This is a genomic window from Nonomuraea sp. NPDC050394 (assembly GCF_044459065.1).
In the GTDB taxonomy this organism is placed as follows: domain Bacteria; phylum Actinomycetota; class Actinomycetes; order Streptosporangiales; family Streptosporangiaceae; genus Nonomuraea.
Map to the genome: position 1 here is coordinate 323735 of NZ_JBITIO010000008.1, position 55656 is coordinate 379390.

57 protein-coding genes (2 of these 57 only partly in view) are annotated in these 55656 nt (G+C 71.4%); 34 read left to right on the forward strand and 23 right to left on the reverse strand.

Annotated features, from left to right (window positions below; translation table 11 throughout):
• The 4 genes from ACIBKY_RS30425 to ACIBKY_RS30440 all read right to left on the reverse strand — a co-directional run.
• On the reverse strand, positions 1–342 hold the 5' portion of the coding sequence (locus ACIBKY_RS30425; RefSeq protein ID WP_397101826.1) for a cell wall protein. The gene continues 255 nt to the left of window position 1, outside the view; the window shows 342 of its 597 coding nt (coding positions 1–342); it begins with the start codon at positions 340–342; its stop codon lies beyond the left edge, outside the window.
• A gap of 11 nt (positions 343–353) precedes the next feature.
• The gene (locus ACIBKY_RS30430; protein WP_379612930.1) at positions 354–800 is read right to left on the reverse strand and encodes a hypothetical protein; all 447 of its coding nucleotides are present in this window, start codon (positions 798–800) and stop codon (positions 354–356) included.
• Positions 801–945: 145 nt separating this feature from the next.
• Positions 946–1518, reverse strand: coding sequence for a Uma2 family endonuclease (locus ACIBKY_RS30435; RefSeq protein ID WP_397101828.1), 573 nt, complete (start codon positions 1516–1518; stop codon positions 946–948).
• A gap of 57 nt (positions 1519–1575) precedes the next feature.
• Positions 1576–2187 carry a hypothetical protein gene (locus tag ACIBKY_RS30440; protein WP_397101830.1) on the reverse strand — a complete coding sequence of 204 codons (612 nt, stop codon included), beginning with the start codon at positions 2185–2187 and terminating at the stop codon, positions 1576–1578.
• 220 nt (positions 2188–2407) lie between these two features.
• On the opposite strand from ACIBKY_RS30440, the gene ACIBKY_RS30445 reads away from it, so the two are divergent.
• The 3 genes from ACIBKY_RS30445 (at position 2408) to ACIBKY_RS30455 (ending at position 4340) form a co-directional block, all read left to right on the forward strand.
• Positions 2408–3220, forward strand: a complete 813-nt coding sequence (locus tag ACIBKY_RS30445; protein ID WP_397101831.1) for a glucose 1-dehydrogenase — start codon at positions 2408–2410, stop codon at positions 3218–3220.
• Positions 3221–3402: 182 nt separating this feature from the next.
• Positions 3403–3537 carry a hypothetical protein gene (locus ACIBKY_RS30450; protein ID WP_397101833.1) on the forward strand — a complete coding sequence of 45 codons (135 nt, stop codon included), beginning with the start codon at positions 3403–3405 and terminating at the stop codon, positions 3535–3537.
• An 8-nt stretch (positions 3538–3545) separates the two neighbouring features.
• The gene (locus ACIBKY_RS30455; protein ID WP_397101835.1) at positions 3546–4340 is read left to right on the forward strand and encodes an alpha/beta fold hydrolase; all 795 of its coding nucleotides are present in this window, start codon (positions 3546–3548) and stop codon (positions 4338–4340) included.
• On the opposite strand, the gene ACIBKY_RS30460 is transcribed toward ACIBKY_RS30455, so the two are convergent.
• Together ACIBKY_RS30460 and ACIBKY_RS30465 are read right to left on the reverse strand one after the other, a co-directional pair.
• Complete coding sequence (locus ACIBKY_RS30460) at positions 4329–4916, reverse strand: DUF4126 domain-containing protein (protein WP_397101836.1); 588 nt, start codon at positions 4914–4916, stop codon at positions 4329–4331. The two genes, ACIBKY_RS30455 and ACIBKY_RS30460, sit on opposite strands and share 12 nt — an antisense overlap.
• A gap of 346 nt (positions 4917–5262) precedes the next feature.
• The gene (locus ACIBKY_RS30465; RefSeq protein ID WP_397101838.1) at positions 5263–6162 is read right to left on the reverse strand and encodes a phosphotransferase; all 900 of its coding nucleotides are present in this window, start codon (positions 6160–6162) and stop codon (positions 5263–5265) included.
• Between the two features lie 142 nt (positions 6163–6304).
• Here ACIBKY_RS30465 and ACIBKY_RS30470 point away from each other — a divergent pair, with 142 nt between their 5' ends.
• Entirely contained in the window at positions 6305–8632 is a 2328-nt protein-coding gene (locus ACIBKY_RS30470) for an FAD-dependent oxidoreductase (RefSeq protein ID WP_397101839.1), read from the forward strand.
• On the opposite strand, the gene ACIBKY_RS30475 is transcribed toward ACIBKY_RS30470, so the two are convergent.
• The 4 genes from ACIBKY_RS30475 to ACIBKY_RS30490 all read right to left on the reverse strand — a co-directional run bounded on the left by ACIBKY_RS30475 (position 8629) and on the right by ACIBKY_RS30490 (position 11973).
• Positions 8629–9363 carry a GntR family transcriptional regulator gene (locus ACIBKY_RS30475; protein WP_397101841.1) on the reverse strand — a complete coding sequence of 245 codons (735 nt, stop codon included), beginning with the start codon at positions 9361–9363 and terminating at the stop codon, positions 8629–8631. The two genes, ACIBKY_RS30470 and ACIBKY_RS30475, sit on opposite strands and share 4 nt — an antisense overlap.
• A 4-nt stretch (positions 9364–9367) precedes the next feature.
• Positions 9368–10477: an NAD(P)H-dependent flavin oxidoreductase gene (locus tag ACIBKY_RS30480; RefSeq protein ID WP_397101843.1), complete on the reverse strand. Its 1110-nt coding sequence runs from the start codon at positions 10475–10477 to the stop codon at positions 9368–9370.
• 33 nt (positions 10478–10510) lie between these two features.
• A complete protein-coding gene (locus ACIBKY_RS30485) occupies positions 10511–11218 on the reverse strand; it encodes an MgtC/SapB family protein (protein WP_397101845.1) in 708 nt (235 codons plus the stop codon).
• Between the two features lie 89 nt (positions 11219–11307).
• Entirely contained in the window at positions 11308–11973 is a 666-nt protein-coding gene (locus ACIBKY_RS30490) for an acyltransferase (RefSeq protein WP_397101847.1), read from the reverse strand.
• A gap of 109 nt (positions 11974–12082) precedes the next feature.
• Between ACIBKY_RS30490 and ACIBKY_RS30495 the strand changes: the two genes are divergently transcribed.
• From ACIBKY_RS30495 to aspS, 13 genes are all read left to right on the forward strand, one after another.
• Complete coding sequence (locus ACIBKY_RS30495; protein ID WP_397101849.1) at positions 12083–13744, forward strand: CTP synthase; 1662 nt, start codon at positions 12083–12085, stop codon at positions 13742–13744.
• Positions 13741–14337 (forward strand): NUDIX domain-containing protein, encoded by a 597-nt coding sequence (locus tag ACIBKY_RS30500; protein ID WP_397101851.1) that lies wholly within the window; start codon positions 13741–13743, stop codon positions 14335–14337. Before ACIBKY_RS30495 ends, ACIBKY_RS30500 begins: the two co-directional genes overlap by 4 nt.
• 6 nt (positions 14338–14343) lie before the next feature.
• On the forward strand, positions 14344–15249 hold the full coding sequence (locus tag ACIBKY_RS30505) for a site-specific tyrosine recombinase XerD (protein WP_397101853.1): 906 nt from the start codon (positions 14344–14346) through the stop codon (positions 15247–15249).
• Between the two features lie 116 nt (positions 15250–15365).
• Positions 15366–16307 (forward strand): ParA family protein, encoded by a 942-nt coding sequence (locus ACIBKY_RS30510; RefSeq protein WP_379612913.1) that lies wholly within the window; start codon positions 15366–15368, stop codon positions 16305–16307.
• Positions 16304–17122 (forward strand): segregation and condensation protein A, encoded by an 819-nt coding sequence (locus ACIBKY_RS30515; protein WP_397101855.1) that lies wholly within the window; start codon positions 16304–16306, stop codon positions 17120–17122. The genes ACIBKY_RS30510 and ACIBKY_RS30515 overlap by 4 nt, the downstream gene beginning before the upstream one ends.
• A gap of 733 nt (positions 17123–17855) precedes the next feature.
• Positions 17856–18413, forward strand: coding sequence for an SMC-Scp complex subunit ScpB (gene scpB, locus ACIBKY_RS30520; protein ID WP_397102164.1), 558 nt, complete (start codon positions 17856–17858; stop codon positions 18411–18413).
• Positions 18410–20260, forward strand: coding sequence for a pseudouridine synthase (locus ACIBKY_RS30525; protein ID WP_397101857.1), 1851 nt, complete (start codon positions 18410–18412; stop codon positions 20258–20260). Before scpB ends, ACIBKY_RS30525 begins: the two co-directional genes overlap by 4 nt.
• Before the next feature lie 71 nt (positions 20261–20331).
• Complete coding sequence (gene aroH / locus ACIBKY_RS30530) at positions 20332–20691, forward strand: chorismate mutase (RefSeq protein ID WP_379612910.1); 360 nt, start codon at positions 20332–20334, stop codon at positions 20689–20691.
• Positions 20688–21764: a prephenate dehydrogenase gene (locus tag ACIBKY_RS30535; protein WP_397101859.1), complete on the forward strand. Its 1077-nt coding sequence runs from the start codon at positions 20688–20690 to the stop codon at positions 21762–21764. The genes aroH and ACIBKY_RS30535 overlap by 4 nt, the downstream gene beginning before the upstream one ends.
• A 58-nt stretch (positions 21765–21822) precedes the next feature.
• On the forward strand, positions 21823–22953 hold the full coding sequence (locus tag ACIBKY_RS30540; RefSeq protein ID WP_397101861.1) for an NAD(P)/FAD-dependent oxidoreductase: 1131 nt from the start codon (positions 21823–21825) through the stop codon (positions 22951–22953).
• Between the two features lie 79 nt (positions 22954–23032).
• Positions 23033–23749: a (d)CMP kinase gene (gene cmk, locus ACIBKY_RS30545; RefSeq protein WP_397101863.1), complete on the forward strand. Its 717-nt coding sequence runs from the start codon at positions 23033–23035 to the stop codon at positions 23747–23749.
• Positions 23750–23787: 38 nt separating this feature from the next.
• Positions 23788–25191: a ribosome biogenesis GTPase Der gene (der, locus tag ACIBKY_RS30550; RefSeq protein ID WP_397101865.1), complete on the forward strand. Its 1404-nt coding sequence runs from the start codon at positions 23788–23790 to the stop codon at positions 25189–25191.
• A 264-nt stretch (positions 25192–25455) separates the two neighbouring features.
• The gene (gene aspS, locus ACIBKY_RS30555; protein ID WP_397101867.1) at positions 25456–26691 is read left to right on the forward strand and encodes an aspartate--tRNA(Asn) ligase; all 1236 of its coding nucleotides are present in this window, start codon (positions 25456–25458) and stop codon (positions 26689–26691) included.
• Here aspS and ACIBKY_RS30560 read toward each other — a convergent pair.
• From ACIBKY_RS30560 to ACIBKY_RS30570, 3 genes are read right to left on the reverse strand one after another with little or no spacing between them, the layout of a single operon-like run.
• Positions 26642–28171 (reverse strand): MFS transporter, encoded by a 1530-nt coding sequence (locus ACIBKY_RS30560; protein ID WP_397101869.1) that lies wholly within the window; start codon positions 28169–28171, stop codon positions 26642–26644. The two genes, aspS and ACIBKY_RS30560, sit on opposite strands and share 50 nt — an antisense overlap.
• Positions 28168–28812, reverse strand: coding sequence for an LppX_LprAFG lipoprotein (locus tag ACIBKY_RS30565; protein ID WP_397101871.1), 645 nt, complete (start codon positions 28810–28812; stop codon positions 28168–28170). Before ACIBKY_RS30565 ends, ACIBKY_RS30560 begins: the two co-directional genes overlap by 4 nt.
• A 59-nt stretch (positions 28813–28871) precedes the next feature.
• Complete coding sequence (locus ACIBKY_RS30570; protein ID WP_397101872.1) at positions 28872–29330, reverse strand: MarR family winged helix-turn-helix transcriptional regulator; 459 nt, start codon at positions 29328–29330, stop codon at positions 28872–28874.
• A gap of 185 nt (positions 29331–29515) precedes the next feature.
• Between ACIBKY_RS30570 and ACIBKY_RS30575 the strand changes: the two genes are divergently transcribed.
• From ACIBKY_RS30575 to ACIBKY_RS30625, 11 genes are all read left to right on the forward strand, one after another.
• A complete protein-coding gene (locus ACIBKY_RS30575) occupies positions 29516–30430 on the forward strand; it encodes a cation diffusion facilitator family transporter (protein ID WP_397101874.1) in 915 nt (304 codons plus the stop codon).
• 213 nt (positions 30431–30643) lie between these two features.
• A complete protein-coding gene (locus ACIBKY_RS30580; protein ID WP_379612901.1) occupies positions 30644–31429 on the forward strand; it encodes an MlaE family ABC transporter permease in 786 nt (261 codons plus the stop codon).
• Positions 31429–32283: an ABC transporter permease gene (locus tag ACIBKY_RS30585; protein WP_397101876.1), complete on the forward strand. Its 855-nt coding sequence runs from the start codon at positions 31429–31431 to the stop codon at positions 32281–32283. The genes ACIBKY_RS30580 and ACIBKY_RS30585 overlap by 1 nt, the downstream gene beginning before the upstream one ends.
• A 5-nt stretch (positions 32284–32288) precedes the next feature.
• Positions 32289–33308, forward strand: a complete 1020-nt coding sequence (locus ACIBKY_RS30590; RefSeq protein WP_397101878.1) for an MCE family protein — start codon at positions 32289–32291, stop codon at positions 33306–33308.
• A gap of 1 nt (position 33309) precedes the next feature.
• A complete protein-coding gene (locus ACIBKY_RS30595) occupies positions 33310–34380 on the forward strand; it encodes an MCE family protein (protein ID WP_397101880.1) in 1071 nt (356 codons plus the stop codon).
• The gene (locus ACIBKY_RS30600; protein ID WP_397101882.1) at positions 34380–35405 is read left to right on the forward strand and encodes an MlaD family protein; all 1026 of its coding nucleotides are present in this window, start codon (positions 34380–34382) and stop codon (positions 35403–35405) included. The genes ACIBKY_RS30595 and ACIBKY_RS30600 overlap by 1 nt, the downstream gene beginning before the upstream one ends.
• The gene (locus tag ACIBKY_RS30605; protein WP_397101884.1) at positions 35402–36433 is read left to right on the forward strand and encodes an MCE family protein; all 1032 of its coding nucleotides are present in this window, start codon (positions 35402–35404) and stop codon (positions 36431–36433) included. Before ACIBKY_RS30600 ends, ACIBKY_RS30605 begins: the two co-directional genes overlap by 4 nt.
• The gene (locus ACIBKY_RS30610; protein WP_397101885.1) at positions 36430–37461 is read left to right on the forward strand and encodes an MCE family protein; all 1032 of its coding nucleotides are present in this window, start codon (positions 36430–36432) and stop codon (positions 37459–37461) included. Before ACIBKY_RS30605 ends, ACIBKY_RS30610 begins: the two co-directional genes overlap by 4 nt.
• Positions 37458–38804: an MlaD family protein gene (locus ACIBKY_RS30615; protein WP_397101887.1), complete on the forward strand. Its 1347-nt coding sequence runs from the start codon at positions 37458–37460 to the stop codon at positions 38802–38804. The genes ACIBKY_RS30610 and ACIBKY_RS30615 overlap by 4 nt, the downstream gene beginning before the upstream one ends.
• On the forward strand, positions 38801–39460 hold the full coding sequence (locus ACIBKY_RS30620) for a hypothetical protein (RefSeq protein ID WP_397101889.1): 660 nt from the start codon (positions 38801–38803) through the stop codon (positions 39458–39460). Before ACIBKY_RS30615 ends, ACIBKY_RS30620 begins: the two co-directional genes overlap by 4 nt.
• Positions 39461–39477: 17 nt before the next feature.
• Positions 39478–40065 carry a 4'-phosphopantetheinyl transferase family protein gene (locus ACIBKY_RS30625; protein WP_397101891.1) on the forward strand — a complete coding sequence of 196 codons (588 nt, stop codon included), beginning with the start codon at positions 39478–39480 and terminating at the stop codon, positions 40063–40065.
• Here the strand turns inward: ACIBKY_RS30625 and nuoH are convergent.
• A complete protein-coding gene (gene nuoH, locus ACIBKY_RS30630) occupies positions 40041–41267 on the reverse strand; it encodes an NADH-quinone oxidoreductase subunit NuoH (RefSeq protein ID WP_397101893.1) in 1227 nt (408 codons plus the stop codon). The genes ACIBKY_RS30625 and nuoH overlap by 25 nt on opposite strands.
• Positions 41268–41300: 33 nt before the next feature.
• A complete protein-coding gene (locus ACIBKY_RS30635; RefSeq protein ID WP_397102166.1) occupies positions 41301–42101 on the reverse strand; it encodes a helix-turn-helix domain-containing protein in 801 nt (266 codons plus the stop codon).
• A 140-nt stretch (positions 42102–42241) separates the two neighbouring features.
• Between ACIBKY_RS30635 and ACIBKY_RS30640 the strand changes: the two genes are divergently transcribed.
• Entirely contained in the window at positions 42242–42805 is a 564-nt protein-coding gene (locus tag ACIBKY_RS30640; protein ID WP_397101895.1) for a hypothetical protein, read from the forward strand.
• Here the strand turns inward: ACIBKY_RS30640 and ACIBKY_RS30645 are convergent.
• Positions 42802–43578, reverse strand: a complete 777-nt coding sequence (locus tag ACIBKY_RS30645) for a GntR family transcriptional regulator (RefSeq protein ID WP_397101897.1) — start codon at positions 43576–43578, stop codon at positions 42802–42804. The genes ACIBKY_RS30640 and ACIBKY_RS30645 overlap by 4 nt on opposite strands.
• Positions 43579–43601: 23 nt before the next feature.
• Between ACIBKY_RS30645 and ACIBKY_RS30650 the strand changes: the two genes are divergently transcribed.
• The 3 genes from ACIBKY_RS30650 to ACIBKY_RS30660 are packed head-to-tail and all read left to right on the forward strand — an operon-like array spanning position 43602 to position 47246.
• On the forward strand, positions 43602–44285 hold the full coding sequence (locus tag ACIBKY_RS30650; protein WP_397101899.1) for a tyrosine-protein phosphatase: 684 nt from the start codon (positions 43602–43604) through the stop codon (positions 44283–44285).
• On the forward strand, positions 44278–45525 hold the full coding sequence (locus ACIBKY_RS30655) for an MFS transporter (RefSeq protein WP_397101901.1): 1248 nt from the start codon (positions 44278–44280) through the stop codon (positions 45523–45525). Before ACIBKY_RS30650 ends, ACIBKY_RS30655 begins: the two co-directional genes overlap by 8 nt.
• Positions 45522–47246 carry a glycoside hydrolase family 3 protein gene (locus ACIBKY_RS30660; RefSeq protein WP_397101903.1) on the forward strand — a complete coding sequence of 575 codons (1725 nt, stop codon included), beginning with the start codon at positions 45522–45524 and terminating at the stop codon, positions 47244–47246. The genes ACIBKY_RS30655 and ACIBKY_RS30660 overlap by 4 nt, the downstream gene beginning before the upstream one ends.
• Positions 47247–47357: 111 nt before the next feature.
• On the opposite strand, the gene ACIBKY_RS30665 is transcribed toward ACIBKY_RS30660, so the two are convergent.
• The gene (locus ACIBKY_RS30665) at positions 47358–48521 is read right to left on the reverse strand and encodes an MFS transporter (protein ID WP_397101905.1); all 1164 of its coding nucleotides are present in this window, start codon (positions 48519–48521) and stop codon (positions 47358–47360) included.
• 82 nt (positions 48522–48603) lie between these two features.
• Between ACIBKY_RS30665 and ACIBKY_RS30670 the strand changes: the two genes are divergently transcribed.
• Positions 48604–49464, forward strand: a complete 861-nt coding sequence (locus tag ACIBKY_RS30670) for a LysR substrate-binding domain-containing protein (protein WP_397101907.1) — start codon at positions 48604–48606, stop codon at positions 49462–49464.
• Here ACIBKY_RS30670 and ACIBKY_RS30675 read toward each other — a convergent pair.
• Positions 49461–50858: an aminopeptidase P family protein gene (locus ACIBKY_RS30675; RefSeq protein WP_397101909.1), complete on the reverse strand. Its 1398-nt coding sequence runs from the start codon at positions 50856–50858 to the stop codon at positions 49461–49463. The genes ACIBKY_RS30670 and ACIBKY_RS30675 overlap by 4 nt on opposite strands.
• Positions 50859–51013: 155 nt before the next feature.
• Here ACIBKY_RS30675 and ACIBKY_RS30680 point away from each other — a divergent pair, with 155 nt between their 5' ends.
• Complete coding sequence (locus ACIBKY_RS30680; RefSeq protein WP_397101911.1) at positions 51014–51442, forward strand: CBS domain-containing protein; 429 nt, start codon at positions 51014–51016, stop codon at positions 51440–51442.
• Here the strand turns inward: ACIBKY_RS30680 and ACIBKY_RS30685 are convergent.
• The 5 genes in view from ACIBKY_RS30685 to ACIBKY_RS30705 are tightly spaced (each overlapping or abutting the next) and all read right to left on the reverse strand, a layout consistent with a single transcriptional unit that may run on beyond the window.
• Positions 51378–52070 carry an ABC transporter ATP-binding protein gene (locus ACIBKY_RS30685; RefSeq protein WP_397101913.1) on the reverse strand — a complete coding sequence of 231 codons (693 nt, stop codon included), beginning with the start codon at positions 52068–52070 and terminating at the stop codon, positions 51378–51380. The two genes, ACIBKY_RS30680 and ACIBKY_RS30685, sit on opposite strands and share 65 nt — an antisense overlap.
• Positions 52054–52977, reverse strand: coding sequence for an ABC transporter ATP-binding protein (locus tag ACIBKY_RS30690; RefSeq protein ID WP_397101915.1), 924 nt, complete (start codon positions 52975–52977; stop codon positions 52054–52056). The genes ACIBKY_RS30685 and ACIBKY_RS30690 overlap by 17 nt, the downstream gene beginning before the upstream one ends.
• Positions 52974–53837, reverse strand: coding sequence for an ABC transporter permease (locus ACIBKY_RS30695; RefSeq protein WP_397101917.1), 864 nt, complete (start codon positions 53835–53837; stop codon positions 52974–52976). Before ACIBKY_RS30695 ends, ACIBKY_RS30690 begins: the two co-directional genes overlap by 4 nt.
• Positions 53834–54796, reverse strand: a complete 963-nt coding sequence (locus ACIBKY_RS30700) for an ABC transporter permease (protein WP_397101919.1) — start codon at positions 54794–54796, stop codon at positions 53834–53836. The genes ACIBKY_RS30695 and ACIBKY_RS30700 overlap by 4 nt, the downstream gene beginning before the upstream one ends.
• Positions 54796–55656, reverse strand: partial view of an ABC transporter substrate-binding protein gene (locus ACIBKY_RS30705; protein WP_397101921.1) — the 3' portion only. The gene runs 699 nt beyond the window's last position; only the last 861 of its 1560 coding nucleotides appear in the window; the start codon falls outside the window, past its right edge; it ends in the stop codon at positions 54796–54798. The genes ACIBKY_RS30700 and ACIBKY_RS30705 overlap by 1 nt, the downstream gene beginning before the upstream one ends.

Genomic DNA, 55656 nt, shown 5'->3' on the forward strand with positions numbered 1-55656 from the left:
GGCGGCGAGCATGCCGTCGGGCATGCGGACGCCCCTGGCGTAGAGGCCGTCGCCGGGCCTGGCCTGGTCGAAGCCGACGGGGCCGAGCTTCCACAGGCTCGTCCCGTCGACGACCCTGATCTGGTGGAAGACCATGTTCGAGCCGAGCACGACCAGGGTGCTGTCCTTGATGGCCCGGATGCGGCCTTCGGCGAACTCGGGGTCGGGGACGCCGGGTTCCGGCTGATCCGGTGCGGCGGCGAAGGCCGCCTCGGGGCCGAGCGAACCCATCGCGGTGGCGGCCACGACCGTGGCGCCGCCGCCCAGGAGCGCGGATTTGAGCATCTGCCTGCGTGTGGTCATCCTCAGCTCCCTCAGGCCGTCGAGATCTCGCACGGGCGCAGGCCCGTGGACAGGCTGGCGATCCTGGAGTAGGCCGCCGGGGTGAGGTCGATCAGCCGGTTGCTGGCGCAGGTGGCGCCGCAGCAGCTGCGCTCGCCGCAGAACAGGTCGGTCTGCGGGCCGCAGTCGGCGATGGTGGTGACGATGCTGCCGCCGCCGCACAGGGACGTGGTCCGGTGGCGGAACCCGCAGGTCCGGCGGGACAGGGCGTCGCCGCAGCGGTCGGGACGGGTGATGTTCCAGCAGGCGTCGGAGGTGTTGGGCCAGGCGTGCTGCAGGCTTCCCGAGTTGCAGGTGCCGCAGGCACCCTTGCCGGTGGAGCTGCAGGGTCCCCAGGCGTTCCCGCAGCAGAACCACGAGACTTCGCCTTGGACCGGGCCGAGTAAGTCGATGGGGTCAGTGGGCGTGCTGCGCACCATGCGCGTCCTCCTTGGGGGGTGGATGGGGAGGCGGTGCAGCGCTGCGTTGAAACTTTCCGACTCGATCTATCAATAGCATGTAAGGAAGTTTCGTCAACGCCCAAAAATACGGCGGCCCCCGTGGGGGACCGCCGTGGGATGCGCTTCAGATCAGCTTGGTGTAGTCGAGATCGATCTCGACGTCGAAGCCGATGTTGGTGCTCAGCTTGCCCCGATGGATGCCCGTCGGGACATAGGCCTTCACGGCCGGTTCGAGCTCGAAGGTGTAGGCGACCGCGACGCCCTTTTCCTCCTCGATCCTCCAGAAGTACCTGATCCCGGCATCGGCGTACTTGCTCGGCTTGGTGGTACGGTCCCGCTCCTCCGACTCCTTGGAGACGACCTCCACGATCAGGTGGACATCCTCCGGTCGGAAGGATGTGGTGACGCTCATCATCGCCGACCTGCTGACCAGCAGGATGTCGGGCTCTGGACGTTGCCTGATGCCCAGGGTGACGGTCATCTCCCGAGCGACAGCCAAGTGCTCGGGAAGGTGGAACCCCTGTTCGAGCAGGCGGAGGATGAGCATGTGAAATCTGGTCTGCGGCGACATCATGACGAGTGACCCATCGATCAGCTCGACGTGCTTGGGCGCGTCGGGAGGGAGGCGATCGAGCATGTCGGCGGTCCAGCCGTCCCGGGGGCCTGGGTAGAACCAGTCGGGGAGTGCGGTGGTCACGACCCACCTCCTCTGAAGCTTTTACGCGACGACTTCATGATGTCACAGAGAGTTAGGTCAGGAGGGCTCTTGGCGGTTCTGGATGGTCTTGCGGTAGAGATCGTCGATCTCATCCAGCGGGTCGGTGAAGGGGGCCGGGCGGCGGGCCTCGATCTCCAGGTCGGTGCGGGAGGAGAGGTCGTCGATGCCGCCCGAGGCGTGTTGCACCTGCGTGCGCATGAGGTCGGCGCGGATTCGGGCGCACATGGCCGTGAGCTTGGCCTGGTGTTCGCGCAGGCGTTCGGCCGTGACGTGGTCGACCACCGAGGAGATGCGCAGCTGCTGGGCGTAGATGCCCAGCTGCTGGTCCTGGACCTCGGCCTGCTTGGCCAGCTCGGCCATCAGGTGGGGCAGGTCGCCCAGGCCCCAGCCCGACGCGTGCGCCTGGTCGATCGCCTGGCGGGTCAGCCCGACCTCGCGGCGCAGGTCGAGGCGGAGGCGCTCGATCTCGGCCGCCTCGCCGGTGCCCATCGCGTTGACGTGGGCACTGAGCCGGGTCGTCGCCTTCTTGGCGGATTTGGCCGCCTTTTTGCCCAGCTTGACCATGAAAAAGATCGCCACCCCGCCGAGCACCAGGAACAGCAGGAAGACGACCAGCAGAATCGCGAAGATCGTTTCGATCGGAGGCACCTCCCGTGCACTGAGCATAGTCCGCCGAATCGGCCGGCATGAGGCTCAGCCAGATCGCGTTCCGCTGCGTTCTTATCGCTCTGACCAACGCCGGATGGGGCTCAGGTAGTTCCATCCTGAGCGGATTCGGCACAGGATCCCGAACCGAGCAAGCTCTTGATTGTGTCGGGGGCCTGTGGTTCAGTGCGTCCATTGTCCCGGGCCGCTTGAGGAGCCGCGCATGCTCGACGGGAAGGTCGTCGTCGTCACCGGGGGAGCGCGCGGCATGGGCGCCGCCACCGCCCGCCGTTGCGCCGCCGCGGGCGCGAGTGTGATCGTCACGGACGTCCTCGCCGAGGAGGGCACGGCCACCGCCAAGGACATCGGCGGCCGCTTCCTGCCCCACGACGTCAGCAGCGAGGCCGACTGGGCCCGTGTCATGGACGAGACCGGCCCCTTCCACGGCCTGGTGAACAACGCCGGAATCGTCTCCACCCAGCCGATCGAGCAGACGACGCCGGCCGACTTCGAGCGGGTGCTGAACGTCAACCTGACCGGGGTCTTCCTCGGCCTGCGCGCCGCCGTCGGGCCCATGCGGGCGGCGGGCGGCGGCGCCATCGTCAATCTGTCGTCGGTGGCGGGCCTGTTCGCGCTGCCCGGCACCGCCGGGTACGGCGCCTCCAAATGGGGCGTGCGCGGGCTGACGAAGATCGCGGCGCTGGAGTTCGCGCCAGCCCGGATCCGGGTCAACTCCGTGCATCCCGGGATGATCGTCACGCCGATGACCGAGCAGTTCGGGGCCACGCTGGCGGAGGGCGCGTTCCCGCTGGCGGCCAGCGGGCGGTGGGGCACGCCCGAGGAGGTGGCCGAGGCCATCGCGTTCCTGCTGTCGGACGCCGCCTCCTACATCACCGGCGCCGAACTCGCCGTGGACGGCGGCTGGAGCGCCGGAGAAGCCGCCCTGATCACGCCATCCACCGCACCCCCACCTGCGGCATCCACGACGGCCGGGGCGCCTCCGTGGCCGGACCCCGCCGCACCGCCGGGGGCCTGACGTGGGCGAAGGACCGCGCGGTCACGGGCTCCCGGTGCGGGGATCCGGCGTGCCGGAAGGCCCGCCTTCGCGCCCTCCCGTCCACGGAACCGGCGGTGACGCGGCCGCTGTGGTGATCAGGACGGGGTTCCGGCGTGGTGACGGGTGCGGGGCCGGCGTGGTGAGGCTTGAGGAGGTACGGCGTGGCCGTTGACGAGAGCACGCGGGTGGTCATCGACGTGCTGACCGGCGTCTTCCCGAAGATCGGCACCGAGGTGCCGGCCGCCGAGTCCGCCTCCGGGCACGCCTGCGCGGCGCTGCGCGAAGGCCTGAGGTAGGGAGGCGCATGCCGTACGCGCGGGTCGCCGAGGACGTCCGGCTCTTCCACACCGACGACGGCGCCGGGGAGGCGACGCCGTTGCTCCTGGTGCACGGCTGGGGCGCCGACTCGCACCAGTGGTCCTGGCACCTCGACGCCCTGGCCGCCGGGCGCCGGGTGATCGCCGTGGACCTGCGCGGCCACGGCTACTCCTCCGTGCCCGCCGAGGACAACACGCCCCGCCGCATGGCCGAGGACCTCGCCGCTCTGCTGGCCGCGCTGGGCGTCGCGAAGGTCGTCGCGATCGGCCACTCGATGGGCGGCCAGATCGTCTCCATCCTCGCCGTCGAGCATCCCGGCCTGGTCGAGCGGCTGGTCGCGGTCGATCCGGGGTACGGCATCGCGCCGGAGGTGGCCGGGATGTTCCCCCGGACGATCGCCGCCCTGCGCTCGGAACACGCGCACGAGGCGGCCGTCGAGATCGACCGCTGGTGCACCAACCGGCGCACCCCCGCGGTCATCCGCCGATGGCACCGGCGCCGTCTGTACGGGATGGCGCCGCACGTGCTGGCCCAGGCGTTCGAGGCGATGTTCGCGCTGGAGGACTCGATCGGCGTACGGCCCGCCTCCGACGCCTACCTGGCCCGGAGGTCCTGCCCGGTGCTGTCGCTGTGGGCCGACCCGAACCAGGCGGCATGGGAGGAAGGGCTGCTCAAGCACCCGGACTCGAAGGTCGTCGTCTGGGAGGGGGCCGGGCACCGCCTGCACGAGGAGCGGCCCGACGACTTCGTCGCGCTCGTGCTCGGCTGGCTAGCCGGGTGAGCGGCCGCGGCGGCGGCGCCGTACCTTTCTGATCACCCACCACGCGAGCAGGGCCAGCCCGATGAGCAGGACGATCACCAGCAGCGGGATGAAGATCGCCACGAGGCTCACGCCGAGCGAGCCGGCGTCCTCGACGGTGCTCATCACGGGCGCGCCGACCCCGCCGGTGCCGACGTTGACGACCGGACGGGCCGTGGCCTTCAGCGCGTGTACGGCCAGCGCCACCAGGATGCCGAGCACCCAGCTGAGCCACGGGTTCTCGGTGAGCCAGGTGGAGTTGTCGAGCTCGGCCGCGGCCGAGGTGGCGCTGAACACCACGCCGCCGGAGGCGGGCCGGACCGCCGTCTGGATCATGTCGTTGACGCTGTCCACGGCCGGGATCTTGTCGAGCACCACCTCGGCCAGCAGCAGCACGGCCAGCACCGCCAGCACGCCCCAGTTCGACAGCCACGCGTAGCCGTCGGGCAGCTTCACGCGGTCGGTGAAGTTGGCCAGCACCCCGACCACGAGCAGCGGGATGTAGGCGTTGAGCCCGGCGGCCGTCGACAGACCCAGGCCGGTGAGCGTGGCGAACATGACACCAACCTAGCCTCCCGCTCCCGGCGTCGGCTCACCTCGGCGACGCCCCCGAGCATCCGCAGGCCGACCAGGGGCTGCGACGACCTCGGCCGGGCTGCGACGACCTCGGCCGGATCGCGCACGTCGCCCGCCGCGACGCGGCACCCGCCGGCCCGGTCGTGGACGAGCACGACCGGGCCGTTGTCGCCTACGGCCGTCTCCGGCCCGCACCCGCCTCCGGCCCGCACCCGGAGGGCGACGGCGCCGAAGTCGGGCCGGTGCCGGGGTCGGCGATCCGCGTCCGTAGTCGTAGACCCGCGCGGGTGAGGGCTGAGCGGGACCGACGCGACTCATCGCCGCGTGGTCAGTCGGGGCGGGTGACCTCGTCCAGCAGCCCGGCCAGGGCGGGGCCGGTGAACTCGGCCATCGCGCGCTCGTACTTCTCCATGCCCCACGACCAGAAGTCGAAGTCGATGGACTCGTTGGCGCCGTCCTGGATGGCGGCCCACAGCGTCCAGCCGTACTTGGACATGAGGCCCAGCAGCCGCGCCCGCGCGACGCGGTTGCGCAGGCGGCGGCCGTAGTAGGCGGTGACGAGCTCCTCCAGCTGCTCCAGCGACAGGTCGGACTCGCTCCAGATGTTGCCCAGCTCGAAGCAGGCGTCGTTGTTGCCCGAGTACTCGTAGTCGATCAGCCACAGGCGCTCGCCGTCGTCGATGAAGTTGCCGGGCAGCAGATCGTTGTTGCAGGGGACGGTCCCCTCGTCGCGGACCTTCAACGCCTCACGGATCTGCGCCACTTGAGGCTCGAAATCCCGATATTTCGCGGGGAGGCGGAAATTTCGGGATTGGACGATCTTCAGATACCCCTTCTGGATCTCGAACATGTCGAAGTCCCGGGAGAAGCGCGGCCCGCTGTGCAGCCTCTGGCACGCCTCGGCCACCCGCGGCAGGTTCGCCGAGTCCCGCAGGTCCGCCTCGGTGAACGTGCGCCCCGGCAGGTACCCCACCACCAGCACCCCGAGCTCCCGCAGATAGGCGTGGACCGGCGCCCCGACCCCCGCCCGCTCGGCCGCGATCGAGTTGGCGTGCTCGGCGTCCCTGTCGATGCCCAGCAGCCCGCCCTCGCTGGCCGGAACCCTGACCACGTACGCCGCGCCCGGCACGCTCACCTTGTAATTGCGGTTGGTGAGCCCCCCGGGAAGCTCTTCGACGGTACGCGGCAGGCCCGCCAGCAGGGGAATGCGGTCGAGAACCTCATCCATGGGCGCTCTCCTCGTCAAGATTGACCGGCGATGCTAGCACCGTGCCCCCATCTCCGATCGTGCCTCACGCACCCGCGACACGCGCCCGATCGAGAAGGAAACGGTCTAGACCTTTTACGTCGAGCCGGTTAGCGTCACGAGCATGAGCGACTCGGCCCGGATCGTGATCATCGGCGGTGGCGTCGGCGGCGCCAGCGTGGCCTACCACCTGACCGAACTCGGCGAACGCGACGTCCTGGTCCTCGACCGCGACGAACTGACCAGCGGCTCCACCTTCCACTCCGCCGGACTCGTCGGCCAGTTGCGCGCCGACCCCACCTTGACCCGCATGAACCAGTACTCGGTCGAGCTCTACCGCAAACTCGACGTCTGGACCGAGTGCGGCGGCATCAAGCTCGCCTCCAGCCCCGAGCGCATGGAGGAGATCCGCCGCCAGATCGGCTGGGCCCGCACGTACGGCCTGCCGCTGGAGGAGATCTCGGTGGCCGAGGCGGCCGGGTTGTTCCCCCTCATGGACCCCGCGGGCGTGGTCGGCGCCGCGTACCTGCCGACCGACGGCCAGATCGACCCCTCTCAGCTCTGTTACGCGCTGGCGGGCCTGGCCCGCGAGGGCGGCGCCACGATCCGCACCCACACCCGGGTCCTCGGCATCGACGTCGAGCGGGGCCGGGTCCGCCGGGTCCGTACCGACCGGGGCGACGTCGACTGCGAGATCGTGGTGAACTGCGGCGGCATGTTCGCCCCGGAGATCGGCCGCATGGCCGGGGTACGCGTGCCGATCATCCCGATGTCGCACCAGTACGTGGTGACGGAAGGCTTCCACGAGCACACCGGCCTGCCCACGCTGCGCGACCCCGACCTGCTCGTCTACTACCGCCAGGACGTCCAGGGCCTGGTCATGGGCGGCTACGAGCGCACCTCCGCACCCTGGCTGGACCCGGTCCCGGCGGACTTCAACGGCCGTCTGCTGCCGGAGGACTGGGACCGATTCACCGAAATTTCCGACAATGCAGCCATCCGCGTCCCCGCCCTGGGCGACGTCGGCATCCGCAAGATGATCAACGGGCCGGAGGCGTTCACCCCGGACAACGAGTTCTGCCTGGGCGAGACCGAGGTCGGCGGCTTCTACGTGGCGGCCGGCTTCTGCGCGCACGGCATCGCGGGGGCGGGCGGCATCGGCATGGTCATGGCCGAGTGGATCGTCGAGGGCGAGCCGTCCATGGACCTGTGGCACATGGACATCCGGCGCTTCGGCCGCCAGTACCGCTCACCCTCCTACACGCGCAAACGCGTCGTGGAGAACTACGAGACCTACTACGACATCCGCTACCCCGGCCACGAGCGCGCCGCCGGCCGCCCGCTGCGCACCTCGCCCGCCTACGCCTGGCACGCCGCCCACGGCGCCGTCTTCGGGGAGAAGTCGGGGTGGGAGCGGGTCAACTACTACGCGCCGAACGCGGCGGAGCCGTACCGGAAGGAAGAGGAGCCGCGGGGGTGGGCGGCGCGCGGCTGGCATCCCGCGATCGGCGCCGAGCACCGCGCCACCCGCACCGGCGCGGGACTGTTCGACGAGAGCTCGTTCGCCAAGATCGAGGTGAGCGGCCCCGACGCGGCCGGGCTGCTGGAGTGGGTCTGCGCCAACCGCGTCGCCCGCGAGCCCGGCCAGGTCACCTACACGCAGGCGCTCAACCGGCGTGGCGGCATCGAGTGCGACTTCACCGTCACCCGGCGCGGCGAGGAGGACTTCCTCATCGTCACCGGCACCGCGTTCGGCTCCCACGACCTCGGCTGGCTGCGCAAGCAGGCCAGGCTGCGCGGCTCGGGGGCGCGGATCGCCGACGTGACCGGGCAGTACGCCTGCTTCGCCCTGTGGGGTCCGAAGGCGCGCGACATCATGGCCACGCTCACCGCGGACCCGCTGGACGCGCCGTTCATGTCCGCGCGCGAGCTGACCGTGGGCGACGTGCCGGTGCTGGCGCTGCGGGTGACGTTCGTGGGCGAGTTCGGGTGGGAGCTCTACTGCTCCAGCGAGTACGGCAGGGCGCTCTGGGACACCCTGTGGGCCGCCGGTGAGCCACACGGACTGATGGCCTGCGGCTACAAGGCCATCGACAGCCTGCGCCTGGAGAAGGGCTACCGGGTCTGGGGCGCCGACCTCGGCCCTGAGACGACGCCGTACGAGGCGGGCTTGGGCTTCTGCGTCAAGATGGACAAGGAGTTCCTGGGCCGCGCGGCGCTTGACCCGTCACCGCCGCGGCGGCTGCGCCGCATCACGCTGGACGACCCGCGGGCGGTCGTGCTCGGCAACGAGCCGGTGCGCGTCGAGGGCCGAGTGGAGGGGCGCGTCACCTCCGGCGGCTACGGCTACACGCTGGGCGCCTCGCTGGCCTACGCCTACCTGAACGCCGAGCCGGGCACCGGCGTGGAGGTGGAGCTGTTCGGCGAGCGCGTCACCGGCACCGTCGGCTAGGTCCGCACCGTCAGGCGTACCCGGTCGGGGCGGTACAGGTCGCGGGCGTACTCCACCGGCACGCCCGCGACCGCGTAGGCGGTGCGCTCGATGCGCATGAGCGGCGTGCCCGGCGTGATGCCCAGCTCGGTGGCCTGCTCGCCGGTGGCCACGACCGGGTCCAGGTGCTCGACCGCGCGGCCGGGCGCCAGCTCGTAGCGGGCGGCCAGCAGGTCGTACAGGGAGCCGCCGAGATCCTCCCTCAGCAGGCCCGGCAGGAGCGCGGCGGGGAAGAACGACAACTCCAGCGCCACCGGCGAGCCGCCCGCCGAGCGCACCCGGGCGATCTCGTGCACCGGCGCCGCGGGCTGCAGCTCCAGCGCCGCCGCGACCTCCGGCGGCGCCCGGCGCGTACGCGCCCGCAGCAGCCTGGCCTCGGCGGTCAGGTGGGCCCTGCGCATCCGCTCGGTGAACCCGGCCAGCCCCGTCAGGTCACACTCGACCCGGGGCTCGGCCACGAACGCCCCGCCGCCGCGCCCCTGCGTACGGACCAGGACGCCGCGCGCCTCCAGCGTCGCCAGCGCCTGCCGCAGCGTCATCCGCGACACGCCGAGCCGCGCCGCCAGATCGCGCTCGCCCGGCAGCCGGTCGCCCGGCGCGATCTCGCCGCGCGCGATCGCCTCCAGCAGCCAGCGCTCGATCTGGACGTGCGCGGGCACCCCGCCGCCCCTGGCCAGTTCGACGAACTCCACCCTTCTACTCTGACAGGCGCCGCAGCCGTTCCACCGCGTCGGCGAACTCGCTCACCATCGCGTAGACCACCTCGCGGGCCGGCCTGACCTGGTCGAGCTGGCCCACGACCTGGCCGACGAAGTAGCCGGCCAGCTCCACGGCGCCCGGCTCGCCGCGCTCGGCCGCCGCGCCGATGCGGGCCATCGCGCTCTCGGCCACCAGCATCTGCAACGGCATTCCCAGCGGACCCGGGCTCTCGGGCGCGGCGTCCCACTCCTCGGTCCACGCCGACTTCAGCTGCCTGGCCGGCTTGCCGGTGCGCGACCGCGAGCGGACGGTGTCGAGGGAGGAGGCGGCCAGCATCTTGCGCTTGACCGCCGGGGCCGTCTCGGCCTCCTCGGTGGTCAGCCAGACCGACCCGCACCACACGCCCTGCGCGCCGAGCGCCATCGCCGCGGCCATCTGGCGCCCGTCGGCGATGCCGCCCGCCGCGAGCACGGGGACCCGACCCACGGCGTCCACGACCTGCGGCACCAGCACCATCGTGGAGATCTCGCCGGTGTGCCCGCCGGCCTCGGTGCCCTGGGCGACGATGACGTCCGCGCCCGCCGCCACCTGCCTGCGCGCGTGCTCCACGGTGCCGACCAGGGCGGCCACCGGGATGCCGTGCTCGCGCGCCCTGGCCACCATCTCGGGCGGCGGCGGTCCCAGGGCGCTGGCGATGAGGCCGATCGGGTGCTTCAGCGCCACGTCGATCAGGCCGGTCGCGCCGGCCGCCGTCACCCTGCCGGCGAACTCGTCGGCCGAGCGGATCTCCCGGCCGGCCGCGGCGACGCCGTACTTGCGGAAGAGGTGCGCGACGAAGTCGCGGTGCCGTTCCGGGATGAAGGCCGCGACGTCCACGCGCGGCCCCTCGATCTTCCCGGGGACGAGCACGTCCACCCCGTACGGCCGGCCGCCCACCTGCTCGTCGATCCAGGACAGCTCGGTGTCCAGCTCGGCGGGGGAGTAGGCGATGGCGCCCAGGACGCCGAACCCGCCCGCGTTGGTGACCGCGGCCACCACGTCCCTGCAATGGCTGAAGGCGAACAACGGGAACTCCACGCCGAGCCTGTCGGCCAGTTCGGTGCGCATGCCGCGACGCTAACCCCCAGAACCTTGTTCGGTCTAGGAGTCGTCCTCGTCGTCGTCATCCTCGCCCTCGACCGTCCACGACACCGAGGTCACCGAGGGCTCCAGGCTGAGCCGGCTCGTGGCCGACTCGAACAGGTTCTCGTCGCGGCGCAGGCTGTCCACGATCGCGATCACCTCCACCTGGCCGCGCCGGTCGGCCTCCTGCCCCTGCAGGCTGCGCAGCCGCAGCTCCGGCCGGGTCAGCGCGTTGACGACCAGCTTGCGCACGTGCGCCTGGTCGTCGTCCCAGCAGCGCACCTCGAACCGGTAGCGGGTACGGCGGGCCGCCCGCCGCCGGTCGAGGAAGCGGCCCAGCGGGCGCATGAGCGTGTTCGCGACCACGATCAGGAAGGTCCCCGCCGTGGCCATCAGGTACATGCCCGCACCCGCCAGGGAGCCGACCGCCGCCGCGCACCACAGGGTCGCCGCGGTGTTGAGGCCGCGGATGTTGAACCCCTCGCGCAGGATCACGCCCGCGCCGAGGAAGCCGATGCCCGAGACGATCTGCGCGGCCACGCGGGTCGGGTCGGCGGTGGCGCCGGCGAAGCCGTACGCGCTGAGCAGCACGAACAGGGCCGCGCCGACGGCGACGAGCAGGTTCGTGCGCAGGCCCGCCATCCGGGCCCGCCACTGCCGCTCGATGCCGATGACGGCGCCGAGCACCGCGGCCGCGACCAGGCGCAGCAGCAGATCGATCTCCACGCCCGGTATGTCCCCCGCCGGGACGGGCGCGAGGCGGCCTTTGCCGGGTTATGAACGGTCCATGGGTCCTTCGGGCGGCCCGTGGAGGTTCAGGCGGTCGCCTGGCGGTCCAGCGACGTGATCGCGGAGGTGCCGGGGGAGTGCCAGCCCAGCGCCGGATCGTAGCGGCGCACCAGCTTGGCCGGGATGCCCGCCACCACGCTGTGGTCGGGGAACTCGCCCCGCACCACCGCGCCGCCCGCCACCACGCACTGCCGCCCCAGCCGCGTTCCCGGCAGGATGATCGCGCCGGCGCCCAGCCACGAGCCGGGGCCGATCGAGACCGGGCTGTTCCTCGGCCACTGCCGCCCGATGGGTACCTCGGGATCGTCGTAGACGTGGTTCTGGTCGGTGATGTACACGTACGGGCCGGTGAACACGTGGTCGCCGACGTCGATCGACTGGTGCGCCACGATGTGGCTGCCGCGCCCGATCGAGCAGCTTCCGCCGATCCGCAGGATCGAGTCCGGGCCCAGGTCCACGCCCGGCCCCATGCCGCACGACAGCGAGACCCGCTCCCCGACGAGCGTCCCCTCGCCGATCTCGATCCACTGCTCGCCGAAGATCGCCCCGGGCGGGAACGCGATCGACACGCCTTCGCCCAGATGGCGGAAGCGATAGCCTCCCGGACTGGACGGGCTGATCGCCCCGGCTCTGCGCAAAGCGGCGTAGGCGCGGTGAATCAGCGCGCCCGCCGCCCGCCGTACGTGTGACATAGGGCCCAAAGTTACCGCTTGGTCATGCTGTTCGGGCATGTCGGGGGCGTTCTTTGATATCCTGAGAGCCCGTGGACACATAGCCACACCTCGAGCCACGGGAGCCCCTTTGCGCAGCGCATCGCAAACCAAGCATCTGTTCGTCACCGGCGGTGTCGCCTCCAGTCTCGGCAAGGGGCTCACGGCTTCCAGCCTCGGCCGCCTGCTCAAGGCACGCGGGCTACGGGTCACGATGCAGAAGCTCGACCCCTACCTCAACGTCGACCCCGGCACGATGAACCCGTTCCAGCACGGCGAGGTCTTCGTCACCGACGACGGCGCGGAGACCGACCTCGACGTCGGGCACTACGAGCGTTTCCTCGACACCGACCTGCACGGCTCGGCCAACGTCACCACCGGCCAGGTCTACTCCAACGTCATCGCCAAGGAGCGGCGCGGGGAGTACCTGGGCGACACCGTCCAGGTCATCCCGCACATCACCAACGAGATCAAGGACCGCATCCGCGGCATGGCCGGTCCCGACGTGGACGTGGTCATCACCGAGGTCGGCGGCACCGTGGGCGACATCGAGTCGCTGCCGTTCCTGGAGGCCGTGCGCCAGATCCGCCACGAGGTGGGCCGCGACAACGTCTTCTTCCTGCACGTCTCGCTCCTGCCGTACATCGGTCCCTCCGGCGAGCTGAAGACCAAGCCCACCCAGCACTCCGTCGCGGCGCTGCGCAGCATCGGCATCCAGCCCGACGCGATCGTGCTGCGCTCCGACCGGCCCGTGCAGACCTCCATCAAGCGCAAGATCAGCCTGATGTGCGACGTCGACGAGGACGCCGTCGTCAGCGCGGTCGACGCCGCCTCCATCTACGACATCCCCAAGGTGCTCCACACCGAGGGCCTCGACGCCTACGTCGTGCGCCGGCTCGGCCTGCCCTTCCGCGACGTCGACTGGAAGGAGTGGGAGCAGCTGCTGCGGCGCGTGCACCGCCCGGCCAAGGAGGTCACGATCGCGCTGGTCGGCAAGTACATCGACCTGCCCGACGCCTACCTGTCGGTCACCGAGGCGCTGCGCGCGGGCGGCTTCGCCAACGACGCCCGCGTCAACATCCGCTGGGTCAAGTCCGACGACTGCGAGACCGACGAGGGCGCCTCCCGCGAGCTCGACGGCGTCGACGGCGTGCTCATCCCGGGCGGCTTCGGCGTACGCGGCATCGAAGGCAAGATCGGCGCCATCAAGCACGCCCGCGAGAACAAGGTGCCGCTGCTCGGCATCTGCCTCGGCATGCAGGGCATGGTCATCGAGGCCGCGCGCAACCTGGCCGGGGTCGTCGACGCCAACTCCGCCGAGTTCGACGCCGACACCAAGCACCCGGTCATCTCCACCATGGCCGACCAGGAGGACGTCGTCGCCGGCGAGCGCGACATGGGCGGCACCATGCGCCTGGGCGCCTACACCGCCAAGCTCGGCGAAGGCAGCCTGGCCAGGCAGCTTTACGGCAAGGCCAAGGCCGACGAGCGCCACCGCCACCGCTACGAGGTCAACAACTCCTACCGCGAGCAGCTGGAGAAGGTCGGCCTGGTCTTCTCCGGGCTGTCGCCCGACGGCCGCCTCGTCGAGTACACCGAGCTGCCCGTCGAGACCCACCCGTTCTTCATCGGCACCCAGGCGCACCCCGAGTTCAAGTCCCGCCCGACCCGGGCCAACCCGCTGTTCAAGGGCCTCATCGCCGCGGCCCTCGCCTTCGCCGACGGCCGCGTCTCCGCCAAGGTCGCCAAGTGAGGGACACCGCGCAGCAGTGGGACGTCGTCGCCTCCAAGAAGCACTTCCAGGGCCGGGTGATCGGCCTGCGCACCGACTCCGTGCGCATGCCGGGTGACGACGTCGCCGACCGCGACTACGTCGTCCACCCCGGCTCGGTCGCCGTCCTCGCGCTCGACGAGGAGAACCGGGTGCTGCTGCTGCGCCAGTACCGCCACCCGGTGCGCCACCTGCTGTGGGAGCTGCCCGCCGGCATCCGCGACGTCGAGGGCGAGCCGCTGGTCACCACCGCGGCGCGTGAACTGGCCGAGGAGGCCGGGTACGCCGCCGACACCTGGTACACGCTGGTCGACCTGATGAGCTCGCCGGGCATGACCGACGAGCGCATCCGGGTGTTCCTGGCGCGGGGGCTGCGCCGTACCGAGATCGACTTCGAGCGCAAGCACGAAGAGACCGACATGCCGGTCGAATGGGTACCCCTCGCCGACGCCGTCGAGAAAGCGCTCATGGGAATGATCCACAATTCCCCGGCCGTGGCCGGTATCCTCGCCGCGTACGCGGCATCGGTCGAAGGGTTCGGGCTGTTGCGGCCCGCCGACGCACCTGAGGAGTGAGCTTTCGTGGAGGCGGTGCTCTCCAGCTACCTCGCCCATCTGGCGGTGGAGCGGGGTCTGGCTGTCAACACGCTCGCCTCCTACAAGCGTGACCTGCGCCGCTACGTCGACCATCTCCAGGCGCGCGGGCGCCTGGAGCTCGACCAGGTGGCCGAGGCCGACGTCCTGGCGTTCCTGTCCGCGCTGCGCGAGGGCGACGGCGAGCACCCCGCCCTCGTGGCCAGTTCGGCCGCGCGGGCGGTCTCGGCGGTACGCGGCCTGCACCGCTTCGCCCTGCGCGAGGGCGTCACCGGCCACGACCCCGCCCACCAGGTGCGCCCGCCGCGCCAGCTACGACGCCTGCCGAAGCCGATCACCGTCGACGAGGTCGAGCTCCTCCTCGCCGCCTCCGGTCCCGAGGGCGCGCCGCTGACCCTCCGCAACCGCGCGCTCCTGGAGGTCCTGTACGGCACCGGCGCCCGCATCTCCGAAGCCGTCGGCCTGGCCGTCGACGACCTCGAACCCGAGCAGGTACGGCTGCGCGGCAAGGGCGGCCGCACGCGCGTGGTCCCGCTCGGCCGCTATGCCCGCGAAGCCCTCGACGCCTACCTCGTCCGGGCCCGCCCCGGTCTGGTGGCCCATGGGCGGGGCACGCCCGCGTTGTTCCTGAACGCCCGGGGCGGCCGCCTGACCCGGCAGGGCGCCTGGGAAGTGCTCCAGGCCGCCGCGGAACGAGCCGGACTTGCCGGGATTTCCCCCCACGTGTTGCGCCATTCCTTCGCAACCCACCTCATCGACGGCGGTGCCGACGTTAGGGTGGTCCAGGAGCTACTCGGTCACGCCTCGGTGACCACCACCCAGGTGTACACGCTGGTGACGGTCGACCGGCTCCGCGAGGTCTACGCCGCGGCGCATCCGCGCGCCCGGCAGTGATCTATAGTCTTTGCGACGTGCGGCGAGTACGGCGTGCCGCCTTGCCGCGTTAAGTGCTGACGCCATAGTGTCCGTCCGGACGGTCCGGTTCGGGATCGTCAGGGAGGTTCGAGCTGGTGACTGTGACGACCAACGGATCGACCCAGGGGAACCCCGAAAACCCCTGGGGTGACACGAAGACGGCCACGCCCACCGCCGGCGTGAACCTGGGCCCCACCCGAAGGCCGCGTCCCGTGTTCCCGGAACCAGCCCGGCGCGAGATCCACGGGCCCGCGCGCGTCGTCGCGATGGTCAACCAGAAGGGTGGCGTCGGCAAGACGACCACCACCATCAACCTGGGCGCCGCGCTCGTCGAATACGGGCTGAAGGTCCTGCTCGTCGACTTCGACCCGCAGGGCGCGCTCTCGGTCGGCCTCGGCATCAACCCCCATCAGCTCGACCTCACCGTCTACAACCTGCTGATGGACCGCAACGTCTCCGCCGAGGACGTGCTGCTGGAGACCGGCGTCGACGACCTCGACCTCCTGCCCAGCAACATCGACCTGTCCGCAGCCGAAGTCCAGCTCGTCACCGAGGTGGCCCGCGAGCAGGTGCTCGGCCGCGTGCTCAAGCCGCTGCTGCCGCACTACGACGTCTGCCTCATCGACTGCCAGCCGTCCCTGGGCCTGCTCACCGTCAACGCGCTGACCTGCGCCCACGGCGTCATGGTGCCGCTGGAGTGCGAGTTCTTCGCGCTGCGCGGCGTCGCCCTGCTCATGGACACCATCGCCAAGGTGCAGGAACGGCTCAACGACGAGCTGGAGATCGAAGGCCTGCTCGCCACCATGTACGACGCGCGTACCCTGCACGGCCGCGAGGTCCTCGCCCGGGTCGTCGAGGCCTTCGGCGACAAGGTGTTCCACACGGTGATCAACCGCACCGTCCGCTTCCCCGACGCCACCGTCGCCGGGGAGCCCATCACGACCTTCGACCCGTCCTCGCTCGGTGCCAACGCCTACCGTGAGCTGGCCCGCGAAGTGCTGTCGCGCTGGCCCGCTCCTGCGACAATGGCCAGGTGACATCGACCTCGACCGAGCAAGGCGGCTTCCAGGTCCACCTGGACGTCTTCGAGGGCCCCTTCGACCTGCTGCTCGGCCTGATCTCCAAGCACAAGCTGGACATCACCGAGGTCTCCCTGTCGAAGGTCACCGACGAGTTCATCGCCTACATCAAGTCGCGCGGGCCCGAATGGGACCTCGACCAGACCAGCCACTTCCTCCTCGTGGCGGCGACCCTGCTCGACCTCAAGGCGGCCAGGCTGCTGCCCTCCGGCGAGGTGGAGGACGAAGAGGACCTCGCGCTCCTGGAAGCGCGTGACCTGCTGTTCGCCCGGCTGCTGCAGTACAAGGCGTACAAACAGGTGGCGAAGATCTTCGCCGGCAAGATGGCGGAGGAGGCGTTGCGCTTCCCGCGCGTCGTGCCCATGGAGCGGGAGTTCGCCGATCTGTTGCCCGAGCTGATCCTGGGGATCGGGCCCGACCAGCTCGCCAGGATCGCGGCCAAGGCCTTCACCCCGAAGCTGCCGCCGACGGTGAGTGTCGGTCACATCTACCAACCACTCGCCAGCGTCCGCGAACAGGCGGCTATCCTGGTGCGGCGTCTGCGGCGGATGCGCAAGGCCACGTTCCGCGCCCTGGTCGCCGACTGCGAGGGCACTTTCGAGGTGATCGCCCGGTTCCTGGCGGTGCTGGAGTTGTTCCGGGAGTCGGCCGTGACCTTCGACCAGGTCGAACCACTCGGCGACCTCCACGTCACCTGGACCGGAACCGACGACGGCGACATCTCGGTCGGCGACGACTACGAAGAACCCGCGGAGAAGAAGACCGATGCCTGAGCACGACACCCCGCCCGCCCCCCGCCGCTCCGCGGACCCGGACCTGCCCGCCTGGATGACCCTCCCCGGCGCCCTGTCCACCACCCCGCCCACCCCGGCACCCCGCTTGCCCGCCGACGCCGAGGACGACCGCCCGGCGGCGGACCTCCCGGTTGAAACGCCCGCGCCGGAGGACGACCGCCCGGCGGTGGAACTTCCGGCTGGATCGCCCGCGCCGGAGGACGACGGCCTGGCGGCGGACCTCCCGGTTGAAGCGCCCGCGCCGGAGGACGACCGCCCGGCGGTGGAACTTCCGGCTGGATCGCCCGCGCCGGAGGACGACGGCCTGGCGGCGGACCTCCCGGTTGAAGCGCCCGCGCCGGAGGACGACCGCCTGGCGGCGGACCTCCCGGCTGAAACGCTGGCGCCCGACGACGACCCCGACCCGGCGGCCGTGGTGTCTGCGGAGGACACCGCGGATCCGGCTGAGGAGGCGGACTCTGTCGGCGCGGCTCCCGTCACCTCGGGCCGGGCCTCGGTTGTGGAGGCTCCGGTCCGGGCGGACGTGGACCCGGCCGGTGTGGCTTCGGCCGCCTCTGGCTTGAGCGGGGAGGCTTCGGGCGCGCCGGTCCCTGACGTGGCGGCTTCGGTCGCGGCTGTGCCGTCTTCCGGGGAGGTTCCGGGAACGGGCTCTGCGGGGGAGATTCCGGGAACGGGCGGCGAGGCGGATCTTGCCGGGGCTGGGGCCGGGTGGCTGGGTGAGGAGGCGGGGCTGGGGTTGAAGGCTTCGCTGGAGGCGATTCTGCTGGTGGTGGATGAGCCGGTGGCCGAGGTGACGCTGGCTCAGGTGCTGGAGAGGCCGAGGCAAGAGGTCGGGCAGGCGCTTTCGGAGCTGGCGGCGGAATACACGGCCGATCGGCGGGGTTTTGACCTGAGAGAGGTGGCGGGAGGCTGGCGTTTCTACACGCGGGCCGAGTGCGCGCCTCTGGTCGAGCGCTTCGTGCGCGACGGGCAGCAGACGCGGCTCACGCAAGCTGCTCTGGAGACTCTCGCGGTCGTGGCTTACCGGCAGCCGGTGAGCCGTGCCCGCGTGGCCGCGGTACGCGGTGTGAACAGCGACGGCGTCATGCGTACGCTCGTCGCCAGGGGGCTGGTCGAAGAGGCCGGCACCGACCCGGAGAGCCAGGCAGTGCTCTACCGGACAAGCTCATACTTCCTGGAGCGTCTGGGACTGAAGGACATCGGCGAGCTCCCCGAGCTCGCGCCGCTCCTCCCGGACGACGTGGAGAACCTCGAGGAGACAACGAAGTGATCAACAGGCGAAGCACCCCGTCCGGTGATGGACGCGGTCGAGGACGTTCGGGCGGCCACACGGGCCGCGGCGGGCGTCCCGCCTTCCGCTCCGACGACCGACGCGGCGGCGGGGACCGAGACTCCCTGCGCGCCGACAGGGGCGGCTCCCGGACCCGCCCCACCAAGCCCACCGACCGCCGCGACGACCGCGGCGGCTACCAGGGCCGTGATGACCGCGACCGTGGTGGTTACCAGGGCCGTGATGACCGCGACCGTGGTGGTTACCAGGGCCGTGATGACCGCGACCGTGGTGGTTACCAGGGCCGTAGCGATGACCGTGGCGGCCAGGGTCAGCGTCGTGACGACCGTGGTGGTTTCCAGCGGCGCGATGACCGTGACCGCGGTGGTTACCAGGGCCGTAGCGATGACCGTGGCGGCCAGGGTCAGCGTCGTGACGACCGTGGTGGTTTCCAGCGGCGCGATGACCGTGACCGCGGCGGGTACCAGCGGCGTGATGACCGCGACCGTGGCGGCTACCAGGGCCGTGACGACCGCGGTGGTTACCAGCGGCGTGATGACCGTGACCGTGGCGGCTACCAGGGCCGCGATGACCGTGACCGTGGTGGTTTCCAGCGGCGCGACGATCGCGACCGTGGTGGTTACCAGCGGCGTGATGACCGCGACCGCGGCGGCTACCAGGGCCGCGATGACCGTGACCGTGGTGGTTTCCAGCGGCGCGACGATCGCGACCGTGGTGGTTACCAGCGGCGTGACGACCGCGACCGCGGCGGCTACCAGGGCCGTGACGACCGTGACCGTGGTGGTTACCAGCCCCGCGACGACCGGGCGGAGCGTTCCGGCGGCGACGGGTTCCGGGCCGCCCGGGGTGGGCGGCGTGACTCCGCGCCCGGCCCCACCAGGGCACGGTACGGCAAGCGCGACGACGTCCAGACGATCGGCGGCAGCCGTACCGGCGGGAAGACCACCGGCGGGCAGAGCACCGGCAGGGGGCCGCGGCGTGACGAGCGGCCGGGCAGGGGCGACAAGCCGTCGGACCGGTTCAAGACCGCCCGCCAGCCCATCCGCGACACCGCGTTCTTCGAGCCCGGCTACACCGACGAGCGGGACACCACCGAGGTCCCCGGCGGCGTCAGGCTGCAGAAGGTGCTCGCCCAGGCGGGCGTGGCCAGCCGGCGTGCCTGCGAGGAGATGATCGGCGCCGGTCGCGTGACCGTCAACGGCCAGATCGTCCGCCGCTTCGGCGCGAAGGTGGACCCGGCCGAGCAGATCATCCACGTGGACGGCAAGCGCATCCCCACCGCCCCCGACCTCGTCTACTACGCGCTGAACAAGCCGATCGGCGTCGTGTCCACGATGGAGGACCCGCAGGGACGTCCGTGCCTGGCCGACTACGTGCAGGAGCTGGCGCCGCGGCTGTTCCACGTGGGCCGGCTGGACACCGAGACCGAGGGCCTGCTGCTGCTCACCAACGACGGCGAGCTGGCCAACCGGCTGACGCACCCGAGCTATGGGGTGCAGAAGAAGTACTGGGCGAAGGTGCCGGGGCCGATCCCGCGCGACCTGGGCCGCAGGCTTCGTGAGGGCATCGAGCTGGAGGACGGCCTCGCCCGCGCGGACTCCTTCTCGATCGTGCAGGAGCACGGCCAGCAGGCGCTGGTCGAGGTGGTGCTGCACGAGGGCCGCAAGCACATCGTGCGCCGCATGCTGGAGGAGTCGGGTCACCGCGTGATCGACCTGGCGCGGATCGAGTTCGGGCCGGTCAAGCTGGGCCGGACGAAGGCGGGCACGCTCAGGGCGCTGTCGCTGGCGGAAGTCGGCGAGCTGTACGCCGCCGTCAAGATGTAATCTGGCAGCCCATACCCAGGAGCCCGTACCGCCGCGTACGGGCTCCATGCCTTATGAAGGGGACGAGCACCATGGTCCGGGCGATTCGCGGGGCGATCCAGGTCGGCGCCAACACCCGCGACGCGATCATCGAGGCGACGACGGAGCTGGTGAGCACGCTCATGGAGCGCAACCGGCTCTCGACCGACGACGTGATCAGCGTGTTGTTCACCGCGACGCCCGACCTGACGGCGGAGTTCCCCGCTCTGGCCGCGCGCAAGCTGGGCTTCCACGACGTGCCGCTGATCTGCTGCACGGAGATCGACGTGCCGGGCGCGCTGCCGCGCGTGGTACGGCTGATGGCGCACGTGGAGACCGACCGGCCACGCGGCGAGATCAGCCACGTCTACCTGCGCGGCGCCGTCGCGTTGCGTGAGGACATCGCCCAATGAAGCTCGAGAGCGTCCTCGTCCTCGGCACCGGCCTGGTCGGCACCTCGATCGGGCTGGCGCTGCGTCAGCGCGGCGTGAGCGTCCTGCTGGCCGACCGCGACCTCGGCGCGGTCCGCCTGGCCAGGGAGATGGGCGCCGGTCAGGAATGGCATTCCGGCGAACAGGCCGACCTGGCGATCGTCGCGGTCCCCCCGGACCACGTGGCGACCGAGCTGCGCGGCCTGCAGCGGCGCGAGGCCGCCCGCTTCTACACCGACGTGTCGAGCGTGAAGGCCATGCCGATCGCCAGGGCCGTCGAGCTGGGCTGCGACATGGGCCTCTACGTGGCCTCGCACCCGATGGCCGGCCGCGAGAAGGCCGGGCCCGGGGCGGCCAGGGCGGACCTGTTCCTGGGACGGCCGTGGGCGCTGTGCCCGACGGAGGCGGCGCGGCCCGAGGCGAAGCGGGCGGTGCTGGAGCTGATCGGGCTGTGCGGCGCCAACCCGGTCGAGGTGAGCGCCGAGGAGCACGATCGCGCGGTCGCGCTCGTCTCGCACGCGCCGCACGTGGCCGCCTCCGCAGTGGCGGCCCGGCTGTCGGAGGCGTCCGACGTGGCGCTCGGCCTGGCCGGTCAGGGCGTACGGGACGTGACCAGGATCGCCGGCAGCGACCCCGGCCTGTGGCTGGGCATCCTGTCGGGCAACGCCGCGCCCGTCGCCGAAGTGCTGGAGGCGGTATCGCGCGACCTGACCGAGGCCGCGGCGGCGCTGCGCGCGCTGGCCGGAGGCGACCAGAGCGCGGGCCCCGACGTCACGCAGCTGCTCAAGCGGGGCGTCGCCGGGCACGGGCGCATCCCGGGCAAGCACGGCGGCCCGGCCGCCGCCTACGGCGTCGTCCAGGTGGTCATCGGTGACCGGCCGGGTCAGCTGGCCCGGTTGTTCCAGGTGTGTGATGAGGTCGGGGTCAACGTCGAGGATGTCCGGCTGGAGCACGCTCCGGGCCTGCCCCTGGGCCTGGCGGAGGTGTCGGTGCAGCCGGACGCGGTGGCCGTTTTGCAGGAGGCTCTGCACGAGCGTGGCTGGCAGGTGCCGTAGGCCCCGCGGATGTCACGTTCCGAGGCGGTGGATCCGTCTTCCCGGTATGACACACATCATGGTTCTGGGAGCCGGATACACCGGGATGATGGCGGCGATCCGGATCGCGGTGAAGACCCGCCGCCTGGGCGTCAGGGTGACGCTGGTCAACGCCTCGCCGCGCTTCACCGAGCGGCTGCGCATGCACCAGACGGCCGCCGGCCAGCGGCTGACCGGCCACGCCATCGACAAGGTGATCGCCGGCACGGGCATCACCTTCCTGCGTGACCGGGTCACCGGACTCGATCCGGGACGGCACGAGGTCACGCTCCAGAGCGGGCGCGTCGCCCGCTTCGACAAGCTCGTCTACGCGCTCGGCACCGTCACCGACCGCTCCACCCCGGGCGTGCGCGAGCACGCGCACGTCTACGACGACCACGACGGCGCGGTACGGCTGGCCGACGCGCTGAAACAGCTCACCGAGGGCACGGTCGTGGTCGCCGGCGGCGGCCTGACCGGCGTCGAGTCGGCCACCGAGATCGCCGAAGCCCACCCCCACCTGCGCGTGGTCCTGCTCAGCCGGGGCACCCCGGCCTCGATGATGGGCGACAAGGCCCGCGCCTACGTACGGCGGGCGATGGACCGCCTCGGCATCGAGGTGCGCGCGGGCGTCGAGGTGGAGAAGGTACTGCCCGACGCGGTGGAGCTGGCCGGGGGCGAGCTCGTCGCGTCCTCGGTCACGCTGTGGACCGCGGGCACCATCGGGCTGCCGCTGGCACGGGAGTCGGGGCTGGCCGTCGACGGGCGCGGGCGCGTGGTCGTCGACGCGACGCTGCGCTCGGTCTCGCATCCCGACGTGTACGCGGTCGGGGACGCGGCGGCCGTCGGCCAGCCGTACGGGGTCATTCACGGCACCTGCCAGAGCGGCATCCCCACGGCCCTGCACGCCGCCGACGTGATCGCCGCGCGGCTGCGGGGCAGGAGGGCCAGGCCGTTCCGGTTCGGGTACTTCCACCAGCCGCTCAGCCTGGGGCGGGCCGACGGGGTCATCCAGTTCACGCGGGCTGACGACAGCCCGCGGCGGGCGTACCTGACCGGGCGCTGGGCCGTCGTCTACAAGGAGACGGTCAGCAGCAGCCCGCTGCCGGGCTTCGCGCTGCTGAAGCGGCGCCTGGTGCCCGCCCGCGCGTTCCGTCTCAGCAGCGGCTGAGAACCGAAGCTGGATCGGCGAGTGACGCGGAGGCGGTAGCCTCTTCAGGTTGAGGTAAAGCCGTGAAGAGGGAGAGACCGTGGCCGGTCTGGTCGTCGCCATGGACGGCCCTTCGGGGTCGGGCAAGTCGAGCGCGTCGCGCGGGGTGGCCCGTGCGCTGCGCCTGCGCTACCTGGACACCGGGGCGATGTACCGGGCGATGACCTGGTGGATGCTTGAGCAGGGCGTCGACGTGGCCGATCCGGCCGCCGTCGCGGCGCGCTGCGGCGAGCCCGAGATCGTCAGCGGCACCGACCCGGACGGGCCGACCATCCACGTGGGCGCCACCGACGTCGCCGGGCCGATCCGCACGGGCGAGGTCACCGGCTCCGTCTCGGCGGTGGCCGCGGTGCCCGAGGTGCGGACCCGGCTGGTCGCCCTGCAGAGGGAGATCATCGGTGCCGGCGGCATCGTGGTCGAGGGCCGTGACATCGGCACGGTCGTCTGGCCGGAGGCGGCCGTCAAGATCTACCTCACCGCCAGCGCGGAGGCGCGCGCCCTGCGGCGCACCGCGGAGCTGTCGGGCACCACGGTGGAGGCGCAGCAGGCCGCCATGGCCAGGCGTGACACCCTGGACTCAACACGTAAGGCAGATCCACTGTCGATGGCGGATGGCGCCATCGAGCTCGACACCACGCCGCTGACCCTGCAAGAGGTCATCGACGCGGTGCTGAGTGTGGTCGCGCGGCAAGGGGACCAGGGGCCGTCGGCCGGCGGGTTCCGGAGCGAGCGCGACCGGGTCAACGAGCGCGCCTGACCTTCAGGTGCGGTACTCACACGAAGGACGAGAACATCGTGAACACGGGGGACTGGGTCGAGGCTGAGTTCGACGACCTGCAGATCAGTGACCATGACGACGACAGCGGGCCGCTGCCCGTCGTGGCCATCGTCGGACGCCCGAACGTCGGCAAGTCCACGCTGGTCAACCGCATCATCGGCCGCCGCGAGGCGGTCGTGGAAGACGTGCCGGGCGTCACCCGCGACCGCGTCGCCTACGACGCCAACTGGCGCGGGCGCCGCTTCACCGTGGTCGACACCGGCGGCTGGGACCCCGACGCCACCGGCATGAACCTGCGCATCGCCGAGCAGGCCCAGGTGGCCGTCCAGCTCGCCGACGTGATCCTGTTCGTGGTCGACGCCACCGTGGGCGCCACCGACGCCGACGAGATCGTCGGCAACGTGCTGCGCCAGTCCGGCAAGCCGGTCATCCTGGCCGCCAACAAGGTCGACAACCAGCAGCTGGAGCTGGAGGCCTCCGGGCTGTGGGCGCTGGGGCTCGGCGAGCCGTACCCCGTCTCGGCCCTGCACGGGCGCTCCAGCGGCGACCTCCTCGACATCGTGCTGGACGCGCTGCCGGAGACGCCCGAGCTGAAGTTCGGCGAGCAGGGTGGCCCGCACCGGGTGGCGCTGCTCGGCAAGCCCAACGTCGGCAAGTCCTCCCTGCTCAACAAGCTCGCGGGGGAGGACCGGGTGCTGGTCGACCCGATGGCGGGCACCACCCGTGACCCGGTCGACGAGCTGATCGAGCTCGGCGGCAAGCCGTGGCGCTTCGTGGACACCGCCGGCATCCGCCGCCGCGACCGCGAGCTGCAGGGCGCCGACTTCTACGCCGCCATGCGCACGCGCGCCGCGCTCGACAAGGCCGAGGTGGCGGTCGTGCTCATCGACGCCTCCGAGCCGCTCACCGAGCAGGACCTGCGCATCATCGGGCTGGTCATCGAGTCCGGCCGGGCCATGGTCGTGGCCTTCAACAAGTGGGACCTGGTCGACGAGGACCGGCGCTACTACCTGGAGAAGGAGATCGACCGGCAGCTCGTGCGGACCCCGTGGGCGCTGCGCGTCAACATCTCCGCCAAGACCGGCCGGCACGTCGACCGGCTCGTCCCGGCGCTGGAGAAGGCGCTCGACTCCTGGTCCACCCGGGTGCCGACGTCGCGGCTCAACGCCTTCCTCACCGAGCTGGTCCAGGCGACGCCCCCGCCGGTGCGCGGCGGCAAGCAGCCCAAGATCCTGTTCGCCACGCAGGCGTCCACGGAGCCGCCGAAGTTCGTGCTGTTCACCTCGGGCTGGCTGGAGGACACCTACCGGCGCTTCATCGAGCGCCGGCTGCGCGAGGAGTTCGGCTTCGCCGGTTCGCCCCTTGAGGTGACCATGAAGATCAGGGAAAAGCGGAAGAGCGGGGCCGCGCCCAAGAAGTAGGCTGGACGGCAACACGCAGAAGGAGACGAGTAGCCCGGGGGACCCGCGCGGGTCCAGAGAGCCGCCGGAAGCTGGAAAGGCGGCCTCGCGCCCCCCGGGCGAAGACACTCCCGAGTGCGGGGAGGAAATGCCCCGCCGGTCTGACCCCCGTCATCGGGTCGTGGAGGCCGCCTCCTCGCGGGGGCGGCGAAAGTGCGGTGGCACCGGGAGTTCCCTTCTCCCCCGCACTCCCAAGGGGTCATGCATCTTCCCTGAGGAGTTGTGATGATCTCTCGTGTCCTGTCGGCGGAGCTCGCTGAGCACGCCGGGCAACGAGTCAAGATCGCCGGATGGGTTCATCGCCGCCGGCAGCTGAAATCCGTGTCCTTCCTCGTCGTACGCGACCGTGCGGGCCTGGCCCAGGCGGTCACGACCAGCCCGGATCTGCCGGGTGAGGAGAGCGCCGTCGAGATCACCGGGTTCGCCACGCCCAGCGCGCGGGCGCCCGGCGGCGTCGAGATCACCGAACCCGAGATCACCGTGCTGGGCGAGGCCGCCCGGCCGCCGTTCGAGTTGTTCCGTCCCGAGGTGAGCGCGGCACTTCCGACCGTGCTCGACCACGCGCCGCTGGCTCTTCGCCATCCCGTGCTCCGCCTGCCGCTGGAGATCTCCGCGGCCAGCGTGGCGGGGTTCCGGGAGACGCTGGACCGGCTGGCGTTCACCGAGATCCACACGCCCAAGCTGGTCGGGTCGGCCACCGAGTCCGGCGCGGACGTCTTCTCCGTCGACTACTTCGGCCGCCGCGCCTACCTGGCCCAGTCTCCGCAGTTCTACAAGCAGATGATGGTCGGCGTCTTCGAGCGCGTCTACGAGGTCGGGCCCGTCTTCCGCGCCGAGCCGCACGACACCGCCCGCCACCTGGCGCAGTACACCAGCCTCGACGCCGAGCTCGGCTTCGTCACCGACCACCGCGACGTCATGGCGGTCCTGCGCGAGGCCGTCGCGGGCATGGTCGAGTCGGTACGGCGCCGCGTCCCGCAGGCCGGCGACCTGCTGCCCGAGGTGCCCGCCGAGATCCCGGCGGTGCACTTCTCCGACGTCAGCGACGAGCCCGACCTGTCGCCGGCGCGCGAGCGTGAGCTGTCGGAGTGGGCGCGGCGCGAGCATGGCTCGGACTTCCTGTTCGTCACCGGCTACCCGATGGCCAAGCGCCCGTTCTACACCCATCCCGACCCGGCGAGGCCCGGCTACTCCAACGGCTTCGACCTGCTGTTTCGCGGGCTGGAGCTGGTCACGGGCGGACAGCGGCTGCACCGGCACGCCGACTACCTCGCCGCGCTGGCCGAGCGGGGGGAGGCGGCGGAGCCGTACCGGGGATATCTGCAGGCCTTCGCGTACGGCATGCCGCCGCACGGCGGCTTCGCCATCGGCCTGGAGCGCTGGACGGCCCGGCTGACCGGCGCGGCGAACATCAGGCAGGCGACTCTGTTCCCGCGCGACCTGCATCGCCTCTCGCCGTAGGCATCCAGAGGGCCACCACGGCGCCCAGCAGGCAGAGCACGGCGGTCACGAGGAACATCTCGGTGTACTCCACGTGCAGGGCCGCCTTCACCTTCGCGGTGTAGGCGGCCAGCTGCTGGGCGTAGGTGGCCGCGTCGACGCCGACGGGCAGCGGGGTGTCGAGGTCGGCGGTGAGCGACTGGAAGCGGTAGAAGCCCCAGGCGGACACGCCCGCGATGCCGATGAGCATGCCCATCATCCTGGCCACGACGACGGCGGCGGAGGCGACGCCGTGCTGGACCGCCGGGGTCACGCGCAGCACCGCGGCCGAGATGGGCGCGATGACCAGGCCCAGGCCGAGGCCGGCGACGATGAGCGCGAGGTCGATCGGGTGCCCGGTCAGGTCGAGCGGCCAGCGGTTCATCAGCACGTATCCCACGGTGGCGACGAGCAGGCCGGCGACCGTGACCGGGCGGTCGCCGAGCCGGCGGGCCAGCAGGCCGCCGAGCACGGCGCCGACCGGCAGCGCGATGAGGAAGCGGCCCAGCACCAGCGAGGCCTCCAGCGCCTCCAGGTCCAGCAGCGTCTGTGCGGTGAACTGCACGAACACCATGGTGACCAGCAGCGCGGCGCCGGCGAGGAAGCTGACGCCGAGCGTGGCCAGCAGCGGGCCCTTGCGGGTGCCGGCCAGGTCGAGCAGGCGTACCGGTGAGCGGATCTCCCACCAGACGAACACCGCCCCGACGACGAGGCCGGCGGCGATCGCCGGCAGGCCCCACGGCGGCAGGATCGCCTTGGCCGGGTCGTTGTTGTAGAAGCCGACGACCAGCAGGGCCAGCGCCAGCGCGAGCAGTACGCCGCCGACGGTGTCGATCCTGGTCGCCGCCGGGGCGACCGGGACCGGCGGCCGGCCGGGAACCGTGCGCTGCACCGCGATCGCGGCCAGCGCGGCGAGCGGGAGGTTGATCCAGAAGATGGCGTGCCAGCCGCCCAGCTCCACCCCGAACACCTGGAAGGCCGGGATCAGCGCCAGCACGCCGCCGTAGAGCGGGCCCAGGGCGCTGCCGAGTTCCTGGGCGGCGCCGACCGCGCCCAGGGCGACCGGGCGCTCGCGCTCGTCCCACAGGTCGCCGATGAGCGCCATCGTGATCGGCAGCAGCGCGCCGCCCGCGATGCCCTGCAGGGCGCGCCCGCCCACGACCATGGGCAGCGATCCGGCCAGCGCGGTCAGCAGGGAGCCCAGCGCGAACGCGGCCAGGCAGGCGTGGATGAGGGGACGCCGGCCGTACCGGTCGGACAGTTGCCCGAGCAGCGGCATCGCGGCGATGTAGCCGAGCAGGAAGCCGGTCACCACCGGCGTGGCCCGCTCCAGGTGGTTCAGTGGTACGCCGACCTCGGTGGCGATGTCGATCAGGACGGTCACCACGACGTAGGCGTCGAGCGCGGCCAGCAGCACCACCGTCCCGCCCACGCCGAGGGCGACCCGGCGCGCCGCCCTCATCCCGCGGGCGGGGTGATCGTGACCGGGGTGTCGTAGTCGCTGAACGAGACGATCACCGAGCCGTCCTGCAGCGGCAGGGTGGCCTTGGTCAGGCGGGAGGAGGCCTTGTCGACCAGGAGCACGCCGTTGACGCCCTGGGAGACGCCGGGGATCAGCTTGCCCAGGACCTCGGGCGAGAAGGTGGCCGCGACCTTGTACGCCGCGCCCTCCTCGCCCTCGACCCGCGGGTCCGTGGCGGTCGACAGGAGCTTGGCGATGCCCTCGGTGGGCGACAGGATCAGCGACGGGTCGTAGATCTGGGCCAGGTCCTTCTTCGCCATCTTCTGGAAGCCGCCGGTGGGGCCCTTGAAGTGGACGGTGTCGCCGACCACGAAGAAGCTGATCTCCTGAAGGCTGCCGAGCACCTCGATGGTGAGCGTGCCGTCGGCGTCGCCGGCGGAGGTCAGCCGGCCGTCGGCCTTGCGTATCTGCACCTTGGGCTTGCCCTCGGTGGCGATCGCGAACGAAGCGGACTTGACCGACGTCATCGCCTCGGCGGACTTCTTCATCAGGTCGGGACCGCTGGGCAGCGCCGCCCCGCCGCCGGACGAGCAGGCCGCGGCCAGCGCTAGGGCAAGGACGATCAGCAGCTTTCTCAGCATGTCCGGATCGTAGCGAGCGTGCGGGAGCCGACGGGCCGGTCGCCGGTATCGGTTGGGTGTCAGCGCAGCTTCTTGAGATGCTCCACGATCGGCGTGTACGCCGCGTCGAGCTCGTCGAGCTGGTCGTCGGTCAGCCGGTCCACGAAGTGCTCGCGGACGCTGGCCACGTGGTGGGGCGCCACCCGCTGGATCGTCTCCCAGCCCTGCTGGGTGAGCACTGCGAACGTTCCACGACGGTCGTCGCGGCAGTCCTCCCTGACCACCAGGCCCTTGGCCTCCATGCGGGAGATCTGGTGCGACAGGCGGCTGCGTGACTGGATGGTGGCGTCGGCCAGGTCGCTCATCCGCATCCTGCGCTCCGGGCTCTCGGAGAGGTTGACCAGGATCTCGTAGTCGTTGAGCGACAACTCGAACTCCTGCAACTCCCGATCGAGGCGGTGCATCAGCAGCTTGTGCAGAGCGAGATGAGCACGCCATGCGCGTTGCTCGGTGTCGGTCAGCCAACGAGGGGCGTTCATGATCTCAATCTACCTCTCGCGAGCGCCTGCCCCCCTCCTCAAACCCTGCCGGACCTGTGTCGAAACCCGCATACCCATGTGTTCCCGGAGCCGCTTCGCGCTTTGGTGCGCGCTTTCGTGGGCGCTTCGTTGTGGAGTCACCTGATTTCGAAGGTACTCAAGATCGCTCACGTAGAGTGATGGCCATGGCGGGGGAGAGCTTCTGGACGGTGCTGGTCGCGGGCCTGGCCAACCTCGCCATCGCCGTGGCCAAGCTGGTCGCGGGCCTGATCAGCGGATCCGCCGCGATGCTGTCGGAGGCGGCCCACTCGGCCGCCGACACGGTGACGGAGGTCCTGCTCCTGGTCGCGGTCCGGCAGACCGGCAGGCCGGCCGATCGGCGCCATCCCTTCGGATACGGCAAGGCCGGGTTCTTCTGGGCGATGATGGCGGCCGTGGCCACGCTGGTGGGCGGGGCCGGGTTCTCCATCACCCACGGGGTGCACACGATCGTCCACGGCGAGTCCCTGGGCGACTTCACCGTCTCCTACGTGGTGCTCGGGGTGTCGTTCGTCATCGAGGGCGTCTCGTTCCTGAAGGGGCTCTCGCAGGCGCGCCGCGAGGCGCGGCGGTGGGGGATCGGGCCGGTGCGGCTGGTCGCCCGCACCTCCGACACCGCGCTCAAGGCGGTCATGCTGGAGGACGCCGCCGCGCTGGCCGGGCTCGCCATCGCCGCGGGCGGGCTGCTGGGTGCGCAGCTCAGCGGGTCGGCGCTGTGGGACGGGGCGGCGTCGGTCGCGATCGGGGTGCTGCTGCTGGTCGTGGCTCTGGCGTTGATCGCGGCCAACGTCTCGCTGCTGATCGGGCAGGCCGCGCCGCGGCCGGTGGAGACGGAGATCCGGGCCCTGCTGCTGGCCCAGCCGGAGGTGGCCGACGTGGTCGAGCTGCTGACCATGTACCTGGGGCCCGGGCGGCTGCTGGTCGCGGCCAAGATCGATTTCGACGACGCGGCGAGCGCGGCCGGGGTGGAGGTCGCCTGCGACCAGGTGGACCGGCGGCTGCGCGCCCACGTGCCCACGATCTCCCAGGTCTTCCTCGATCCGACCCCCACCCGCCGCTAGGTGGCCGGACTCTCGTCGCGCCGCCCTGGTCCGCAGTGGTAACGGGGTTGTCACATTTCGTGGTGGGCTGACAACAGGTGAGCCGGGTCTCATAGCTTTTGCGCAAATTCAGCAGAAAGCATCGACCTACTGGACAACTCGTCAGTAAGGTGACTGCTCCGGAGTCGCCCCGGTTCACGAGGTGGTCATGACGGTAACCAAGGCGGAGCGCTGATGGCCGGTTACGTCGGCCGGAAGGCCGGGTCGGCCCTGGGACAGGTGGGTGAGCTTTTCGTCATCGTCCTGGAGGGGCTGCGGCGTACCTGGGACGTCAGAAGCTGGTGGTGGGAGTTCGTCGAGCAGTGCTGGTTCCTGGCCCGGGTGACGAGTGTGCCCGTGCTCCTGGTCTCGCTGCCGCTCGGCGCCACCGTCGCCCTCCAGGTGGGCGAGCTGGCCTGGCAGCTCGGCGCCGCCTCCGCCACCGGCAGCGCCGTCTTCGTCGGCCTCATCCGGGAGGTCGCCCCGCTGGCCAGCGCCCTGCTCATCGCCGGCGCCGGAGGCAGCGCCATGACCTCCGACATCGGCGCCCGCCACATCCGCGACGAGCTGAGCGCCATGGAGGTCATGTCCGTCAACCCCATCCACCGGCTGGTCACGCCGCGCATGTGGGCGGCCAGCACCGTCGCCGTGTGCCTGTGCCCGCTGGTCATCCTGGCCGGCGCCTCGGGCGGCTACTTCTTCAACGTCGTCGTCCAGGGCGTCACCCCCGGCGCGTACTTCGACGGCGCGCTCTCGCTCGTCGTCGGCTCCGACCTCTACGTCACCCTCTTCAAGGCGTGGGTGTTCGGCTTCATCGCCGCGGCCGTCGCCTGCTACAAGGGCATGACCTGCGCGACCAGCCCGGTCGGCGTCGGGCGGGCGGTCAACCAGTCCACCGTGGTCACGTTCATGCTGGTCTTCGCGTTCAACTACGTGATCTCCGCCGTCTACTTCCTCGCCTACCCGCCCAAGGCGCTGTGATGGCGACCCGTACGGCGGGCCTCAGGTTCGCCCGGCAGGGCCGGGAGCTCGGCGAGAAGTTCGCCACGCTCGCCGACTGGCCGTTGTTCGTCTGGCGGGTGCTGTTCTACTCCGTACGCGACATCGTCGTGCGCCTGCGCTACTTCAAGGTCGTCATGCGGCAGGTCAGCGACGTCGTGATCGGCGTGGGCGCCACGGTCATCGGCGGCGGCATGATCTTCGTGGTGTTCACGATGGCCTTCGTCGTGGGCGCCACCGTCGGGCTCCAGGGCTACCAGGGACTCCAGGCGATCGGCGCCGAGTCGTTCATGGGCCTGGTCGGCAGCTTCGCCAACGTCCGCGAGATCACGCCGATCATCGCCGCCACGGCGCTCGCGGCGCAGGTCGGCTCGGCGTTCACGGCGGAGCTGGGCGCGATGCGGATCTCGGAGGAGATCGACGCGCTGGAGGTGATGGGCATCAACGCCTTCACCTACCTGATCTGCACCCGCGTGGTGGCGGCGCTGCTGGCGCTGATGCCGATCTACCTGATCGCGTTGTTCGCCAGCTTCTTCGCCACCCGGCTGATGAGCACGGTGCTGTTCGGCCTGGCACCGGGCGTCTACGACTACTACTTCTACCTGTACCTCCCGGTCAGCGACATCGTCTTCAGCGTCGCCAAGGTCGGGGTGTTCGCGTTCACGGTCATCGTCATCCACTGCTACCACGGCTTCTACGCCACCGGCGGCCCGGTCGGCGTGGGCGTCGCGGCCGGGCGCGCGATCCGCCAGTCGATCGTCACGATCGTCCTGCTCAACCTCCTGTTGTCGTACCTGTTCTGGGGTGGCGGCGGCAGCGTGAAGCTGACGGGGTGAGGGGCATGGGACGCAAGGAACTCACCCTGCCCACCCGGATGGCGATCGCCGCCCTGGTGGTCGTGGCGCTGGTGGCGGCGACGATCCTCATCGTGCGCAACGCCTCCCAGGTGAGCGGGACCCGGATCGACGCGGTCTTCGGCCGCGCCGGCCAGGGCATGGACACGAACTCGCCGGTCAAGATCCGCGGCATCACCGTGGGCGACGTGACCGGCGTCGCGCTCAACGCCAAAGGGCAGGCGGTGGTGACCATGCACGTGCGAGCGGGCGTGCGGGTGCCGCAGTCGGCGGTCGCCTCGATCGAACCGGCGTCGGTCTTCGGGCCCAAGTACGTCAACCTGAAGCTCGGCTCGGGGGAGGGGGCGGGGCCGTACCTCGGCAGCGGGGCGGTCATCACGAAGACCGAGGACCCGCTGGACCTGTCCGACACGCTCGGCGACGCCTACCGCGGCCTGGACGCGGTCGACCCGCGCGAGGTCACGGTCATCGTGCACACGCTCGCCAAGGGCCTGGAGGGACAGGGCGAGGACCTGCGCGAGCTGATCGACGACGCGGGCACGGTCGTCGGCGTCGCGCACAAGCACCGCGGACTGGCCCAGCGGTTCCTGCGCGACACGGCCGCCCTCTCGGGCGCGCTGGCCGGCAAGGGCGACGAGCTCGTGGCCATCAGCGAGGACCTCAACACGATCACCCCCGACCTGCTGAAACGCGCCGACAAGGTACGCGCCCTGCTCAAGGAGATGACCGACGTCTCCGACCTGACCGCGCACGGCCTGCGCAAGCACCGGCAGAACCTGCGGGCCGGCGTGCACTCCGGCGAGCGGGTGGCCGCGCTCATCTACGCCCAGCTCGGCCTGGCCGGAGACGGCGTACGCGGGCTGCGCACGCTCGTGGACCTGCTCAACGAGCTGATCGAGGCGCCGGGCCCGGACGGCGCCCGGCAGATCCAGGTGGAGGCGTTCGTCTCGACCGACATCTGCGAGCTGATCGTCGGCGCCTGCGGCCCGACCGACGGGAGGCGCTGAGGTGGCGGCACCCGCCAGGACCTCGCCGCAGATCGTGCGGCGCCGCTGGACCCTGGCGAAGTTCGCGCTGTTCTTCGGTGTCGCGGCAGGCCTGATCGGGCTGATCACCGTCCAGATCGCCCGGGTCGCCACCGGCGGCGGCTACACCCTCGTCGCGGCCTTCGACGACGTCTCCGGCCTGGTCGAGGGCGACCAGGTCAAGATCGCGGGCGCGCCGGTCGGGCAGGTCGCCACCATCAGGGTGGTGAACGGCAGAGCCGAGGTCACCATGGAGGTGCAGGAGGGCGTCACCGTGCCCTCCGACACCGAGGCGGCGATCCGCTGGCGCAACGCCGTGGGCCAGCGCGTGGTCTACCTGCTGCCCGGCACCGCCAAGGACCGCCTGCCGCCCGGCGCGCGCATCGCCCGCACCGCCTCGGTCGTGGACATCGGCGAGCTGGTCAGCGACCTCGGCCCGCTGACCAGGAGCCTGGACCCCGAGCAGATCAACCAGCTGCTCACCGCCGCCGCCAAGGCGCTGAAGGGCAACGACGAGAACATCCCGAGGCTGCTCGACAACGTCAACGCCATCACCGGCACGCTCACCGAGCGCAGGGAGACGATCCGCGGCCTGCTGAAGGACTACGCGACCGTCAGCGGCGTGGTCGCCAGGCGCGATGAGCAGATCTCCCAGCTCGTCGACAACCTGGTGGTGCTGTCGGAGGCGTTCGCGGACAACAGGAAGCTCATCGACGACTCGATCGTGGAACTGAGCACGACCCTGCACACCTCCAACGAGGTGCTCGGCAAGAACGCCGGCGAACTGGGCGCGCTCGTGGACAACCTCTCGCGCCTGACCGGCGGCATCCGGCGCAACGTGGGCACCATCGAGAAGACGGTCAACACCTTCCGCCCGCTGTTCGAGCGCGCCTACTCCAGCGTCAATCGCGGCCACTACTTCATCTCCGCCGTCCCGTGCGTGGCCCTGGGACCGTCGCCGTGCCCGTACCCGATGACCACGCCGCCCCCGCTGCGCGGCAGCAAGAAGATCGCCAGCACCAAGGACCTGCGGAAGCTCATGGTGGGTGACTGATGGCCCTGAAGTCCTTCCGCGACCGCAACAAGATCGTCGTCGGCCTCGTGTCGATGGCCGTGCTCGGCTCGCTGCTGGTCGCCACGTTCCTGGTGGGCAGCCTGGGCCTGCTGGAGGGCGGCTACACGATGTCGGGGACCTTCACCGACTCCGGCGGCCTGCGCGGCGGGCAGGACGTGCGGGTGGCGGGCGTGCGCGTCGGCGAGGTGACGGAGGTCCGCGCGGACTACGCGCAGGGGCACGTCGTGGTCACCTGGCGCGTCGACTCCGACGTACGGCTCGGCCGCACCACCCGGGCCGACATCGCCCTGTCCAACCTCCTCGGCGGCCGCTACCTCAGGCTGACCGGCCCCGTCGCCGCCCCCTTCATGGACCAGCTCCCGGAGGGGCAGCGCCGCATCCCGGTGGAGCGCACCGGCACCCCCACGCTGATCAACGACGCGGTCAAGGACGCCACCCGCCTGGTCAAGGCCCTGGACACCGACGCCGTGGACGAGCTGCTCACCGAGCTCGGCAAGATCGACACCAGCAAGCGCGGCCGCATCACCCGCCTGCTGAAGAACATCGGCGACCTGTCCGACACCATCAGCGAGAGCGAGCCCCAGCTGCAGAAGCTCCTCGACAACGGCACCCGGATCATGGACCTGCTGGAGAAGAAGGACAAGCAACTGGCCCGCCTGATCGACGCCATCGAGATCATGCTGAACGAGCTGCGCGGCCGCAGGAACGAGCTGCGCACGCTGCTGGGCGACGGCAGCGACCTGGTCCAGAGCACCACCAAGCTGATCAACGAGCACGAGAAGGCGCTGGTCCAGGTCCTCGACGACAACGGCGCGATCACCACGCGGCTCAACGCCAGCAACCAGGAGTTCAACAAGCTCGTGGCCTGGATCGGCCCGACGTTCTCCGGCCTGGCGACGATGGGCGGCCAGGGGCCCTGGATCGAGGCGATCGCCACCGGGCTCGGCCCGATCAACCCGGAGGTGCTGGGCGCCATCGCCAAGGACAGGAAGAACGACCGATGAGAGTGCTGAAGCTGCTCGTGGCGACGCTCCTGCTGGTCTCCTCCGGCGGGTGCGGGCTGGTGGGCGGGGCGGCGCCGTACACGATCACCGCGATCTTCCCGAGCGCGCCCTCGCTGTACGAGCAGGCGCGCGTGAAGGTGATGGGCCTGGACGCCGGATACGTGGAGCGGATCGCGATCGAGGGCGACAAGGTCCGGGTGACGATGTCGGTGGACGCGCGGGTGCCGCTGCCGGAGCAGGTGAAGGCGGTGGTCGCGCCGCAGAACACGCTCGGCGAGCGCAACGTGGTGCTGTACCCGCCGTGGAAGCCGGGTGAGCGGCGGGCCGGGCCGGGCACGGTCATCCCGCTGGGGCGTACGGACCTGCCGGTGGAGATCGACGACGCGCTGGACGCCTTCACGAAGCTGACCGACGCCCTGGACGACGAGAAGCTCGGCGACGTCGCGGGCAACCTGGCCGACGGCGTACGCGGACGCGGCAAGACGATCAACAACGCGCTCTCCGACACCGCCGAGCTGACCGGCACACTCGCCAAGCAGGATCAGCAGCTCATCGACCTGGCCAAGGGCCTGAACCGGCTGGCCACCAGCCTCAACGACCGCCGGGGGCAGGTGACCAGGGCCATCGACGCCTTCTCCGAGGCGAGCGCGATCCTGGCCGAGGAACGCCGCAGGCTGCGCGGCTTCATCGCGGGCATGGCGGACTTCGTCCGGCGCGGCGACGTGATCATCGAGGAGTACTCACAGCGCCTGCCCAGGGCCGCGGGGACGCTGGCCGAGCTGGTGCTGACCGTGCGGGCCAACAGCGAGTCGCTGGCCGCGGGGATCAAGGGCGCGGCCGACTTCGCCGACGTGCTGGTCGAGGCCTGGGACAGGAAGAACCATCTGCTGAAGATCCGCGTCGTGCTCAACGCGATGACCAGGGCGTGGCTGCAGCCGTTGTTCGACGCGCTGAACCTGGGCAAGGTGCCGTGCCTGCCCGGTCAGCTCAGCAACTGCCCGTTCCAGAAGAAGAAGGGCGGACGATGAGAGCGCGCGCCCTGACCGGCCTGCTCGCCCTGGCGATCACCACCTCGTGCTCGCTCCAGACCTTGGGCGGGACGAGCGGCGACCTGACGCTCCACGCGACCTTCGACGACGTGCAGAGCCTGGTCACCGGCCACAGCGTGCAGGTCTCCGACGTCAAGGTGGGCTCGGTCACCGAGATCCGGCTGCAGGGCTACCGGGCCAGGGTCACCATGGAGATCGACGGCGCGCACCGGGTCCCGCTGGGCACGACCGCGACGGTGGCCAAGACCTCGGTGCTGGGCGAGAACTACGTCGCGCTCGCCCCGCCGCCGGGCAAGGACCTGTCCACCGGTCCGTACCTGCCCGAGGGCGCGACGATCACCGACACCTCGGTGGAACCCGACATCGAGCAGGTCACCGAGAAGGCCGGCCCGCTCATCGAGGCCATCGGCGCACAGGACGTCAACGGCATCCTGGACGCCGCCTCGACCGCCTTCGCCGGCAAGGGCGGCGACGTCAACAAGCTCATCAGGCAGACCGCCGAGGTCACCGACAGCTACGCCGCCGCCCGCACCGAACTGGCGGCCACCGTGGACTACCTGGCGCGGCTCGGCGACGACCTGGCCAAAGGCGAGAAGGAACTGGACAAGCTGCCCGGCACGCTGGCCGCGGCCACCGCCAGGATCGCGCACGGGCGCAAGCACGTGAAGAAGGCCATCGTCGCGCTGACCGGCCTGGCCAGGGAGGCCAACACCACCGTCTACCCGCGCCACGCGGCCCGCCTGCGCACGATCATGCGCGAGCTGGACGGCGTCACCGGCGCGATGGTGCGCGGCAAGGAGGACCTCAAGCGCCTCATGGCCAGGATCCAGTACTTCATCGACACGCCGCCGATCACCGTCAACGGCCAGGTGCTCATCTACGTCTGGCTGAAGGGCCTGCTGGTCAACGACAGCAGGGGCGTCATCCCCAACGACATCAAGGTCGAGCCGCCGGCGCTGCCGAACCAGCTCAAGGACTTCCGGCTGCTGTGGGAGCCGCCACGATGAAGAGCCTGCGCATCTACCTCAACCTGGGCTTCTTCGCGCTCCTGGGCATCGTGATGACGATCTGGGCGTTCACCACGATCATCAAGCTGGACGCGATCGAGCAGCCCTACCGGGTCTCGGCCGAGTTCGAGTCCTCGCCCGGCCTGATCCGCGGCTTCGACGTCGCCTACCTGGGCGTGCGGGTCGGGCGGATCGGCGACGTACGGCTGGCGCCCGGCAAGATCGTCGTGGGCCTCGACATCGAGCGCGAGGTCCGGCTGCCCAAGGCGCTCACGGCCGAGGTGCGGCGCAAGTCGGCGATCGGCGAGCCGTACGTGGAGCTGTCCCCGCCCAAGACGATGACCGGCCAGAACCTCGCGCCCGGCGACACGATCCCGCTGCGGAAGACGTCGGTGCCGCTGGACTACAAGAAGTTGTTCGAGGGCGTGGGCAAGCTGCTGAACGCGGTCCCGCCCAAGGACGCCAAGACGATCACGCACGAGCTGGCCGTGGCGCTGGAAGGGCGCTCGCCGGCGATCAGGAGCATCATCGACGACGCCCACGGCCTGACCGACACGCTGGCCGACAACTCCGCGGTACTGGACGAGCTGTCGGTGCAGCTGACCGAGCTGACCCACACGCTGGCCGGGAAGAGGAACGAGCTGGCCTCGGGAATCGAGAACACCGAGCTGGTGACCTCGTCGCTGGTGGAGTCGCGGCAGGACCTCAACGCCTTCCTGGACCAGGGGCCGGGGGTGTTCGCGCAGATCGACGGGCTGCTCCAGCGGGCCAGGCCGGGCTTCTCCTGCCTGCTGTCGGCGGCCGGGACGCCGCACAAGCCGATCTTCTCCCCGGACTCCGAGCGGAACATCCACCACCTGCTGAGCACGATGCCGACGGCGCTCAGCCTGGCCGACGACATCAGCGACCGCCGCGACGGCACCGTCTACGGGCGCAACATGTTCGTCTTCAGTGTGCCGGGCGGGCCGAAGGTGGCCGAGGAGTACGCCGAGCCGCTGGGGCCCCCGGCCATCCCGGGCCTGCGCGCCTGCCCGAAGCGGGCGCCCGCCGCTCCCGAGGCCGCCGCGCGGCGCCCGGAGAAGGACGAGGACGAGCGCCCCCGCGAGCAGGAGGACGCGCGCGCGGCCCGGCCCGTGACCTCGGAGAAGAAGCCGGAGCCCACGGCAGCGGCGACACAGACCCCGAAGAAGGACCTCCCCGCCAGGACAGCCTCGGCCGACACCCCACTCGACCACACACCCCTGATCGCCGCGATTTTCCTCGCGGTCGTCGCGGGTGGTGGCATCGTGGGCTGGATCGCGGTGGGCCGGGCCGCCCGCCGGCGCGAAACGGAGCTTTCATGACCACCGACCAGGAAACCCCCGCGAAGGCTGAGCCTGAAGCCGAGGTTGAGACCGAGGCTCAGGCGAAGGCCGACTCCGGTCTCCGCACGAAGATCATGGGCGCCGTGGCCGCCATGCTCGTCGCCGCGCTCGCCGCGACGGCCGTACTCCAGTGGATCTCCGCCGGCCGCGCCCAGGACGCCCGCGCCGCGCTGGAGGCCGACCGGGCCCTGCGCCTGGAGGTCTCGCAGGCCGCGCACACCTTCGGCCAGTCGCTGCTCAGCTACGACTACCAGAGCCTTCAGGCCACCAGGACCAAGCTCATGGCCATGGCCACCGGCGACTTCCTCAACACCTACGACGACGCCTTCGGCGGCGTGATGGAACAGGTCATCGTCAAGCTGCGGGCCGTCTCCGTCGCCACCGTCCGCGACGTCTACCTCGCCGACGTCGACCAGTCCTCCGCCCATGCCATTGTGGTGGTGGACCAACAGGTGACGACCGCCAAGGCGATCAGAAGCGTCAAGGACTCGCACCTGAAGATCGCTCTGGTGCGGGAGAAGGGGTCATGGAAGGTTCGCGAGGTCACGGTGCTCGGCGCGGCCCAGGAGAACCAGTACAACAAGGACGGCACACCCCTGGCCGACCCGAGCCCCACGCCCACCAAGAAGAAGTAGCCGCCACGGCCGTGGTCATGGGCGCGCGTCCCGAGCAGGTGCTCGCCCCGGCCGCCTGGCTCACCGACGTCGAGCGCGCGCGCTCGGCCCGCTTCGTGCACGAGGCCGACCGCCGCGCGTTCGTCGCCGCCCACCTTCTGGTACGGCTCTGCGCCGCGGCCTGCCTGGATGCCGACCCGGCCACGCTCACCCTGCTGCAGTACTGCGAGATCCATGGAGAGGGGCACGGCCGGCCGTACCTGAAGGAGTTCCCCGGCCTCGGCGTCAGCCTGAGTCACACGCGCGGCTACGTCGCGGCGGCGGCGGGACCGGGAAAGGTGGGCATCGACGCGGAACGGGTCCCTCCGGGCGCCTTCGACACCACTCTGGCCGCCCAGATAGCCGCGCCCACGAGCATCACCGACAACACGGAGCTGATCCGCCTGTGGGCGCGCAAGGAGGCGCTCATCAAACGCGGCGAACTGTCCCTGGACACCGTCCGGACCCCGATCGAGCGGGACGGTCACCACGTGCTCGAATGGCGGGAGCCGCCGGACGTCGTGGTGGTGGCGGTCACCGACGTGAAGGCCGAGCGCCTGCTTCACGGCCGGGAGCCGTCGTGGTAGTGCGGGAGGTCGAGGGGCGGCACCGGGAATCCGCCGGCCGCGGGCGTGCCGGACAGCCGCGCGAGCCGCGCCTCCTCACGCCGCTGTCTCACGGTGTCGAACCGTAGCCAGGTGGCCAGCGTTCCCAGCACGATGACCACGCCGAGGCCGATGCCCAGCGGCTCGGCGCCGTTCACCACCAGGTTGCGCACCGCCGCCACCACCATGATCCAGGCCAGGCCGGCCGGGATCAGCACCTTCCAGCCCAGCGCCATCAGCTGGTCGTAGCGGACACGCGGCAGCGAGGCGCGTACCCACACGACGAAGCAGAAGACCAGCACGAACTTGACGAAGAACCAGAGCGGTCCCCACCAGCCCTCGTCCGGCAGCCCGAACGGCGCCCGCCAGCCGCCCAGGAACAGCGTGATCGCCATCGCCGACGCGGTGAACGTGTGCAGGTACTCGCCCATCATGATCAGGGCGAACTTCAGCGAGGAGGAGTACTCGGTCTGGAAGCCGCCGACCAGCTCGCCCTCACCCTCGGGCAGGTCGAACGGGATACGGGCGGCCTCGCCGAACATGCACACCACGTAGATCAGGAACGACGGCAGCAGCAGCAACGCGAACCAGGTCTGCTCCTGCGCCCTGACGATCTCCGAGGTGGACAGCGTCCCGGCGAGCAGGAACACGCCGACGAAGGACAGGCCCATGGCGATCTCGTAGGAGACCACCTGCGCCACACTCCGCAACCCACCCAGCAGCGCGTACGGCGAGCGCGAGGACCACCCCGCCAGCACCACCCCGTACACCGAGATGGCGCCCATGGCCAGCATGAACAGCACCGCCACCGGCAGATCCACCAGCTGCAGCGGCGTCCGAACCCCGAACAGGCTCACCACCGGCCCGAACGGCACGATCGAGAAGGCCAGGAACGCCGGCACCACCATGATGACCGGCGCCAGGAGGTACAGCACCCGGTCCACCGCGCGCGGGAACAGATCCTCCTTCAGGCCCATCTTGATCGCGTCGGCGACCGACTGCAGGATGCCGGCCCGGCCGGCCCGGCTGGGCCCGCGACGGTGCTGCATGCGCGCGATCAGCTTGCGCTCGAACCAGACCCCGAAGACGACCCCCAGCGCCAGAAAGAGGAAGAGCGCCACCGCCTTCACGATGATGATCCACAACGGGTCCGCGCCGAAGTCGGCGAGGGTCGGATCGGCCATGACGTGGTGCTCCTTCCGCAGAGGAAGGTCACGCTAATCGGCGAGCCGATCGGTGTATTGAACGAATGCGAACAGCTGTTTCGGCGTCATCCCCGCCATCGCCCGGATCTCCCTGGCCAGGTGGGACTGGTCGGCGTAACCGCAGGCGAGGGCGGTATCCAGCCGGGCCGGCGGCCGTCTCCACGTGTCCACGGTCCGCTGGAAGCGGGCGATCCTGGCCACCGTCTTGGGTGACAACCCCACCACGCGGCGGAACCCGAGCTCGACGAAACGACGGCTGACGCCCAGCTCGGCGGCGAGGGCCGCGATCGTGGTCGGCCCGGCCGGATCCTGCAGCCGCGACCAGGCGCGCATGACCGGCTCGTCGCGGCCGGCGCCGGGACGCAGCCACGCCGTCAGCCGCTCCTCCAGCAGGCCGAAGCGCTCCGGCCAGCTCGCCGCCGCCATCAACCGCCCGGTCAGCTCCCCGGCACGGGCGCCGAGCAGATCCTCCAGCGGCACGGTCGTCCCGGCCACCTCGCGCAGCGGCGCGCCCGTCAGCGCCGACATCCCGGCAGGGGTGAGCCCGAGCGCGACCCCGTACCGCCACGGCGAAGGGGCCGAGGACGTCACGGCGGCGCGGGGTCCGGTGACGATCGGGGGCAGGCCGGTGAAGTCGACGATCAGCGTGGCCGCGTTGAGCGGCAGCATCCGGCTGGGCCGGGCGGCCTCGCCCGCGCGGGTGCGAAACCCGGCCCACCCCAGCACGTACGGACGCAGCCACGGCGGCGGCAGACGGGCGGTCATCTCGTACGGCTCCGCCTGCGGCCGCGTGGGCAGCGAGTGAATCGCCATCACCCGTCAAGCCTGCCTCACCCCCACCTGCTCCCGGAACCCGGCCCGCCCGTCCGGGCCCGTGGCCAGAGGGAAACCGCATGGCCGAGTCGTGCGTTCCGCATCTGCCCTTTGACGGCCGGCGGGCCGAGTTTTGATGCATGACATCGACGACACGGCAACACCCGCTCCTCTGGCTCAGGAACCGCTGGCCCACCGCCCTCGCGCTGGCCCTGTCCGCCCTCACCTCCGGCGGCGGTGGATCGGAGGAGGAGGTGGGCTCGCTCGCGGGCACGCTGCTGATCCTGCCGCTGCTCTACCTCGTCGTCGCCAAGCTCGGCCGGCGGGAGGCCACCTGGCCGGGTCTCGTGATCGGGCTCGCGCTCGTCATCGGGCTGCGGGTGCTGGACGTGGTCGAGCCCGCGTTCGTGTATTCGGGGATGGCGCTGGTGGTCCTCGTCTGGGGTGCGGTCGACGGGCAGCTCAGGAGCTCCGGGACGCTGCGGGTCCAGGCCGTGGGGATGCTGGCGTTCGGGGTGCTGGCCTTCGCCGGTCTGATCGTCGATCCGGAGATCGGGCGGTATCTGGTGGCGGCCGGGTGGTTCTTCCACGGGGTCTGGGACTTCGTGCACCTCAAGCTCGACAAGGTCGTGGCTCGCAGCTTCGCCGAGTGGTGCGGGGTCGTGGACGTGGTCATCGCCGTTCAGCTGGTCTTCATGCTCTAACGCCGGAAGTTCAGGACGAAGCGGATACGGTCGCCCTGGATGCGGCGCCGTACGAAGAGGACGGGCATGCCGTCAGGGTCACAGCTGACGCCCTCGCGGACCAGCAGCGGGCTGCCGATGGCCACGCCCAGGTGCTCGGCGTCGCCGATGTCGGCGGCGGTCGCGCTGAAGGCCCGCCAGTCGTACTGCAGCGCCACGCCCAGGGAACGGACCACGTTGCCCTCCGGTGGCAGGCGGCCGGGCAGCAGGTGCTTGGGCAGCCAGTACGTGCTGATGGCCCAGGGCTCCGACTCGATCCAGATGAGCGTGTCGATGCGGGCCAGCTCGCCGGGGCCGCGTCCCAGGTGGGCGGCGGCCTCGCGGTCCTCGGGCGCGTTCGCGGCGGTGGCGGTGGCGACGATGCGCTCGATGGCGCCGTCCACGCCTTCCGCGGGCAGGCCGGCGTGCATGCTGCCCAGGTCGACCCGCTGGCTGAGGGGGTCGACGTCGATGGAGACCCGGGTGACGGGGGAGCGGACGAAGGTTCCGATGCCACGGCGGATCTCTACGGAGCCGGCCCGGTCGAGTTCCGCGATGGCCTGGCGGATCGTCAGCCGGTTGACGCCGAACTCCGCCGACAGCTCGGGCTCGCTGGGCAGCCGGGATCCGGCGGGCAGGGCGCCCGAGTCGATCCGTTCCTGGAGCGTGCGGGCGAGCCGGAGGTAGACCGGGATGGAGGAACGCATGTTCACCAGCTTGCCATCGGCAGTATTGACCCGCGTCAACTTCAACATCTAGACATCTAGATGTGCCTCTCATGAACTTCCGTGAACCGCTTCCTGGGGCTCTGTTCCGCTCCGCGCAGCCGTTCGCCTCCTGCTGGCCCGGAGCGCTTGAGCAACTCCGCGGCGTGCGCTCGATCGTGGACTTCCGTGGTGCGGCCGAGCGTGTGCCCGGCGAGTGGGACCCCGTGCCCGGGTGCGTCGTGCACCACCTGCCCCTGGACGTCACCGGGGTGATTCCCCCCATGGAGACCGGTGCCGACCTGGGCGCCTTCTACGTGCGGATGGCGGAGGGCGCGCCCGGTGTCATCGCCGCGGCGGCGGAGATCGTCGCCTTCCAGGGGCCCGTCCTCGTGCACTGCGCGGCGGGCAAGGACCGGACCGGGCTGTTCGTGGCGCTCCTGCTCGACCTGCGGGGCGTGTCCGGGGAGGAGATCGTGGCCGACTACGTGGCGACCGCGGCGGCCCTTCCGGACATCTTCCGGGAACTGGCCGCGGGGCACGCGAGTGTCACCGCGCTGAACGAAGGTGCCGCCGGGGAGGCGGGGGTCGAGGCGCTTCGTGAGCGGCTCGCCAAGATCCCGCCACCGCTGCTCCGGGCTCCCGCGGAGGCGATCACCGCCTTCCTCGCCACGATCGGGTCCAGGCACGGCGGAGCGGAGAAGTTCCTGCTGCGCTGTGGCGTCTCACCGGCGGCGATCGCGGCCATCCGTGGCTGAGCTCGTCCTGGTGCGCGCGCCCCGCCATACCATCACCGCGTTGCTCGTCACCGAGTTGCTGCTCACCTTCGCCCTGGCCACCCCGCTCATCGCGACCCTCGGACTCAAGGCCAACGAGATCGACCCGGCCGCCAAGGAGAGCCTGCTCGGTGTGGTCACGGCCGTCGGCGCGCTGGCCGCGTTCCTGCTGAATCCGGTTTTCGGCCACCTGTCCGACCGTACCCGCAGCCGATACGGCCGCCGCCGCCCCTGGATCATGGCGGGGCTGGCCGGCGGCGTGCCCGCGGCCGTGGTCATGGCCACCGCGACCGGGACCGCCCAGCTTCTGGCCGGCTGGCTGCTGGCCCAGGCGTCCTACAACGCCGCGCTGGCCGCGCTGTCGGCCGTGATCGCCGACCGGGTGCCGCCCGAGCAGCAGGCGACGGTCTCGGGGTTGTTCGGCGCGGCCGGGTTCGCCGGCGTCACACCGGGACTGGTCCTCGTGGGCCTGCTGCCGGGCAACGTCGCCGCCCTCTTCCTCATCCCCGCTGCGGCCGGGGCGCTCGGCGGGCTGCTGGCCTGGCGGATGCTGCGCGACGACACCGTCGTGCCCGAGGCCGCGCCGGTCAACCTGCGCAGCGTGCTGTCCAGCATGGTCTTCGACCCGCGGCTCTCGCCCAGCTTCACGGTGGTCTGGGTACAGCGCTTCCTGCTGCAGTTCGCCAACGCGCTCATCGGCACCTTCGGGCTCTTCTACCTGATGACCCGGCTGGAGATGAGCACCGCCGCGGCGGCGGCGCTGGTCTCGGCCACGGGCCTGCTCTCCCTGCTGCTGAACGTGGCCGCCGCGGGCGTCTCCGGCAAGCTGGCCTCGCGTACGCGGGCGTACCGGGCCTTCATCGTCGTGGCCGGGCTGCTGCTGACCGCCTCGATGCTGGTCAAGATGGTCGCCGACACCGTCTGGCCGATCTACCTGGCCACCGGCCTGGCCGGGATCGGGCTCGGTGTCTTCTACGCCGTCGACCTCGCGCTCGTCATCCGGGTGATGCCCGGCAGCGCGGACTCGGCCCGCTACCTCGGCGTGTTCAACATCGCCAAGGCCCTGCCGCAGTCGATCGCCCCCGCCGTCGCGCCGCTGCTGCTGGCCGTGGGCGGCGACCCGGTCGCCCCCGCGGCGGACAAGAACTACTTCCTGCTCTTCTGCGGTGGTGCCGTCGCGGCCCTGCTCGCCACCGCCCTGACCCCCTTGATTAGGAAATGACCCCTTACAAGAACCCCGCTCTGCCCGTGGAGGACCGGGTCGCCGACCTGCTCGGCCGCATGACCCTGGAGGAGAAGGCCGGGCTGATGTGCCACGGCCGCATGTTCCCGGGCTCCGGCGCCGAGCTCGTCACCGAGCGGCACCTCACCCACTTCGCGATGATGCGCGTGCCCTCCCCGGCCGAGATGGCCGAGTGGAACAACACGGTCCAGGACCTGGCCGCCGGCACCCGGCTCGGCATCCCCGTCACCTTCTCCTCCGACCCGCGCCACGGCTTCGCCGGCAACCCGGCGACCGCGCACACCGGCGGCGGCTTCAGCCCGGGACCCGAGCCGATCGGCCTGGCCGCGAGCGACGACCCCGCCCTGGTGGAGCGCTTCGCCGCGATGGCCGGACGGGAACTGCGCGCGGCCGGCATCCGGCTGGCCCTGCACCCGATGGCCGACCTGGCCACCGAGCCGCGCTGGGCGCGTATCAGCGGAACGTTCGGCGAGGACGCCGAGCGCGCCGCGCGCATGGTCGCCGCCTACATCCGCGGCATGCAGGGGGCGGGCGTCGCCTGCATGGTCAAGCACTTCCCGGGCGGCGGCCCGCAGGCCGCCGGTGAGGACCCGCACTTCTCGTACGGCAGGCACCAGGCCTACCCCGGCGCCAACCTCGGCTACCACCTGCGCCCGTTCGCCGCCGCCTTCGCGGCCGGGGTGAGCCAGCTGATGCCGTGCTACGCCATCCCCACCGGCAGCGGCCTGGCGGAGGTCGGCGCCGGCTTCAACCGCGACGTGATCACCGGCCTGGCCCGCGGGCGGTTCGGCTTCGACGGCGTGGTCTGCACGGACTTCAACGCGCTGACCGGCTTCGAGATCCCGGGCGTGGTCTCCCTGCCGCCGCGCAACTGGGGCGTCGAGCATCTGCCGGTCCCGGACCAGCTGGCGATGATGCTGGAGGCCGGTGTGGACCAGCTCGGCGGCGAGACCTGCCCGGAACTGCTCACCGAGCTCGTCGGCTCGGGCCGCGTGCCGGAGTCCCGCCTCGACGTCTCCGCGCGCCGGATCCTGCGCGAGAAGTTCCGTCTCGGCCTGTTCGAGAACCCGTACGCCGACCCGGACGCGGCGAAGCGGCTGGTGGGCGCGCCCGAGCACCGGAGCCTGGGCCGGGAGGCGCAGCGCCGTTCGCTGGTGTGGCTGACCGGCGAGCCGCGGGGTGCGCGGACCCTCTACGTCGAGAACGTCGACCCCGACGTCGCCGCCCGCCACGGGCGGGTGGCCGAACGGCCGGAGGACGCCGACCTGGCGGTGATCCGCCTGAACGCGCCCTACGAGCGGCGGGAGGGGCTGCTGGAGTCCCACTTCCACGCGGGCTCGCTGGAGTTCGACGCCGCCGAGCTCGACCGGCTGCGGGCGGTGGCCGCGAAGGTCCCGGTGGCCTTCTGCGTCCACCTGGACCGTCCGGCCGTCCTGACCGGGCTGGTGCCCGTCGCCGACCGGATGCTGGCGGACTTCGGCGCGGCCGACGAGGTGGTGCTGGACGCGCTGCTCGGCCGGGCGCCGGTGGACGGGGTGCTGCCCTTCGACCTGCCGTCGTCCATGCGGGCGGTGCGCGAGTCGCGCGAGGACGTGCCGTTCGACACCCGCGACCCGCTCTTCACCGCCGGTCACCCCGGCGCGTCGGCCAGGAAGTCGAGCACCAGCGGCCCCGCCTCCTCGCGGAACTCCTCGAAGTAGGCGTGCCGCGCGCCTGCTGATCAGGTGCATCCTGGCCCCCGGGATGCGCTCGGTCAGCAGGGGCGCGTTGGCCGCCGGGCTGCGCCCGCACCACGTCGGCGGCGAGCTTCTTCACCGTGCGTCGAAGCGGCGCGCCATGGCCGCCAGCAGCCCCGCGCCCGCGGTCAGCGCGGCCGAGACCGTGATCACGCCGGACCAGCCGCCGCTCTCCCACCGCTGGGCGGCCAGCGTCCCGAACAGGGAGCTGCCCGCGTAGTACGCCAGCAGGTACAGGCCCGCCGCCTGCCCCACACCCACGCCCACCCGCTGCGCGCGGTCCGAGACCCACCCGCTGACCAGCGAGTGCGTGCCGAGGAAGGCGAAGGTCAGCACCGCCACCCCGGCCGCGATCGCGGGCAGCTGGGGCGCGGCGGTGAGCAGCGTCCCCGCCAGCAGCAGCGCCACGCCGAGCAGGACCGTCGCGCCCCGGCCCCGCCGCAGCGCGAGCCGTCCCGCCGCGACGGGCGCGGGCACGCCGAAGGGGTAGGCGAGGAAGACCAGCACCCCCGCCCCGCCCAGCAGGTACGGCGCCGCCTCCAGCCGGAAGGTGAGCGTGTTCCACAACCCCACGAACGCCCCCATGGTCGTCGCCCCGACCAGGCACAACGCCACCAGCGCCGGGTCTCGCAGCGTCAGCGCGGTGTTGCGGGCCAGGCCGCGCAGGCTCGGCGTGGACCGGGTGAAGCCGCGTGAGGGCGGCAGCAGTACCCACAGACCGGCCGCGCAGACGAGCATGATGCCGCCGACGGCCAGCGTGGCGCCCTGCCAGCCCCACAGCGCGTGCGCGGGGCCGGGCAGCAGTCGCGCGGCGGCGCCGCCGACGGCGGTGCCCATGACGAAGGTGGCGTTGGCGCGCACGTGGGCCTGCGGCGGGGTCTCCTCGCGCAGGTAGGCCAGCGCCACGGCGGGCAGCCCGGCCAGCGTGATCCCCTCAAGGCCGCGCAGGACGAGCAGCGTGTGCCAGGTCGGCGCGAACGCGCCGGCGATCCCGAGCGCCGCCGAGCCGAGCAGGGAGGCGCGCATGATGGCCACCCGGCCGGTCATGTCGGAGATCGGGCCGACGAACAGCAGCGCGAGCGCCATCGTGATCGTGGTCAGCGACAGCGCCGCCGTGGACTCGGCGGGGGAGACGCCGAAGCGGGCGGCGATCCCGGGCAGCAGGGGCTGGACGTAGTAGAGGGCCAGGAAGTTCGCCAGGCCGCCGAACATCAACGCATATCTCACGCGGCGGATCACGGCCACGATGCTGCCTGGTCTCACCTGATGCTCAAAAATGCACCGGTTGACGCTGCTGATGCGCTTGACGCATCATCGCTGGATGGACGTCCAGACGCTGCGCTGGTTCCTGTCGTTGTGCGAGACCGAGAACATGCGCGACACCGCGGCGCTGGAGCGCGTCAACCAGTCGACGCTCTCCCGGGCGCTGGCCAGGCTGGAGACCGACCTCGGGGCTGAGCTGTTCCACCGGCACGGGCGGCGGCTGGCCGTGAACCGGTTCGGCACCCTGTTCCGCGAGCACGCGGCGCGCGCGGTCGCCGAGCTGACCGAGGCGCGCGCCCGGATCGAGGCCTTGACCGATCCGGGCACGGGCCTGATCCGGCTCGGGTTCCTGCACTCGGTGGGGCGCTGGCTGGTGCCCGAGGTGCTGCGCGACCACCGGGACCGGACGCCGGGCATCCGCTTCGAACTGCGGCAGGGGTTCGGCCGGGAACTGTACGCGTGGCTTCAGCAGGGCGACATCGACACCGCCCTGGTGACGCCGCCGCCGCAGGCGCATCCGGCCCGCTGGCACGGGCTGCGCGAGCAGCAGTTGTGCATCGCGCTGCCGGTCGAGCACCCGCTGGCCGTACCGGGGCTGCGGCTGCGTGAGGTACGGCGGGAGCCGTTCATCGCCTTCGCGCCCACCACGGACCTGCGGCACGTCATCGACCGGCTGTGCCGGGCGGCCGGGTTCCAGCCGGTGATCGCCTTCGAGAGCGAGGAGATCGCGACCGTGCGCGGCCTCATCGGCGCCGGGCTGGGCGTCGGCATCCTGCCCAGACCGGCGGTGCTGGAGCACGACGAACCCGTCTACCTGCCGCTCGTGCCCGCCCAGCAGCGGCCCATCGGCGTCGCCTGGGACGCCCGCGCCACCCCCACACCGGCGGTGGCGCGCTTCCTGACCACCCTGGGCGCTTAGGAGAGCAGGGTGGCCATCCAGCCCTCGATCTCGTCCGGGTGGCGGGGGAGGGCGGCGGACATGAGACGGGCTCCGTCACGCGTGATGACGAGGTCGTCCTCGATGCGCACCCCGATGCCCCTGAACTCCGCCGGCAGCGTGAGGTCGTCGGGCTGCAGGTAGAGGCCGGGCTCGACGGTGAGCACCTGGCCCTCCTCCAGTACGCCGTCCAGGTAGACCTCGGAGCGGGCCTTGGCGCAGTCGTGCACGTCCAGGCCGAGCATGTGGCCGCTGCTGCACAGCGTGTAGCGGCGGTAGAGGCCGCTGTCCATGATCTCGTCGGCCGAGCCCCTCAGCAGGCCCCAGTCCCGCAGGCCCTCGGCGATCACGCGCATGGCGGCCAGGTGGAAGTCGCGGAAGCGGGCGCCGGGACGCAGCGCGGCGATCCCGGCGTTCTGCGCCTCGTACACCAGCGTGTACACCTGGCGCTGCACCGGGCTGAAGCGGCCCGACAGCGGAAGCGTGCGGGTGATGTCGGCGGTGTAGAGGCTGTCGGCCTCGACTCCGGCGTCCATGAGGAGCAGCTCATCGGGGTCGAGGCGGCCGTCGTTGCGGACCCAGTGGAGCACGCAGGCGTGCGCGCCGGAGGCCACGATGCTGTCGTAGCCGACCGCGTTGCCCTCCAGCCGCGAGCGCAGCCCGAAGATCCCCTCCAGGTAGCGCTCGCCGCGCGTGTGCCGCAGGGCCTCGGGCAGGGCGCGGACCACGTCCTCGAAGCCGCGCACGCTGGCGTCCACGGCCCCCTGCAGCTCGCCGATCTCCCACTCGTCCTTGACCAGCCGCATCTCCGAAAGGAAGATCGCGAGGTCCGCGTCGCCGTCGCCGGCCGCGACGGCGGCGTCGACGACCGGGTCCACACCGCGCAGCACGCGCGCCGGTCCGGCCGGGCGGAAGTCGTGGATGTCCGCGCACTCCAGCTGGTAGAGCCGCTCGGCCTCGGCCAGGTCGGGCCGGCGGCCCACCCAGAACTCGCCGTAGCGCCGGTCGCGGTAGAACGCCTCCGAGCCCTCCTCGCGCGGGGAGCGCGGGCGCAGATACAGCCTGGCCTGCCCGTCGGGCTCGATCACCAGCACGTCGTCCGGCTCGCTCGCGCCGGTCAGATAGGAGTACGCGCTGTGCGGCCGGAACCGGTGGTCGCTGTCGTTGCTGCGCACCCGGAGCACCCCGGCCGGCACGATCAGGCGCTCGCCCGGGAAACGGGCGGCCAGGGCGGCCCTGCGCTTGGCCGCCCAGGGCGCGATGGGCAGCGCGCTCAGGTCGGTACGCCGGGTGTCGGCCCAGCCGGTGCGCATGAAGGCGGCCAGTTCTTCGGTGATGGGCAGGTCGTGGCTACCGGTGTTCAGCTGCTCGTTCATCGCTTCCCTGCGCTGCGGTCGGAGAGTGGTATTTCACATATTAGTAGGGCGCCGGTGCGGCAGGCCAGCCTGCTTGCCGACGGATGAGGGCACGGAGTGCTTAACCCGGGCGTTGAGCGGGGAAAGACCCTCCTACGAGAGCCGAGGTGGTGCAGATGCTCATTGGAACTATCTTGCGCAACAAGGGCAACGACGTGATGACCGTGGCACCCGGAGCCACGGTCAGGGAACTGCTGGCACAGCTTGCCGAACACAACATCGGCGCCGTCGTCGTCTCAGCCGACGGCGAGACGATCGACGGCATCGTCTCGGAACGCGACGTCGTCCGCCGCCTGCACGACCAGGGCGCCGCCGTCCTGGACGCGGACGTCGCGACGATCATGACGACGGAGGTCCGCACCGTCGGGCCCAACGCCAACGTCGACGAGCTGCGCCGGATCATGACGACTCACCGCTTCCGCCACATGCCCGTCGTCGACCAGGGCCGCCTGGTCGGCATCGTGAGCATCGGCGACGTGGTCAAGAGCGCGATAGAGGAGCTGGAGACGGAGAAGGCGTCCCTGGTGGACTACCTGCACCGGTGAGCTCGGCCCGGCTGCCGGCCCAGCGGTCCAGCAGGACCTCGTCGTGGCTGATGGCCAGCACGCCGGCTCCCGTCCTGTCGCGGTAGGCGTTGACCACCGCGACCAGATGAGCCTGCGTCGAAGCGTCCAGCATCGTGGTCATCTCATCGCAGATCAGGTAGCCGGGATCCAGCGTCAGCGCCCGCGCCAGGCACGCCCGCTGCAACTGGCCGTCCGACACCTCGTGCGGGCGGCGGGTCAGCAGGTCACCGGTCAGCCCGACCTCGGCGGCCAGCGCGCTCACCCGCGACTCGTCCGGACGCCCCGCGGCCGCCAGCGGCTCGGCGACGATCTCGCGCAGCCGCAGCTTCGGATCCACCGCCAGCCGGGGCTGCTGGTAGAGCAGCGCCACCCGGGTACGCAGCTCGCGCGGCGCCCGCTGCCGCCAGCCGCGCACCCGCGTGCCGTCCACGCTCAGCGCGCCGCCCGCCGGGCGCAGCATCATCGCCAGCACCCTGGCCAGCGTCGACTTGCCGCAGCCGCTCGGGCCGCCCAGTCCCACCACCTCGCCGGGCGGCAGGTCGAACGAGACCCGGTCCAGGACCGTCCGCCGGCCGTACCTCACGGTGATCTCATGCGCGCGCAACATGTCCGGCCCTCCAGCAGGCGACGCCGTCCTCCAGCGCGGGGACGGTACGGCAGGCGTCGGCGGCCCGCGGGCAGCGGGGCGCGAACGCGCAGCCGTCGGGCAGAGCGGTCAGCTCGGGCGGCAGCCCGGGAATCGGGACGAACGCCCGGTCGGGCTGCGCGTCCACCAGCCCCGCCGTGTAGGGGTGACGCGGACGTTCCAGGATCTGCCCCGCGGGGCCGGCCTCGACCAGGCGGCTGGCGTACATGACCGCGATGTCGTCGGCCACCCGCTCGGCCGCGCGCAGGTCGTGCGTGATCAGCAGCACCGCGCGGCCCTCGTCGCACAGCTCGCGCAGCACGTCCATGGCCCGCTCCACCAGGGGGCGGTCCAGGCCGGACGTGGGCTCGTCGGCCAGCAGCAGCCCGGGGTCGCCGGCCAGCGCGATCGCGTTGGCGACCCGCTGGGCCATCCCGCCGGACAGCTCGTGCGGGTAGCGGTCGAGGTCCCTGGCGCTCAGGCCGAAGCGCTCGGCCAGTTCCTCGGGCGTGTGCCGGGCGCCGAGCTCCCCGCACGCCTCGGCCAGTTGCGCCCGCGCCGTCCGCACGGGGGTCAGGTGCGTGGCCGGGCTCTGCGGGATCAGCCCGATCATGCGCCCGCGCACCCGTTTCGCCAGTACGGCCGGCGTCGCCGACAGCAGATCGAGCGGCTCGCCCCCGGCATGGAGGCGCGCGGAGCCGGTGACGGTGGCATTGGCGGGCAGCAGGCCCAGCAGCGCGTGCGCGAGCACGGACTTGCCACAGCCCGACTCGCCGACCAGGGCCAGGCAGCGGCCGGGCCGTACCTCGAAGGAGGCCTCTGTGACGGCCCGCACCACCGCGCCCGGGACGCGGAAGCGGACCGACAGGCCGGACACGTCGAGCTTCACAGCGACAGCTCCGATCGGGTGCGCGGGTTGAGACGGTCGCGCCAGTGCTGGGTGAGCACCGAGACCGCCAGCGTCGGCACGAGGATGAACAGGCCGGGCGCGAAGCTCGACCACCAGTCGCCCGACAGCAGCGAACGCTGGCCGTCGTTGATCATGTTGCCCAGCGAGGCCAGATGCGGCGGCAGGCCCAGGCCCAGGAAGCTGAGCGCGGTCTCGTGCCAGATCGCGTGCGGCACCATCAGCACGGTGGCCAGCAGCAGGTGCGGCGCCAGGTGGGGCAGCAGGTGGCGCCTGACCACCCGGGCGCGGCTCGCGCCGCCCGAGATCGCCGCCTCCACGAACGGGCGCTCGCGCAGCGACAGCACCTCCGAGCGCACGATGCGCGCGGCGGTCGTCCAGTGGGTCACGCCCACCGAGACGATCACCGCGTACGGGCTCGGCGCGAACATGGCCACGATGAAGATGCCGAGCAGCAGGTGGGGCAGCGCGGAGAAGCCGTCCACCACCCGCATGAGCAGGCGGTCGGGCAGACCCCCGAGACTGCCCGCCGCCAGTCCCAGCAGGCCGCCGATGACCATGCTCACCAGCGCGGCCACCAGGCCGACCATGAACGAGACGCGCAGGCCGTACAGCGAGCGCAGCAGCACGTCGCGGCCCATCTCGTCGGTGCCAAGCGGGTGCGCGGGCGACGGCGCCAGGCCCGCCGAGCGCAGGTCGACCAGCTGCTGGTCGAGCTGGACGATCGGCGGCACCACCAGCACGGCCAGCGCGAGCACGCCCAGCGTGATCGCGGCCGCCCACACGCCCTTGCGGCGTACCTTGACCACGGCCACGTCCGCTGCCATGTCCGTCGTGCTCATGACGTCGCCACCCTCGGGTCGGCCAGCCTGTAGGCCAGGTCGGCCACCAGGTTGCCGGTCAGCACCGCGACGGTCCCGAGCAGCGTCAGCACCGCCAGCAGCGGGAAGTCCACGGCCAGCGCCGCCTGCACCGAGGTCGAGGCCACCCCCGGCCAGGAGAAGACGGTCTCCACCAGGATCGCGCCGGTGACCAGCTCGGGGATGCGGGCACCCAGCAGCGTCAGGAACGGCAGCAGCGCCGAGCGCAGCGCGTGCCGGATCAGCACCGTGCGTTCCTTGAGCCCGCGGGCCCTGGCACCGGTGACGAAGTCCTCGCGCAGGGTGCCGATCACCGACTCGCGCACGTACAGCACCAGCCACGACGACTGCGAGACCGCCAGCACCGTCACCGGCAGCACCATGTGCCTGGCCACGTCGAGCGGGTCCACGGTGGTCGAGGCGGCGTCGGTGAGGCCGCCCGCGGGAAGCCAGCCGAGCTTGACGGAGAAGACGTAGACGACCAGCAGCGCCAGCCAGAACACCGGCGCGGACTCGTTGGCGAACGCGGCGCCGGTGATCACCCGGTCCAGGACGCCACCCTGCCGCATGGCGGCCAGCGTGCCCACGACCAGGCTGCCGGCCAGCATGAGCACGATCGCCGAGCCGGTCGCCAGCAGCGTCCACGGCAGACGCTCGGTCACCACGTCCAGGACCGGGCGGTGGAAGGAGCGCGACTCGCCCAGGTCGCCCTGGACGAGGTTGCCGAGCCAGGTGGCGTACTGCTCCATGATCGGGCGGTCGAGCGCCCAGTTGGCCCGGATCTGGGCGACGACCTCGGGAGAGGTGGTCATCGCCCGATCACCCAGATACTGCCGGACCGGGTCGAACGGTGAGGCGCTGGCCAGCGCGAACATCCCGATCGTGACCATGATCAGGACGGGCACGGCGAACGCCAGCCGCCACAGGACGAGGCGGAGCATCAGGCGACGGGCTTCCAGGTGTGGATGTCGCGGAACAGCCCGCCGGTCGCGTGCTCGTGGGCGTCGACGCTCTGCTGGATGCCCTGGTAGGAGCCGCGCACCACGTAGACGTGCTTGAGGAAGGTCAGGTAGGTCCAGGCCTCGTCCTCGCGGATGAGCTTCTGGAACTCGTCGTAGGCCTGCTTGCGCACCGCCGGGTCGGCCGACTCGCGGCCCTTCTCCAGGAGCTTGTCCACGGCCGGGTTGTTGTAGTGGCCGGGGTTGAAGAAGCCCTTGCCCGCCTGGGAGGAGTGGAACAGGTCGTAGTTGATGTAGTCGGGGTCGTACGGCGAGCCGTACCCCATCATGAGGGCGTCCTGGGCCATGCGGGGCTCGATGGCGTCCCAGTCGAGACCGGCCAGCTTCACCTCGATGCCCGCCTTCTTGGCGTCGGAGGCGGCGGCCAGGGAGAGCTCCTTGCGCAGCGAGTCGCCGGCCGGGTACATGAGCGTGAAGCTCGCCTTGGTGGCGCCCTTGGCGCGGATGCCGTCGGGGCCGGGCTTCCATCCGGCCTCGTCGAGCAGCTTCGACGCCTGCGGGAGGTCGGCGGCCGGGTTGCCGGTGATCTCCTTGTTGTGCCAGGCGATGTCGTGCGGGACCGGGCCGAAGGCGGGCTCGCCGGCGCCGGCGAGGATGCTGTCGACCATCGCCTGGCGGTCCACGGCCAGGCTGAACGCCTTCCTGATCGCCTTGTCGCCGGTCACCGCGGGCTTCGACGGGAACATGACGCCCCGGTAGTCCGCGCTGTGCTGCTTGTACACGGTCAGGCCCTGCTGGCCCTCGAAGCGCTTGGCCGCCTTCGGCGGGAGCACGGTCGCGTC

Coding starts and splice junctions, on each gene's coding strand:
- ACIBKY_RS30620 (WP_397101889.1), top strand. CDS start 38,801: ATGACCACCGACCAGGAAACCCCCGCGAAGGCTGAGCCTGAAGCCGAG.
- ACIBKY_RS30605 (WP_397101884.1), top strand. CDS start 35,402: ATGAGAGTGCTGAAGCTGCTCGTGGCGACGCTCCTGCTGGTCTCCTCC.
- ACIBKY_RS30575 (WP_397101874.1), top strand. CDS start 29,516: ATGGCGGGGGAGAGCTTCTGGACGGTGCTGGTCGCGGGCCTGGCCAAC.
- ACIBKY_RS30670 (WP_397101907.1), top strand. CDS start 48,604: ATGGACGTCCAGACGCTGCGCTGGTTCCTGTCGTTGTGCGAGACCGAG.
- ACIBKY_RS30645 (WP_397101897.1), bottom strand. CDS start 43,578: ATGTTGAAGTTGACGCGGGTCAATACTGCCGATGGCAAGCTGGTGAAC.
- ACIBKY_RS30615 (WP_397101887.1), top strand. CDS start 37,458: ATGAAGAGCCTGCGCATCTACCTCAACCTGGGCTTCTTCGCGCTCCTG.
- ACIBKY_RS30580 (WP_379612901.1), top strand. CDS start 30,644: ATGGCCGGTTACGTCGGCCGGAAGGCCGGGTCGGCCCTGGGACAGGTG.
- ACIBKY_RS30560 (WP_397101869.1), bottom strand. CDS start 28,171: ATGAGGGCGGCGCGCCGGGTCGCCCTCGGCGTGGGCGGGACGGTGGTG.
- ACIBKY_RS30610 (WP_397101885.1), top strand. CDS start 36,430: ATGAGAGCGCGCGCCCTGACCGGCCTGCTCGCCCTGGCGATCACCACC.
- ACIBKY_RS30430 (WP_379612930.1), bottom strand. CDS start 800: ATGGTGCGCAGCACGCCCACTGACCCCATCGACTTACTCGGCCCGGTC.
- ACIBKY_RS30535 (WP_397101859.1), top strand. CDS start 20,688: ATGAAGCTCGAGAGCGTCCTCGTCCTCGGCACCGGCCTGGTCGGCACC.
- ACIBKY_RS30675 (WP_397101909.1), bottom strand. CDS start 50,858: ATGAACGAGCAGCTGAACACCGGTAGCCACGACCTGCCCATCACCGAA.
- ACIBKY_RS30660 (WP_397101903.1), top strand. CDS start 45,522: ATGACCCCTTACAAGAACCCCGCTCTGCCCGTGGAGGACCGGGTCGCC.
- ACIBKY_RS30695 (WP_397101917.1), bottom strand. CDS start 53,837: ATGAGCACGACGGACATGGCAGCGGACGTGGCCGTGGTCAAGGTACGC.
- ACIBKY_RS30680 (WP_397101911.1), top strand. CDS start 51,014: ATGCTCATTGGAACTATCTTGCGCAACAAGGGCAACGACGTGATGACC.
- ACIBKY_RS30640 (WP_397101895.1), top strand. CDS start 42,242: ATGACATCGACGACACGGCAACACCCGCTCCTCTGGCTCAGGAACCGC.
- ACIBKY_RS30700 (WP_397101919.1), bottom strand. CDS start 54,796: ATGCTCCGCCTCGTCCTGTGGCGGCTGGCGTTCGCCGTGCCCGTCCTG.
- ACIBKY_RS30490 (WP_397101847.1), bottom strand. CDS start 11,973: ATGTCACACGTACGGCGGGCGGCGGGCGCGCTGATTCACCGCGCCTAC.
- aroH (WP_379612910.1), top strand. CDS start 20,332: ATGGTCCGGGCGATTCGCGGGGCGATCCAGGTCGGCGCCAACACCCGC.
- ACIBKY_RS30460 (WP_397101836.1), bottom strand. CDS start 4,916: ATGTTCGCCACGCTCACCGGCCTGGGTCTGTCGACGGCCGCCGGGCTC.
- ACIBKY_RS30600 (WP_397101882.1), top strand. CDS start 34,380: ATGGCCCTGAAGTCCTTCCGCGACCGCAACAAGATCGTCGTCGGCCTC.
- ACIBKY_RS30470 (WP_397101839.1), top strand. CDS start 6,305: ATGAGCGACTCGGCCCGGATCGTGATCATCGGCGGTGGCGTCGGCGGC.
- ACIBKY_RS30585 (WP_397101876.1), top strand. CDS start 31,429: ATGGCGACCCGTACGGCGGGCCTCAGGTTCGCCCGGCAGGGCCGGGAG.
- aspS (WP_397101867.1), top strand. CDS start 25,456: ATGATCTCTCGTGTCCTGTCGGCGGAGCTCGCTGAGCACGCCGGGCAA.
- ACIBKY_RS30625 (WP_397101891.1), top strand. CDS start 39,478: ATGGGCGCGCGTCCCGAGCAGGTGCTCGCCCCGGCCGCCTGGCTCACC.
- ACIBKY_RS30455 (WP_397101835.1), top strand. CDS start 3,546: ATGCCGTACGCGCGGGTCGCCGAGGACGTCCGGCTCTTCCACACCGAC.
- ACIBKY_RS30445 (WP_397101831.1), top strand. CDS start 2,408: ATGCTCGACGGGAAGGTCGTCGTCGTCACCGGGGGAGCGCGCGGCATG.
- ACIBKY_RS30685 (WP_397101913.1), bottom strand. CDS start 52,070: ATGTTGCGCGCGCATGAGATCACCGTGAGGTACGGCCGGCGGACGGTC.
- ACIBKY_RS30465 (WP_397101838.1), bottom strand. CDS start 6,162: ATGGATGAGGTTCTCGACCGCATTCCCCTGCTGGCGGGCCTGCCGCGT.
- ACIBKY_RS30590 (WP_397101878.1), top strand. CDS start 32,289: ATGGGACGCAAGGAACTCACCCTGCCCACCCGGATGGCGATCGCCGCC.
- ACIBKY_RS30480 (WP_397101843.1), bottom strand. CDS start 10,477: ATGCGCACCGAACTGGCCGACAGGCTCGGCGTGGAGTTCCCGTTGTTC.
- ACIBKY_RS30635 (WP_397102166.1), bottom strand. CDS start 42,101: ATGGCGATTCACTCGCTGCCCACGCGGCCGCAGGCGGAGCCGTACGAG.
- ACIBKY_RS30570 (WP_397101872.1), bottom strand. CDS start 29,330: ATGAACGCCCCTCGTTGGCTGACCGACACCGAGCAACGCGCATGGCGT.
- ACIBKY_RS30650 (WP_397101899.1), top strand. CDS start 43,602: ATGAACTTCCGTGAACCGCTTCCTGGGGCTCTGTTCCGCTCCGCGCAG.
- ACIBKY_RS30565 (WP_397101871.1), bottom strand. CDS start 28,812: ATGCTGAGAAAGCTGCTGATCGTCCTTGCCCTAGCGCTGGCCGCGGCC.
- ACIBKY_RS30540 (WP_397101861.1), top strand. CDS start 21,823: ATGGTTCTGGGAGCCGGATACACCGGGATGATGGCGGCGATCCGGATC.
- nuoH (WP_397101893.1), bottom strand. CDS start 41,267: ATGGCCGATCCGACCCTCGCCGACTTCGGCGCGGACCCGTTGTGGATC.